Raw genomic sequence first — 54,612 nt, 5'->3', positions numbered from 1 at the left:
GCGGGAGGTGGCAGCGGCTGCGTTCGAACAATATGCGGTGCCTGCGGTATCCGAGGATGAGCTGACCCGTTGGACGCTCGTGGTGCAGGACATCAACAGCATCGACGATTACGCAAGCCTGCAGGGCATGCTGCAGCAACTCGGCGGACAGAGCACACCGCAGATGCTCTCGGTGGATACCGACGTGGTGACGGTACGTGTGGATTTCCCTGGCAGCGAGTCACAACTTGAGCGCATGCTGAGCCTTGATCAGCGTCTGGTACGCATACCGGCTCCCGAGCCTGAACCCATCGAGCAAGGGCCCATCCTGCTGCCTGAGCCTGTCACCCAACCGACACCGGTAGAAGGGGTCACTGATGAACAGGGCGCAACAAGTCCAACCGATGACCCGCTGAGCACGGCCGCCGACACGTCGATGGAGACGGCACCGGCTCCGGTGAATGTGCTGCCGGAACCGGTCGAGCCGGATCCCCATACGCTGTATTACCGGTGGCGTTAATCGCTGTGCGATCGCCACGAGGGCAACGCAATGACTTTTGATTCGCGATGGATATGGCTGGCAGGGCTGCTCGCCGCAGTGGCGATGGTGTATTTGCTCAGTCCGATACTGTCGCCTTTTCTGATCGGTATGTTGCTCGCTTATCTCGGCGACCCGCTCGTCGATCGGCTGGAGTCCTACGGCATGTCCCGCGTGGTGGGTGTGCTGGTGGTCTTTGCAGCTGGCGCGGGTGTCCTGACGTTGGCGCTGGTTGTGCTGATTCCGCTACTTGGTAATCAGATTTCCGCGCTACGCGAACAGATACCGGACATGCTGCACTGGATAACCGAGGTTGCGCTGCCCTGGATCCAGGCCAGGACCGGTGTGCCGATTACCGAAGTCAGGCTGTCCGACGTGGGCGAACGCATTCGCGAAAATCTCGGCGAAAATACCGGTGTGGTGGGTGCGGTGCTGGCGCAGGCGACCCGTTCGACCATGGGGCTGCTGACCTGGGTCGTCAATTTCGTGATGATCCCCGTGGTCGGCTTTTACCTGCTCAGGGATTGGGATGTGATTGTTGGGCGTATCAAGGGCCTGCTGCCGCGCGATCATGAGCCCTTGGTGGTCAAACTGGCCCACGATTGCGACGAGGTGCTGGGCGCCTTCATCCGTGGGCAACTGCTGGTCATGCTGGGCCTGGGTATTCTCTATTCACTGGGCCTGTGGGCGGTGGGTCTGGAGCTTGCCTTGCTGATCGGCATGGTTGCTGGTCTGGCGAGCATCGTGCCCTATCTTGGATTCGCCGTAGGCATGGCCGCGGCGCTGGTGGCTGCCATTTTCCAGTTCGGTGATGTAGCGCATCTGGTCGCGGTGGTCGCCGTGTTTACCGTGGCGCAAACCATCGAGGGAACCGTGCTGACGCCCTGGCTGGTGGGCGATCGTATCGGCTTGCACCCGGTGGCGGTGATTTTTGCGGTGCTTGCAGGCGGACACCTGTTCGGCTTCGTCGGTATACTCCTGGCCTTGCCGGTGGCGGCGGTGATCATGGTGCTGGTGCGTCATGCGCATCAGAGCTACCTGGCGTCCGAGACCTACCAGAAATCCGACGATGAAGGGATGATCGAACTGGACGAGTTGAGAGAAGAGTGATGCTACCGGGCCAACCGATGCAGTTGCCATTGGGCGTCAAGCTCAGGGACGAGGCAACCTTCGCCAATTATTTCGCGGGCCCCAATGCGGTGGTCGTTGCGGCTGTGGAAGCCCTTGCTGACCTGGCGTCACCCGCTGCGGAGCAGTGCGTCTATCTGTGGGGCGCGGCGGGCAGCGGCAGGTCGCATTTACTCCAGGCCGCCTGTCACCGCATGGCCGATAACAGCGGACTAGCGATGTACCTGCCGCTGGATGACGTCATGGACCACGGACCGGACATCCTCGAAGGCATGGAACAATTCGATCTGTTATGTCTGGACGGGCTCGATGCGCTCGCCGGTCAGCATGAGTGGGAAGAGGCCTTGTTCCATCTGTACAACCGACTACGCGATCAGGGCGGACGGCTGCTGGTGGCAGCATCGGCAACGCCCCGTGAGCTGGATCTCGAGCTGCCCGATCTGGCGTCGCGTCTGAGTTGGGGCGTGGTCTATCAGTTGCAAGCTCTGGGTGATGAAGACAAACAACGGATGCTCAAGTTGCGTGCGGAACTGCGCGGGCTGCAGCTTCCGGATGAAGTCGCCCGCTATATTCTCAGCCGTGGGTCGCGAGGGATGACGGATATCTTCGCAGCGCTCGAGCTGCTCGATCAGGCTTCGCTGCAAGCCCAGCACAAACTGACCATTCCCTTCGTAAAACGCGTAATGGGTTGGTGATCAGGCCAGGGCCTGATCGCGCATTCTCGCACCAGTCAAACCTCGCCCGCACGCACCCGTTGCGCCTGAAAGGCCCAGCGTATGAAGCCCAGCGCAGCGAGGAAGTATACTGACGAAAACAGCACCAGCAGCCCGCCATAAACCTCACGCCCGGGCTGGAAACAGACCAGTACGCCATGGATGAAGTACAGGTTGATGACGAAGCATAAAAACGCGTAAACCCGCGGCCAACCCATCACTATGCCTGGCAGAAAGATCAGCAGCGGCACCAGCTGTACGCCGAGTATCACCAGCGGATTGGCCCCGTGCAGGTCGGCAAAAAAACCGTTGTAGATGAGTATGGTCAATAACAGTGCCAGGTAACTCACAGTGGCGACTATGCGCGTTGCCCTGACCCGCGGCTCGAGGAAACCCAGGCCGGGCAGCGGCTTATTCCGGGCCATGTGCAGCCCCCGCAGCCAGTTGTTGGGCCAGCACGGCAACGCGGCGGCCTAGCGCCTGGCACAACGCTGCCTCGTGCTGGTCAATCTTGCGTGATCCGTCGGCGCCGGCATGGTGACTGGCACCATAGGGCGTGCCGCCACCTCGGGTTTCGGTCAGAGGGGTTTCGGTATAGGGCAGGCCGACGATCAGCATGCCGTGGTGCAGAAGCGGCAATTGCATCGACAGCAGTGTTGTTTCCTGGCCACCATGCAGGCTGGCCGTGGACGTGAAGGCGGCCGCTGGTTTGCCGGCGAGCGCGCCGGATAACCACAAATTGCTGGTGCCATCGATGAAATATTTCAGCGGTGCCGCCATATTGCCGAAGCGGGTAGGGCTGCCGAGGATCAGGCCCGCACAGTTGCGCAGATCATCTTCGCTGCAGTACATCGCGCCACTTTCCGGAATCTCCGGAGTGCTCTGGCGGTTATCCGCAGACACCGCGGGTACGGTGCGCACCCGCGCTTCCATGCCGCCCCGTTCGACGCCTTCGGCTATCAGTCGCGCCATTTTGGCTGTGGCGCCGTGCCGGCTGTAGTACAACACCAGAACATAAGGTGCGCTCATGCGAACAACTCCAGAACCCGTTCCGGTGGTCGGGCGACAATAACGGTTTCGCCTTTCACTACGATCGGCCGTTCGATCAGCTTGGGATAATCCACCATTGCCTGAACCAGTTGCGCTTCACTCAGGTCAGAATCGTCGAGGTTCAGCTCTTTATAGACATCTTCGCCCTTGCGCATCAGCTCGCGCGCACTCATGTTCAGCTTGGATAGCAGCTCGCTCAGCGTGGCATTGTCCGGCGGCGTTTCGAGGTAGCGGATCACCTCAGCCTCGACGCCCTGCTTTTCGAGTAACTCCAGGGCCTGTCGGGATTTCGAACAGCGGGGGTTGTGATAGATACGCACGACTGCCATGGGGGGTTCTCCGATTCGGTCAGCGATGGCCGGGCCTGGGTGGCTCGCGGCAGGTATGATGGCTATTCTAAGCGTTATAAACCCAGCTGTCAGGGAGCCGTGATGCAGCCTCGATTGGAACAATCGGTGCATTTCTTACGTTATCTGGTCAAACGATTCTTCGTCGATAACTGCATGGAGACAGCAGCTGCTCTGACGTATACGACGCTGTTCGCTGTGGTTCCGATCATGACGGTTACCTACGCGATGCTGGCGGTTATTCCCCAGTTTGGTGACGTCGGCGGACAGATCGAAGATTTCATCTTCCAGAATTTCGTCCCTTCCACCGGCGAAGCGTTGCGCCAGTACCTGTTCAGGTTTTCGGAACAGGCGCGCCAGTTGACCGGGGTGGGCATTGCTACGCTGATGATTACCGCCTTCATCATGATGTTGAAGATCGAGAGCTCGTTCAACGATATCTGGCATGTGCGCCAGCGCCGCCGCGGCATTTCGAGCTTTCTGCTGTACTGGGCGGTACTCAGCCTGGGGCCGCTGCTGCTGGGCGCAGGTTTCGCCGTGAGCACCTACATTGCTTCCATGTCCTTGCTGCGTGAAGGCGCGGTCTTCGCCGAAGCCGGGCGATGGATGCTGAGGTGGGTGCCGTTACTGTTGAGCATGACGGCCTTCACCTTGACCTACATGGCCGTGCCAAACACGCGGGTGCCCTTCAAGCATGCATTGGCAGGCGGTGTCCTGGTGGCGCTGTTGTTCGAGAGTGCCAAGGCCATCTTCGGCCTGTATCTGCGGTTGTTTCCGGGGTATGAACTGATTTACGGCGCCTTCTCGGCGTTCCCGGTGTTTTTGCTGTGGATTTTCATCAGCTGGGTGATCATCCTGTTCGGTGCGGAGCTGGTGGCCAACCTGGCCAACAGTCAGGCCTGGAAGCGGCCCGTATATCCACGGCTGGTCTACCTGCTGGGCTTGTTGCGAATATTTCTCGATGCGCACAGCCGCGGCCAGTCCGTGCACCTGGATCGGGCAAAAGAGGCAGGATGGGAATTTCGCGAAGATGTATGGCTGGAGATGACCGATTGGCTGGAGTCTGAACGCATTATTACCCGGGTGCAGCAGGGTGGTTTTGTTCTGAGCCGTGATCTCGCAGAGATTGATCTGGCTGATTTTCTGGCCAAGGTACCGGAAGCCATCCCCGGGCCGGGTAAAATGCCGCGCCAGCTGGCAGGCGATCCGGCCTGGTATCCGCCTTTCGTTGCCGCTGTCACCGAACTGGAGAATCAGCGCCGGGAGATCATGGGCGGCAGCCTGAAAAGCTGGCTATGTGGCGCCGGACATGCCGGACATGCCGGGCAGCCTGCTCACTCTGGTTATGACAAGGAGACCAAATGATCAAGCTTATTCGACGACTCTGGCCAGTCGGTCTGCTGTTTGCGTTGAGCGCCTGTAGTGGCAATAGCTGGCAGGATCAGCACGGCAACCGGATTACCGAGGAGGAATTGTCCGGGCGCCCGATGCTGGTCAACTATTGGGCGGAGTGGTGCGGGCCTTGTCGGGACGAACTGCCTGAGCTGAATGCCCTGGCCGAGGCGCGGCCGGACGTTGCGGTGCTGGGTATCAATTTTGACGGAATCGACGGAGATGCCCTGACGCAGCTTAGCGACGAAATGGGCATTCGCTTTCCGGTACTGGGGAAGGATTTTGCCGAAACAATGCAGCTGGAGCATCCACAGGTCTTGCCGACCACCTATTTGCTGGATGAGCAAGGGCAGGTGATCCGTACGTTGCAGGGTCCGCAGGATGAGGCGGCCTTGTTGGCAGCGCTGAGCGAGGCGGACCGGGCTCCGTGAATTGATTAACCGATAATCGAGATGCCCCTAAGCACAGCTATGAGTTGAACGATTCTCCGGGAAGGTCGGGCGCCAGCTCGACCTTAGGTGTTGCGGGCGAGCGTTATTGGCTGGCCTGCCGGCCAGCGTCGTGCCGAGGGCGACACGCCCACCGGTATGTGCACGGCGCTACTCTGCTCATTGTAGGAGGGTCGCCCCCGGCCCGACGGCGTCTGCGAGACGCCCCGGGGTTAGACCGAAATGCCTCAATCCTTGACGTACCAGTAGCTGTACCAGTAATCCTGCACTTTGTCCGGATATTTATGGCTGCCGAGGCTGCCGTTATAACGGCCGAGGGCCCGTCGCAGATTGCCTTTTTCAAGGTCCAGATAGTATTTGAGGATAGTGCAGCCGTAGCGCAGGTTGGTCGCCAGATCGATCAGATTGTCTTCCGGACGCCCCAGCTCGTTCTTCCAGAACGGCATGACCTGCATGACGCCCTGCGCGCCAACACGCGACAGGGCGTAACGATCGAACAGACTTTCCACATGAATGACGGCCAGTACCAGGTCCGGCTTGAGGCCGGCGCGGGTCGCCTGGCTGTGAACCTGACGCAGGAAGTGCAGCCGCTCCCTTTCATCGGGCAGGTAATGGCGCATGCGCGTGGACATGTCGAGCAGCCAGACTTCAGCATCGAAGCGATCATCAAAACTGTCGGCTTCGGCAATCGCTTCAATGAGTGCAGCCTTGAGCGCCGGGTCAACCGCGGCCGGCGCATTGGCAGAAGCGCCGGACCAGGGCCCGAGAAGCAGGGCGGTCACTATCCATGTGGCCAGCCGGATCATGGCTGTGATCAGGCCCTGTTGATCTGTCCGAGCAGAAAATCGTGCATTTCTGCGACGGGCAGGTTCTGTGCGTCCTTGTCCCGGCGGTACTTGTATTCCAGCTGGCCTTCAGCAAGGCCGCGATCGCTGATCACAACGCGGTGCGGTATGCCGATCAGGTCCATGTCGGCAAACTTGACGCCAGGGCTGGTCTTCTTGTCGCGGTCATCCATCAGCACATCGATACCGGCCTGCTGCAGCGCTGCGTAGAGCTCTTCGGTTTTCTCGCGCACTGCTTCCGAGCTTTCCATTTTCATCGGGATCAACGCCACCTGGAAGGGCGCCAGGGCGTCCGGCCAGAGAATGCCGCGGTCATCGTAATTCTGCTCGATAGCCGAGGCGACAACGCGGGATACACCAATGCCATAGCAACCCATGGTCAGGGTAGTGGTCTTGCCCTGTTCGTTCAGCACCTGGCAGTTCATCGCTTCGCTGTATTTACGGCCAAGCTGGAAGATGTGCCCCACCTCAATGCCGCGCTTGATGACCAAGGTGCCATTGCCGTCCGGACTGGTATCGCCCTCGACCACATTGCGCAGATCGGCCACTTCGCTGAACTGGGCGTCGCGTTCCCAGTTCACGCCTGTGAAGTGCTTGCCGTCTTCGTTCGCGCCGCACACGAAATCGGCCAGCCAGGCTGCGCTATGGTCGGCGATAACCGTGATGCTGAGCCCGACCGGACCAATCGAGCCGGGTTTGCAGCCGATTACCTGCTGGATCTGCTGCTCGCTGGCAAAGGTCAGGGGCGCGTGGACAGCCGGATGGTTCTCGGCCTTGATCTCATTGAGTTCGTGGTCGCCGCGCAGGATCAGCGCAACCAGCGGCTGCGGCTTGTCCTTTTCGGCAGCGCCGAGCACGATAAGCGTCTTCACAGACTGCTGTGCCGGAACCTTGAGGAACTGGCTGACCGCCTCGATAGTGAGCTGGTCGGGGGTATCTACCACCTGACGCTCCTGGCTGGCAGCCGGGCGATCACCCGAGGGCGCCTGGGCTGTGGCTTTTTCCATGTTTGCGGCGTAGGAGCCGGAATCCGAAAAAACGATGGCGTCTTCACCGGACTCGGCCAGTACATGGAATTCATGCGAGCCTTCACCACCGATGGAGCCGTTGTCGGCCACTACCGGGCGAAAATCCAGGCCCAGGCGGCTGAAAATATTGCAGTAGGCCTGATACATAACATCGTAGGTTTGCTGCAGTGAAGCCTGGTCCATGTGGAACGAATAGGCGTCCTTCATGGTGAATTCGCGGGCGCGCATCAAACCGAAGCGGGGGCGGATCTCGTCGCGGAATTTGGTTTGCACCTGATACAGGTTGAGCGGCAATTGTTTATAACTGCTGATCTCGTTGCGTGCGAGCTCGGTAATGATCTCTTCATGCGTCGGACCCACGCAGAATTCGCGGTCGTGGCGATCCTTCAGGCGCAGCAGTTCGGGGCCGTACTGTTCCCAGCGGCCGGACTCCTGCCAGAGTTCGGCGGGCTGGATGGCCGGCATCAGTACTTCCAGAGCGCCGGCGTTGTCCATCTCTTCGCGGACAATTTTCTCGACTTTACGCAGTACCCGCAGCCCCATCGGAAGCCAGGTGTACAGGCCGGAGGCGATCTTGCGAATCATGCCGGCGCGCAACATCAGTTGATGGCTAATGACCGTAGCGTCCGCGGGTGTTTCCTTGAGGGTGGAGATCAGATATTTGCTGGTACGCATAGGGAAGGAGGGTCCTGAGATCAAGGTCAGATTTATCGGCGGTATTGTACGGTTGTGACTGGCCGGCGTATAGCCTGGCCCGGCGCCTGTCGGGGTGTTGCCCGGACAATAAAAAACCCGGCCGGAGCCGGGTTTCTCAGTCAACTACAGTCTGGGTTACAGCAGGTCCCAGGAGTAGGAGACGATCAGGCGGTTCTCGTCGATGTCGCCGTCAAAGGCGGCGGCCTGACGTACTGTCGCGTTGCGCCAGAGGATGTTGACGCCTTCGAGCGTACCGTTCTGCACGGTGTAACTGATGTTGGTGTCGCGTTCCCAGCGGCTGTCCCGTTCGACACCTTCGTATTCGGTATCGATGTCGCTACTGGTGATATAGCGGGTCATGAAGGTCAGTCCCGGAATGCCCAGACCGGCGAAGTCATAGTCATAACGGGCCTGCCAGGAGCGCTCGTCCTTGGCGTTGAAGTCGGAGTACTGAACCGAGTTCGCCAGGAAGACTGCGCCATCTAGGTAGGAGTACCCACTGTCACCGTTCATACGCTGATACGCCACGGTGAAGCCATGATTGCCGGCGCCCAGCGTCAGGGCTAGCGAGGTCGCGTCGTTATCGAAGTTTGCCTCTGCTCCGCTGTCATCTGAGGTGTTGTAATGTGACAATTCGGTGGTCAGGCTCAGCGCGTCAGTCAGCTCTGCGGTATGAGCGAGGCCAAGGAAATGGCGCTTCCAAAGCTCGTCAGCCTTGGAGGTATAGAGGGTGGCTGCCAAAGCATCATTGAAGGTGTAGCTACCGCCTAGATAGCTGACATCTCCGCCATAGCTGTAATCGTCAGTGGAAATGCGATAACCATCATTAGTTTGTGATGAGCCAGCCATCTCGCCCCGATCCGTCATGCGACCGGCTTCGACGAACAATCCTTCGATCGACTCGTTGGTTACGCTGTAGCCATAATAGTGGTTGGGCAGAAGGCGGGCGTCTTCATAGGCGACCACGGGGTTCTCTACGAAATGCGTGCCGTAACGAAGAACTGTATCTTCGGCAATGCGGCCTTTTACAGTGCCGCGGATTTCCGCATATTCGTTGGGCGCGCTGCCATCAGGATCGACTGGCAGTATGCCTGTTCCGGTTCTGCCGCTACCACTGTCGAGCTTCAAGCCGCCCATGGCAGTCACATCGAAGCCCAAGCCGATCAGGCCTTCGCTGTAACCGGATTGAAAATCGAGCACCATGCCCGTTGCTGCTTCTTCCCGAATGCCGTCAGCATTGCCGTCGTCGTCACGGAAATCACGATTGAAATACATTGTGCGGCTGCTCAAGGTCGCAGTTGCGCCTTCAACAATGCCTACACCGGGAGTGGATTCTTGTGCCAGCGCATGTGATGCAATCACCCCATTACCCATAGCCACGGCCAGAGCGAGGGAACTCCATTTGACAGCGTTTTTCATTGTGTACTCCTTCAGTAAAAAAGCTTCGAGGTTCAACGGAACCATTTTTCCTTATTATTATCCGGTAACATTAAAGCACTAAAGAGGTAGGTGTGAAAGAACGAGATTCCGACATCGCTCCTTGACTTATTAAGCCCAAAGTTTGTCGTAGCAGTAGGTGTCAGAAGCCGGCTAGCGATGAATGCGATTGCGGCGAGGATAACTCGCTCCGTTCCGTGGCTGAACTCGACTATTCGATTCATGGTTAGATCTTTTCTGGGGGGCATATGTTCGAACTTCATCCGCAACTCGCTCATGATGGCATTTTGATAGGAGATTATCCGCTTAGTCGTTTGCTCATGATCAATGATGCGAACTATCCTTGGTTTGTATTAGTCCCGCGGCGCGAAGAAGTCCAGGAAATATTCCAGCTGGATAAGGCGGACAGGGCCCAACTTCTGGACGAGTCCTGCCTGTTAGCCGAAGCGATCAAGGATGCCTTTGCTGCTCATAAGCTGAATATAGCTGCGCTGGGGAACATGGTCAGTCAATTACATCTTCATCATATAGCGCGGTATCGTGATGATGCGGCGTGGCCTTCGCCGGTTTGGGGCAAACATCCGGCGAAGCCTTACCAGGAAGCAGAACGCCAGGAGCGTATCGGCAGGCTGCAAGCCGTCCTGTCAACCGACTTTGTATTTGCGGAGGTATGACATGAGCAAGCAACTGGAAAACCGTATTGACGAACTGGAAGCCAAAATGGCTTTTCAGGACGACACTATTCAAGCCCTGAACGATATGGTGGGCAAACAACAACTGGAACTCGATACCCTGCGCCGGGCGGTGGAATTATTAGCCAGCCGCCAGGCAGACCTGGCAGCTTCCATGCCGGGAGAAGCGGCGGACGATGAACCGCCGCCGCATTACTGATCACCGCTGAATGCAGGCGGAGGATCAGTCGATGATAGTGACGTCTTCCGCCTGCAAGCCTTTTTCTCTGCGCGCCACCACAAACTCCACGCGCTGGCCTTCTACCAGGATGCGATGCCCGTCACCGCGAATCGCGCGGAAATGCACGAAGACATCCTCGCCCTGGTCTCTGGAAATGAAGCCAAAACCCTTGCTGGTGTTGAACCATTTCACTGTGCCGGCTTCGCGGTCGTCATCTTCTTCGTAGGTGTCGTCTTCATAAGCTCGACCTGAAGCAGAGCGGGTCAGGTGTCTGATCAGAACAAGAATAGTGCTGATACAGACACCCACAATAGCCATGGCGAGCGCATAGATCATCACGGGTTCCGCAGCAGCAATCCCGAACATCACGGCGAGCGGGATCACGGTCGCAATAATCAGCAGAACGCCAGCGATGACCCAGGCGATGCGCCGTCCTGAGGCAGCAGGCACCGCAGCATTGTTGAACTGTTGCATATTGATCAGACCCAGCAACAGCGTGGCGAGGGCAACCAGATCGATCGGGCCAGCCTGGGAAAAGAGCGGAATGCTGAAATACAGCCCGGTGAACAATGCCACCAGACCGATTAAGAGATGTAGATAACGAATGCTGTTCAAGTTGTTCATCCTTAGATTCATGACAATAAAATAAACCGGCAAACGGCGATTTATGGCCGGGTGCGAACTCTAACCTGAAACACCCGGTGTCACAAAATGGACGAAGGTCGACCCTGGTTAAAAGCAGGACCAGGCCCGCTTTTAGCCAGGGGATTACTGTCGTTTCGTCGCGGCCGCGAACAAACGTCAGTCACTGGTGCTCAGCTTTCCAGCAGGCTGCGCAACATCCATGCGGTCTTCTCATGGAACTGCATGCGCTGGGTCAGCAGGTCAGCGGTAGGCTCATCATTGGTTGAATCGCAGGATGGGAAGATGCCGCGCGCGGTGCGTACGCAGGCTTCGTGTCCTTCAACCAGCAGACGGATCATGTCCTTGGCATCGGGTACGCCTTCTTCTTCCTTTATAGAACTCAGTTCCACAAACTTCTTGTAGGTGCCCGGCGCCGGAAAACCCAAGGTCCGGATGCGCTCGGCAATATCGTCCACAGCCAGCGCCAGTTCGTTGTAATGGGTTTCGAACATCATGTGCAGGGTCTGAAACATCGGGCCTTTGACGTTCCAGTGGAAGTTGTGGGTCTTCAGATACAGCGTATAGGTGTCAGCCAACAGGTGCGACAAACCGTCGGCAATGGTGGAGCGGTCTTCTTCGGAAATACCAATATCAATTTTCATGGGGACTCCTTGGTTGGTGGAACATAAGGAGCCTCTCGAACGGATGCGCAGGCCATGCCGCGGAGGGACCTCACATAAGAGAGGGGCGTGGGTGTCAGCCCGGTCCCCTTTCGTTCGATCCAGATCTCGTCGGCCTGCCTAAACGACGTTGCTCGAGGCTGCTTAGCTGCAACCAGTATAGGGAGTGTGATGCAGTGCTCAACCCTTCTTTGCCAGCCGCGCCTGCATTCGAGGTTACCTGACGCCTGACAGGCTCGGCATGGTTGCGCGAACGAACGCATTTCGCTTTTGTGAAGCCGTATCGCTGAATAGGTTTCGGTGTGTGCTTGCGCGGCAATCGATTCAGCAGAGCTCTCCCCGCGGCGGGACGAATTCGGGTATATTATGGCGCTTTTATGCGAGCGGACTGGCGGCCATTGTGCGGCGCCGCCCAACTCAGCCCGATTCGTCGACTACAGGAACACCACACCATGATGCGTACCCATTATTGCGGCCAGCTGAACGAAACGCTGGCGGACCAGGAAGTCACACTCTGCGGCTGGGTCCACCGCCGCCGCGACCATGGCGGGGTGATCTTTCTCGATATACGGGACCGCGAAGGTCTGGCACAGGTGGTTTTCGATCCTGATCGCGAAGAGACTTTTGCCGCCGCTGACCGGGTGCGCAGTGAGTACGTGGTGAAGGTACGCGGCAAGGTACGTCCGCGTCCTGCCGGGGCGGTGAACCCGAACATGGCGTCCGGCGCGATTGAAGTGCTGGGTTATGAGCTCGAAGTGCTCAATCAGGCTGAAACACCGCCGTTCCCGCTGGATGAATACTCTGACGTGGGTGAAGAAACGCGTCTGCGTTATCGCTTCATCGATCTGCGTCGTCCGGAGATGGCTGAAAAGCTCAAGTTGCGCTCGCGCATCACCAGCAGCATTCGCCGCTATATGGACGAGAACGGCTTTCTGGATGTGGAAACGCCGATTCTGACCCGCGCGACCCCTGAAGGCGCCCGCGATTATCTGGTGCCGAGCCGCACCCACCCTGGTAGCTTCTTTGCTCTGCCGCAGTCGCCCCAGCTCTTCAAGCAGTTGCTGATGGTGGCCGGCTTTGATCGTTACTATCAAATCGCCAAATGCTTCCGCGATGAAGACCTACGCGCTGACCGCCAGCCAGAATTCACCCAGATCGATATCGAAACCAGCTTTCTCGACGAAGCGGACATCATGGGTCTGACCGAAGGCATGATTCGCGGGCTGTTCAAGGAAGTGCTCGGGCTCGAACTCGACGCCTTTCCCCACATGAGCTTTGAAGAAGCCATGCGCCGCTACGGCTCGGACAAGCCGGACCTGCGTAACCCGCTGGAGCTGGTGGACGTGGCTGATCAGCTGGATAAGGTTGAATTCAAGGTATTCAGCGGCCCGGCGACTGATCCCAAGGGTCGCGTTGCTGCATTGCGTGTGCCAGGCGGGGCGAGCATGCCGCGCAAGCAGATTGACGACTACACCAAGTTTGTTGGTATCTACGGTGCCAAGGGTCTTGCCTATATCAAGGTCAATGAGCGCGCCAAGGGGCTCGATGGTCTGCAGTCGCCGATCGTCAAGTTCATCCCCGAGGGCAACCTTAACGTCATCCTCGATCGGGTTGGTGCAGTGGATGGCGATATCGTGTTCTTTGGTGCCGACAAGGCCAAGATCGTTTCCGAGGCCCTGGGCGCGCTGCGTATCAAGCTTGGCCATGACCTGGAACTGCTTACCTGTGAATGGGCACCGCTGTGGGTCGTCGACTTCCCGATGTTCGAGGAGAACGACGACGGTAGCCTGAGTGCATTGCATCACCCGTTCACCGCGCCCAAGTGTACAGCTGAAGAGCTGGCGGCCAATCCGGCCAACGCACTGTCACGTGCATATGACATGGTGCTCAACGGTACCGAGCTGGGCGGCGGGTCGATTCGTATCCACCGCAAGGACATGCAGCAGACCGTGTTCGGCATCCTGGGCATCAGCGCCGAAGAACAGCAGGAGAAATTCGGCTTCCTGCTCGACGCACTGAAATACGGTGCACCGCCGCACGGTGGTCTGGCATTCGGTCTGGATCGTCTGGTGATGCTGATGACTGGCGCTGCGTCTATCCGTGAAGTCATTGCCTTCCCGAAAACCCAGAGCGCTGCGGATGTCATGACCCAGGCGCCGGGTATGGTTGATACCAAGCAGCTGCGCGAGCTGCATATTCGCCTGCGCGAGCAGCCGAAGGTTGAAGGTTGAAGTAGAACCTAGGAGTCTTTGAAGAACGTCGCGAGCGAAGGTCAGGCAAGGCGAAATCCTACGAAAGAGCGGAGTTTACGTATTGTAAATGAGCATTTTGAGTAGGATTTCAACGCAGCATGGCCGAGCGCAGCAGTTATTCAGGGGCTCCTTAATCAAGTACGGAGTCTTTATGGCCGGGCATTCCAAATGGGCCAATATCAAGCACCGCAAGGCGGCTCAGGACGCCAAACGGGGCAAGGTATTTACCAAGCTGATTCGTGAGCTGACCGTGGCTGCCAAGCTCGGCGGGCCGGTGCCGGCGGACAATCCGCGTTTGCGGTCGGCGGTTGACAAGGCGCTGACGGCAAACATGACACGCGACACCATCGATCGAGCCATAGCCCGTGGTGCCGGCAGTAATGATGCCGACAACATGGAGGAACTCACCTATGAAGGCTACGGCGCGGGTGGGGTGGCGATTCTGGTTGAGGTCATGACCGATAACCGCAATCGCACCGTCAGCGAAGTACGCCACGCCTTCAACAAGTGTGGTGGTAATCTCGGCACTGATGGTTCGGTAGCCTATCTGTTTACCCGTCGCGGTCAGATCAGCTACGCCTCCGGGGTTGATGAAGAGGCGTTGCTGGAGGCTGCGCTCGAAGCCGGTGCCGAAGATGTGGTGACCAATGCTGACGGCTCGCTGGATGTATTCACCACCTTCGAAGAGTTCGGTGCGGTGAAGGATGCGCTTGATGCAGGTGGTTTTGTCAGCGAGTCGGCGGACGTGGCGATGATCCCGTCAACGACTACGACGCTGGATATGGATACCGCAGAGAAAGTGATCCGTCTGGTCGACATGCTGGAAGATCTGGACGATGTGCAGAACGTATACAGCAATGCCGACATTCCGGATGACGTACTCGAGCAGATGAGCTGATCAAAGCGGCGATCAGAGGGTCTGTCCTCGGCACATCATGGGAGGCGTTGCCTCCCATTTTCATATCGGGCATCTTGGCGGTATGACCACGCAGGCACACCGCGGACGGTGATGCCGGCGACTTCAAGGAAACGAGATACATGGCCCTGATACTGGGTATCGACCCCGGCTCGCGGATAACCGGCTTCGGCATCGTTCGTGAGCGGGCAGGGCAGTGCGAGTATGTGACCTCTGGATGCATTCGTCTGGGCGATGGGCCCTTTCCAGGCCGGTTACAGCAGATATTCGAGCATTTGTCCGAATTGATCACTAACTACCAGCCGACCATTCTGAGCATCGAGCAGGTGTTTCTCGCCCGTAATCCCGACTCGGCACTCAAGCTGGGCCAGGCCCGTGGCGCGGCGATTGTTGCAGCAGTCAATGCGGGCCTGGATGTGCATGAATACACTGCGCGGCAGGTGAAGCAGTCGGTAGTCGGGACGGGTGCGGCGGACAAGGCGCAGGTGCAGCACATGGTCACCCAGCTGTTGGGACTGTCTGGTACGCCACAGGCCGATGCCGCCGATGCGCTGGCCATTGCGCTGTGTCATGCCCATTCCGCCGCGCTGCATGCACAGTTGGGGGGCGGATTGATCGGGCTGCGCTCGGGACGAGTGCGTCGTCGTTAATTGAGAGGATGACTAGTGATTGGCAGGCTGACAGGCGTTTTGCTGGAAAAACAACCGCCGCATATTTTGCTGGACGTGCATGGGGTGGGCTATGAGCTGGATGCGCCCATGAGCACCTTTTATCAGCTGCCGGCATTGGGCGAGCAAGCGACCCTGCACACGCATATGGTTGTGCGTGAAGACGCCCAGCTGCTGTATGCCTTTTCCGCAAAGCGGGATCGGGCTTTATTTCGGGAGTTGATACGGCTCAACGGTGTCGGGCCCAAGCTGGCGCTGGCATTGATGTCAGGTCTGGACGTCGACGAGCTGGTACGTGCAGTGCAATCCCAGGACGCCAGTGCACTGGTCAAGGTGCCTGGCGTCGGCAAGAAAACTGCCGAACGGTTGCTGGTCGAGCTCAAGGATAGATTCAAAGCGTGGGAGGCCATGCCCGGATCGTTCAAGCCACTGGTGACCGGTGTGGCTGCCGCGCCGTCGATGACGGCCGATGCGGTCAGCGCTTTGATCACGCTTGGCTATAAGCCGCAGGAGGCGAGCAAGGCGGTGGCAGCAGTAGAAGAAGACGGACTGAGCAGCGAAGAGTTGATTCGCCGTGCACTCAAAGGCATGGTGTAGCAGCTGCAGCGCTACCGCCAGACATTAATCGCCACGGACACCGCATGCTGGAAGAAGACCGTTTGATTGCTGCCGCCCCGCGGCAACAGGAAGAAGTGATAGACCGGGCAATTCGCCCGTACCGGTTGGCCGACTACATCGGCCAGCCAACCGTGCGCGAGCAGATGGAATTATTCATCAAGGCAGCCAAGGGTCGCGGCGAGGCGCTGGATCACGTGCTGATTTTCGGCCCACCCGGTCTGGGCAAGACCACTCTGGCCAATATTATTGCCCAGGAAATGGGCGTGAAGATTAAAAGCACCTCCGGACCGGTCCTCGAGCGGGCCGGGGATCTGGCCGCGATGCTGACCAATCTTGAAGCCGGCGATGTGCTGTTCGTCGACGAGATTCACCGTCTGTCGCCTGTGGTGGAGGAAATTCTCTACCCGGCGATGGAGGATTATCAACTCGATATCATGATCGGCGAAGGCCCAGCGGCGCGTTCGATCAAGCTTGATCTGCCTCCTTTCACTCTGGTCGGGGCGACAACCCGCGCCGGGATGCTGACCAATCCGTTACGTGACCGTTTCGGTATCGTTCAGCGTCTGGAGTTTTACGGAGTGGACGATCTGTCGGTGATTGTCGGCCGCTCCGCCGGGATCCTCGGGCTGGATCTGCATCCGGACGGCGCCCGGGAGATTGCACGCCGTTCGCGTGGAACGCCGCGTATCGCCAACCGCCTGCTGCGTCGAGTGCGTGACTTCGCCGAAGTACGCAGCCAGGGCAAGATCACCAAGGAAGTAGCCGATAAGGCCTTGAATCTGCTGGATGTGGATGAACAGGGTTTCGATCATATGGATCGGCGGCTGCTGCTGACCATGATCGACAAGTTTGACGGCGGACCAGTTGGCGTTGATAGCCTGGCGGCGGCGATCAGTGAGGAACGGCATACTATCGAAGATGTTCTCGAGCCCTACCTGATCCAGCAAGGATTCATTATGCGCACGCCACGCGGGCGGGTTGTGACCCGGCACGCCTACCTGTATTTTGGCCTCGATCTTCCGGCGAAAATGGAGCAGATGTCGCGGGACCTGTTCGATCCCGGCTGACGCAGAATAAATATTTTCGCTTCCCCGAGAATTTCTATATGCAAGAGCTTCGGTTGTATCTACATTATGCGCGCTGACACTTCAGGGACACCGTTTTCCATACGGGCCCGGGTCTACTTCGAGGACACCGATGCCGGGGGCATCGTCTACTACGTCAACTATCTGAAATTCATGGAGCGGGCGCGAACCGAGCTGGTACGCAGCCTGGGTTTCAACCAGAGCAGATTGCAGGGCGATAACGTCATTTTCGTAGTGCACTCGGTAGCAGCTCGCTATCACGCGCCCGCCCGGCTGGATGACGAACTTGTCATCACCGCGGAGGTCTTGGAACGCAAGCGAACGAGCGTCCGATTCCGCCAGCAGGTCAAACGGGCGGATGAATCAGTATTATGTGAGGGCGAAGTTCTGGTGGCCTGTGTAAGTGCAGACCATTACAAGCCCATAAAAATTCCAGCTGCCTTGAGCGAAGCTTTTCTGGCTTGCAAGGCAGCACCTGTACGGCCGAGTTAGGAGAGGCAAGAGTGCAAGCTGATCAAATGTCGATGTGGCACCTGATATCCAGTGCGAGTCTGTTGGTCCAGCTGGTGATGCTGGTACTGGTAGCCGCCTCCGTAGTGTCCTGGGTAATGATTTTCCAGCGTAGCACCACTATTCGCTCGGCCAAGGCCGCGCTGGAGAATTTCGAAGACCGTTTCTGGTCCGGCATAGACCTGTCCAAACTGTATCGTCAGGTGACCGGCAGCCCGGATAACGATTCCGGCCTGGAACAGATCTTTCGCGCGGGTTTCAAGGAGTTCTCCCGGATGCGCCAACAGGCCGGAGTGGACCCGGAGGCGGTGATGGAGGCTGTGCAACGCTCCATGCGCGTGGCCATTTCCCGCGAGGAAGAAAAGCTCGAGCAGCACTTGTCTTTTCTGGCGACGGTCGGTTCGACCAGCCCCTATGTGGGTCTGTTCGGCACGGTATGGGGAATCATGAATTCCTTCCGCGGCCTAGCCACCGTGCAACAAGCCACGCTGGCAACGGTTGCACCGGGCATCGCCGAAGCGCTCATCGCTACGGCCATGGGCCTGTTCGCGGCCATCCCTGCGGTGATTGCCTACAACCGATTCTCTGCGCGCTCCGAGACGCTGATCAGCCGTTATTACACTTTCGCTGACGAGTTCTCGAGCATCCTGCACCGCCGCGTGCATAGCCGGGACGAATAACAGGAGTCACGATGCAGGTGCAAGGCAGACGCCGTAAACGCAAGCCAGTAGCCGAGATGAACGTCGTGCCTTATATCGACGTCATGCTGGTGCTGCTGGTGATTTTCATGGTGACCGCGCCCATGCTCAACCAGGGCGTGAAGGTCGACCTGCCTCAGGTGTCCAGCGAAGTACTGCCCTCCGACAGCAATCAGCAGGTGCTGACCTTGTCTGTTCTGGCGGACGGTACCTATTACTGGAATCTGGGTGAAGCAGTGGATACCGAGAATCAGAGCGAGAGCGCTGTGTCCCTCGAAGAAATGTCAGAGAAGGTGACCAAGATTATCAACGCCCGACCGGATACGCTGGTATACATACGGGGCGATGAGACGGCCAATTACGGCATCGTGGTAACCGCTATGGCAACGCTGCAGCAGGCTGGCGTTCCCAATGTCGGATTGATTACCGAGGCACCGTGAATACGCGCGAAGACCGGACACCGGAAGAGCACTCGGCAGGTTACGCTGCGCCTCTGCTGAAGGCGCTGGCGCTACACCTGCTGGTGGCGATGATGCTGTTCGTTTCGTTCTCGTCGGCACCCGAGTTTGAACCGGCCAAGCCCATTGTGCAGGCGACCCTGGTGCAGCTGGATTCGAAGAGCCCGGCGACCAACCAGACGGATCAGCAGATTGCCGGCGAATCGGCGCGCACTGCTGCGCCGCGACACGAAGCGGAAGAACTGGAACAGCAGCAACAGCAGCAACAACAAGAGCAGGAGGCCGCGCAGCGCGCCGCCGAGGCTGAGAAGCAGGCCGCTGCCGCCGCAGCTGAAGCAGCCCGGGCCGAACAGCAGCAACAGGCTGCTGCGGCACGCGCCGAAGCCGAGCAAAAAGCCAAGCAACAGGCTGAAGAAGAGATCAAGCGTAAAGCGGATGCCGCGCGCAAGGCCGCTGAGGAAGAGGCCCGCAAGAAAGCTGCCGAGGCTGAAGCTGCGAAGAAGAAGGCAGCAGAAGACGCCAAACGCAAAGCCGAAGAAGCCGCCAAGCAGAAAGCCGCTGAAGCGGCCAGGAACAAAGCTGCCGAGGACGCCAAGAAAAAGGCTGCCGAAGAGGCAAAGAAGAAGGCTGAAGCCGATCGCGTCGCAAAACAGAAGCGCGAGCAGGAAGACGCCCGGGCCAAAGCGCTGGCCGAGTTGCTGGCGGATGAAACACAGTATCAGCAGGCCCAGGCCAACCAGGTGGGCGATGAAGTTGCGGCCAGCTACGAAGACGTCATACGGCGTTACGTTAGCGCCCAATGGCGTCGACCGCCCACCGCGCGGAACGGTATGGTGGTAGAAGTGAAGATCAGCATGCTGCCCACCGGGCAGATTACCGATGCGGTAGTGTCTCGTTCGAGCGGTGATGCGGGCTTTGACCAATCGGCAGTGCAGGCGGTGCGTAATGTGGGACGGATCCCGGAAATGCAACAATTGTCGCGGGAAGATCCAACAACGTTCGATCGCAGGTTCCGTAACCTGACCCTGCGATTCAGGCCAGAGGATTTGTCATTTTGAGAAAAGCAGCGAAGTTAACCCGGTTGTGGATGGCGGCTGTGGCCGTACTGTTCATGGCCCAGACTGCAATGGCACAGAATGCCATTGAAATTACCCGTGGTACGGACAAGGCAACGCCGGTCGCAGTCGTTCCTCTTGGGTGGCAGGGTTCGTCGCCACTGCCAGAGGACGTCGCTGAGATTGTCGGCAACGACCTCGGTCATACTGGTATGTTCGTGCCGTTTGATCGCGGCAACATGCTCAGCTATCCGACCCAGGCCAGTGAGATATTCCCGCGGGACTGGAATGCGTTGGGCGTGCAGTACGTAGTGGCTGGCCGCGTTACCAATCCGTCGGCTGACCGCTTCGAAATAAAATATGTGCTCTACGGTGTGGCTCGCGAAGAGGTTCTGTTGTCCAAGACGGTGAGCGGTACCCAGCGGCAGCTGCGTGATATGGCGCACCATATGAGCGATGAAATTTTCGAGGAGCTCACGGGCATCAAGGGCGCGTTCAACACCAAGCTGCTCTACGTGGCTGCCGAGCGTCACTCGGCGGAGAACACGCGTTTTACCTTGCAGCGCTCGGATTATGACGGCGCACGTGCCGTGACCCTGCTGCAATCGAAGGAGCCGATCCTGACGCCTTCCTATGCCCCGGACGGTCAACGTATTGCCTACGTATCCTTCGAGTCGCGCCGGCCCGAGATCTATGTTCATTACGTACAGACGGGGCGGCGTGAGCGTATCACCAGCTTTGAGGGCCTCAACGGTGCTCCGGCGTGGTCGCCTGATGGTGAGCGGTTGGCGTTTGTGTTGTCGCGGGACGGCAATCCAGAAATTTATGTGATGAACCTTGCCACCAAGAATATGCGGCGGGTGACCAACCATTACGGAATCGATACCGAGCCGGCCTGGATGGATAACAATACGATCGTGTTTACTTCCGATCGGGGTGGGCGACCACAGATTTACAAACAGAATATAAACGGCGGTTCTTCGGAGCGCCTGACATTTGTTGGCAACTATAATGCCAATGCCAAGCTCTCGGTGGATGGGCAGACCATGGTCATGGTTCACCGGCAGCAGGGCTACCGTAATTTTCATATTGCCACTCAGGATCTGAAGAGCGGCAATCTGAGGATTTTGACAGAAACGTCGCTGGATGAGTCGCCTACTGTCGCTCCCAACGGCACTATGTTAATTTATGCCACCCGTCAACAGGGAAAAGGCGTTCTCATGCTGGTCTCGACTAACGGTCGTGCGCGGTCGGTCATACCGACACAGTTCACCGACCTGCGCGTGCCTTCATGGTCACCGTACCTGCCTTAGGGTGCAACAACACAAACCGTATGGGGTTTCAGGAGTTTTATGATGGAAGTTATCAAGTTCGGCAAAGCAGCAGCTCTGATCGTAGCTTTTGGTGTGGTTGTAGGGTGTTCCTCCAAGGGTGGTGATGCGTCCGGTACTGGCGCTGGCACCGGGGCAGTTGACCCGAACGCCGGTTACACCAGCACTTCTCCCTCTTCGGCGGATGACGGCGTGACCAGCGAAGAAGCCGCTCTGCGTGCAATCACCACCTTCTACTTCGAATTCGACAGCGCTGACCTGAAACAGGAAGCCATGCGCGCCCTGGACGTTCACGCCAAGGACCTGAAAGCCGAAGGAAATCGTGTAGTCCTCGAAGGTCATACTGACGAGCGTGGCACCCGCGAGTACAACATGGCTCTGGGCGAGCGTCGTGCCGGTGCGGTTCAGCGTTATCTGGTTCTTCAGGGCGTCTCTCCGGCACAGCTGGAGCTGGTTTCCTACGGTGAAGAGAAGCCGGATGCACTGGGTTCCAGCGAAGAAGACTGGGCTCAGAACCGTCGCGTAGAACTGCGTAAGTAAGAGGTCGCATGAAAGGGTTCAGGAGTGTTGCGTTTGTCTGTCTGCTGTCGCCGTTAGCGGCCCTGGCACAGGCACCGATCATCGATGGCAGCTCGGGCGGTGCACGCCCCAGCCAGCCAGCCACTCCTGCACCCGCGACTTCCGGGGGCCGGCTCTCTATCGAGGGCCAGCTCATGCAGCAGGTGGACCAACTGCAGCAGGAAGTATCGATGTTGCGTGGCCTGCTTGAAGAGCAGGAACATAGACTGAAACAGCTGGAACAGAACCAGCTTGACCAGTACGAGGATCTCGACCGCCGGTTAACATCAATGACGGGCGGTACTACAGCATTACCGCGTAACGGGAGGGCCAACGGCTCGCCTGATGATCCGCTTGCGACCGTTCAGCCGCCGAGCAACCAGGCACCAGCGGCGAACGCTCCGACAGCGCAGCAGCAATCAGGTGCGAACCGCCCCGATGCGCCGAGCCAGCAGGCGCCGGCAGATCCTGAACGCGAGAAACTGCTATACGAGGCGGCTTTTGACCTGGTCAAGACCCGCGATTTTGAAAAAGCAGCCATGGCGTTCAATGCGTTTCTGCGTCGCTATCCTGACAGTACATACGCTGGAAACGCGCAGTACTGGTTGGGTGAGGTCCATCTGGCCCAGTCTGATCTGGAGTCAGCGGGTCGCGCTTTCGCTCAGGTCATCAGCAACTTTCAGGGCCATCGGAAAGAAGCAGACGCCCTGTACAAGCTGGCTGATGTCGAACGTCGTCTAGGCAATGCAGACAAGGCGCGTCAGCTGTATCAGGAAGTTCTGTCCAAGCATCCCGGTTCTTCAGCTGCACAACTCGCGCGGCGCGACCTGGACAACCTCGGTTAGGATATCTCTTTCGGCAGGGCGCTCGCTCTGCCGTCTCTCTGGACCTTCGGATTACTGCTTTTTGGCTCGCGACGAAGCGGTAGCGGACCCTGGAAAAAAAGCGCAAAAAATTCTTGAGTTTCTGTGCAAAATCAGTAATATACCGCGCATCAAAGGGGTCGTTAGCTCAGTTGGTAGAGCAGTTGGCTTTTAACCAATTGGTCGTAGGTTCGAATCCTACACGACCCACCATTTTTTGATTCCCCCGCTGTGTCTTTTCTTTCGGTTTTCCGTTGGTGTTGAAGGTGAGCCAGGCTCTTGATCTGCGCCAGCCTGACTACCTCAGCCTGTGCCTACTTCTTCATTTCAGCTTTGATGGATTTTTTCTTCGTCTCCATTTCCTCGCCTAGCCTGTTTAGCTCCTCGTCCTTGAGCACCTCTCTGGCATCGGGAAACATCTCGCTTTCTTCCTCCTCGATATGATGTTCAAGCAGCTCTTTGAGCACCTTGATTCGGCCGGAAAACTGCACGGTGTCAGGCTGCGTCTTCAGCAGATCGGGTAACACCAGTTCGCTGACCGCACGATGCTCTTCCACTGCTTCGTGAAACATCTTTTTCCCTTCCTTGTCGCTAGCGTCGCGGTAGGCTGGGTAGAAAATCTCTTCTTCGATACGGGTGTGGCTGAGCAGCTCGGTCTCGATCTGCGCCAGTACGTCAGTGCGTGTCTTGGCGGCTCGCTCGGTCGTCGAGCTGATCTGTTCGAGCAGTTTTTTCAGCTTTTCATGATCCTGAATCAACAGGTCTATCGCATTCATGGCTAATCCTCATCGACGGCTCCGCGACGGACAGTGCGGAAAAAAAGGGCCGATCATGTCGGCCCAGGCCCTGGCTCAGGCTATTTTTATCAGGACAGCTGCTTGAGCTGGTCCTGTCTGAGTAACGCCTTGATATTGGCGAGGTGCTGTTCTTCCTGGGTGAGCGCCTTGCCGAAGCTCTTGGCGATATCTTTCTGCCCCGCACTTTCTGCCATTTCGATCAGTAGTTCCCAGGCTGCGTTGTCCGCAAGTTCGATGGTCAGGAGCGCGTTCAGTGCATGCGAAATGTTGGTGCGTGGATCAGTAAGCACCTGCATTACGCCTAGTGCGATCACGCCTGCGACATCGGCCGAGGGCGTCATGGCAGTCGGATCTGCACCGAGCTTTTCCACTGCTGCAACGAGCAGGTGGAAATGCTCTTCCTCCTCGTTGCGTATTGTTTGCAAGGTCTTTAGCAGGTCCGGGGGTGCGCCGGCGCCGGTATCGAGTGCCTGAACCTTGGCAATGGCGGCTTCGTAAAGCCGCACGCCGGTACGCTCGTAAGCAAGCCGTTCACCCAGCTTGTCGATCAGGACTTCCGGGTTCTTGCCCATCATCTTTTCGAAGGTGGACTTGAGCATGCCCTTTGCAGAACCCGGCACGGGTACGGATCCGATACGGCCGGATTCGTTGGTTTCGTTACGACGGGCAATCAAGAGGTCTGATGCGTTGCCCGGGACATCCGCCGGGTAATGCTCGACTGCCTCTGCCATCTTTGCGGTGTCTTTTGGGGACATCTGGGCGCCGGTCAGGTTATGGCCCATTTTTGCTGAACTCACCATGGAAGCCTCCTAGGATTTTTTCTCTGCCAATTCGGTACCCGGGCGCCAGTTATAGCCTGCTGAGACTATGTTGGCCGGGATAATCGGGGTGTTCATCTGGGTGCGGTAAGCCAGCGATAGCGGGCTTTCCTCTTGTTTGGGCACGTATTTGTTGCCCGAAGTGCGCAGATTGACTTCCTCGGATACCACCTTGCGAACAAATTCGCGCTGGCTCTTGAACTCGATCATTGCGGGTACGGACCCGCCGATAATCTCCGCCGGATCACGACGCTCGTATTGCTTGAACAGGTCACAGACCAGATTCAAATGACCCAGTTCGTAGTCCAGGAAGCGCTCCCACATGGCCTTGATGCGAGGGTTGTCCTCCTGTTGAGCGCAGCTTTGATAGTTATAGACTTCCATGGCTTCGTGGATCAGCCACTTTTCCAGGAAGGATTCGTCAGGGTCCATGAGCGAGCCGTACTGAGTAACGTGCTGCTCTTCCACCGAGGCGATTTCAGCATAAAGTTGACGCGCCACCGGGTCGGCGAACAGCGGGCCGATATTCATGTAGTAATCATGTGTTTGATATTCCGCAGCAGTGATCATGGCTGCGTGAATCTTGGTGATGAGCGCGGCGTTTTCTCTCTCGTAATTGTCGCGCAGGTCGCTTTCAGGGGCGCGGTGATGCTCGGAGGTGGGACGGCCGGGGATGATGTCGGTATAGCCCTGCAGAATGTTGTTAGCGTCCTTTCCCTCCAGCCGGTCGAGCATGGCGGAGTAGCGGTACAGGTGATCGAAATCCTCCAGCAGTCCGAAGCGGTAGGTCTGCGCCTGATACGGGTCAGGCTCGTTTTGAGCCACGGCTGCGGTCACTTCAATCGCGACTTGCTCGTAGGCGACAGTGGTTTCCAGTGGAGAGTGATCCGAGGATAGAAGCCAGTTTATGGCAGTCATCTGGTGCTGTTCCACCCGACGGACCTGGGCCAGGGGCAGCCGCAGTGACTTGTTCATTCTTGCGCCGATATGCTTTAAACGCAGTGCATCCTGCTCGATACCATTCATAAGTATCACGCGCACCCGGGTAAACGCATCATCGTCCAGTTTGCTGATCGGTTTACTGGCTATGTCCTTCCAGGAGAATTCCTGCTTTTCAAGCGGAACGCCCTGGTTGTCGAATATTCCCGAAAGTCCGTGCATGAATGCCTCCAGACGGTTAATGGCACGTTGATGTGGTAGTACAAAGTAGAAGTTTAACCAGCAAGAACGTTCATAGTTTTTATATATCAAATGGTTCTTAGTGCCCGTTTTTAATTTCTTGGAATAATCAGTGAAGAACGGATAGAACCAAGTAACGCATCGCTGGTCTCCAACTTTGGTATGCCTGGATGCCGTGCAATATCCGTCCGGAAAATGAGACGAGCCGTTCAGGTTGCGCCTAATACACTGATTTAAAAGTCGGCGGAAAAGATTTGAATTCACCAGGTCGGAACTTCGTTGTCCTCAGCCTTTCTCAATTACAGGATCACCTATCAAGAGGGCACCCCGATGACCGACAGCAATGCAAAAGTTGACAACCTCGTGGATTGGCTGCGTGACGCACATGCGATGGAACAACAGGCTGAGACCATGTTGAAAGCGCAATCGTCTCGGCTGGAGAATTATCCGAAGCTAAAGGCCCGTATCGATCAGCATATTGAGGAAACTCTGGGCCAGCAGAAGCTATTGGACGGCTGCCTGGCGAGGCTGAATGCAAGTCCTTCAACCATCAAGGATATGGGGGGCAAGGTCATGGCGTTCGGCCAAGGCGCGTCTGGCATGTTCGTCAGTGACGAGGTTATCAAGGGCGCTATGTCTGGCTACGTATTCGAGAATATGGAAATAGCCTCCTACACTGTCCTTATTGCTGCAGCGAAAGCCACCGGCGATATTGAAACACAGCGCGCTTGCGAGCAGATTCTGCCTCAGGAAGAAGCTATGGCAGCATGGCTTAAAGACCATCTTCCGGAACTGACCCAAGCCTATCTTACTCGTGACGCCGCGCCGGACACGACGGCCAAACGCTAATAGGGGCAGGCTACGGCCTGCCTTTTTCGGGAGTGGAATGCTGAAGACATTTACCTTCGCAGTTGTTCATTTCACCGTTGCGTTCACCGTTGCCTATTTGCTTACCGGGAGCGTAATCACCGGCGGCCTCATCGCTCTGGTAGAACCGATGGTAAATACCGTGGCGTATTACTTCCATGAGCGAGCGTGGCAGCGTTTTGGCTCCGAACGGAGTCCGCAAAAAGGTCTTGGTCATGGCAATCTTGGCCGCCGCACTAAATAGACCTCCACAATTTAGTCTTGTTTATTCATGAGCATAAAGCCGTGTCGTTGAACCACCGGGGGATCAACGAGTCTCTATTAGAGGTGGCAACGTCCCGTTCCGGTACTGGCATATGTTCATTAATATCATCAAAGGGGAACACTTATGGTTCAGACAAATCAGCCTCAAGGGAATGTTACGGCAACTTCCGCAACGCCCAATGCTGGCCCTTCCACTCAGGCCCAGACGCCTCCGGTCAAATCCGGCTCATCCAGTGTGACCAAATCCGGTTCATCCAGCGACATCAATGTGACCGGTATGGAGCGTGTGGCCTCTGTCGCGGGCGGCGCTTTGCTGGTGGGCAAAGGACTGCGCAAGGGCGGACTGTTTGGATTGATCAGTCTGGCCATGGGCGGCGCCGCTATTTATCGCGGTTATACGGGCCACTGCGAGATGAAGAAAAAAATGATGCAGAAGACGGGTTGAAGCCTGTCTCGCTGCGGCTTCCAGGCTAGATACACTTTCGTTCGAAACAGGAGTCAATTATGACGACCATGGACACTAAAGACGTAATTTCCACGCTTAACGATCTTATCGAAACCAGCAAAGATGGCGAGGCTGGTTTTAAAGCCTGTGCCGAAGATGCCCAAAGCGTAAATCTGAAGAACACCTTTTCAGCGAGAGCCCAGGAATGTGGCAAGGCAGCTGCTGAGCTGCAAGCCCTGGTGCTTCAGCTTGGTGGTGATCCCGAGGATAGCACCAGCGTGAGTGGCGATATGCACCGCCGCTGGGTCGATATAAAATCGGCAATTACCGGAAAAGACGATCAGGCAGTTCTGAATGAGTGTGAGCGCGGGGAAGATGTAGCCAAGAAGAGCTATAAGAAAGCGCTAGACAAAGAACTACCAACCGATATACGGGCGGTCGTGCAGCGCCAGTATGACGGTGTTCTGCGCAACCACGATCAGGTAAAAGCATTGCGCGATAGTCACAAGGCTTGATCGATACGGTTCGGACAAGGGCAGCCCAGGCTGCCCTTTTTTGTGTTCGTATTGAAAAAAGGAGGGGCATGTTCCTGTCGTCTGAGGTTCAAGCGCCAGAATGGCTGCCTACTAACCTCCTCGATCGATCGCCTAGCCCCCCTCCCGACGCGAACCACCTTCGCGTGGTACGACCCGTTATACACACTACACTCAAGTGTCGATGGATTGACCGGTTTGCCCGGTTACAGCTAACAGTTAATGCCGCTTGGGCGGACTGATCGACTCTGAAGTCAGAGAGTCAGGGTAGGGATGAGCTGAGGTGGTCTGATGCTGCGGGAAGGGGCGGGCAGGGAAGTACTCTTCGGGTTGCGGCAGCGCGCTAGCGCTGCCTCCCCGGACCGTCTGATTACTGAGCTTCAGTCTGGCCTTCAAGCTCCTTGGCCTTGGCGAGGTGTTCGCGCAGGGTTTCAAGGTTGTCTTTGGCAAGCTCTTGGAGCTCTTCATCGTTCAGGTTCTTCGCAGCGTTTTCGAACAGTTCGATGGTCTGCTCGTGGGCGTTTACCTGGTTGCTAGCGTAATGGTCGTCAAAACCTTCACCGTCACGCATTTCAAGAATCATCGCTTTGGCCTGATCCATCAAAGTGGCATCATCGGAAACTTCGAGATTCTTTTCCTGGGCGAGTTCCTTAAGCTTCTGGTTCATCTCGGTGTGATCTTCGATCATCCGTTCAGCAAAAGATTTGATTTCCGAGCTTTCGCCTTGTTCGATTGCAAGCTTAGCTGCTTCGATCTCGGCGATGCCTTTTGCAGTTGCTTCATCAACAAACTCTGTCGCATCCATATCCTGCGCCCAGGAAGTTGACGCGGAGAGTCCGAGAATCACTGCGAGCATACCGTTCTTGATATAATTCACTTTGGTCATGGTAGTTATCCTTCGGTTTGTTGATTGATTAGGCCTAGAAGCTGATCTTGCGGATTACACGAGCTCGCATTATCCGAGGAGCTTCTGGCGGGAGTAAAAAATTGCATTTATACGAGGCAAGCGTTGATCCGATTCCAAAACACAAACGGGCCGGAACGTCATCTAGCCGTATCTCAAACCCTCCGTACACCAGTGTATGGACCGAGCGTTATGCCCTTCTCGGTAATATGGATTGGTTATTTATGCAAAAGTTCGTAAAGCCGCGGATGCTTGTTGGAATGAATCGAAGTTCCTGGCGAACTGAACTTTTCTTACTGGGATATATCGCGGACTATTGAATCGCCTGGAGTGATGATCGGGTCGGCCCGGCTTGTCGGTAGCAGCGGGAGGCCGACCCTTGAGCTCATGGCAGTGAAAAATCGTCTGATTCGGCGGGCTCGCTAATGTACTCACCGCCGCTAAGGGGCTGCCACCACAGCTCCATGAAAATAAAGCCATTAGTCAAAAACACCAGAAAGCCAACAGCAAGAATGCAGGCTCCGTAAAAGCGCGTTTCATCGTTGCGTTTGAGATGCATGAAAACCGGCAGGCCGCGAAACAGCAGAATTATCGAGTACAGCGTTCCGAGCACCGCGAAGAGCAGAAGCATCATGCGCACAGGTATCACCGCGCCGATGCTGGCGAGCATCAATGGAACGGAAAGGCAGGTGGCGAAGGTATAGGCAAGCAACAGGGTGGGCCGGCCCGGTGTGCGGAACAGGACCCAGCGCGTCATGAGAGCCATTATCGACACGCCGCACAAAAAACCCAGGTAAACCATGCATGCGAGATAGAGCGCACTGCCCTGATTGAGATAGGTCGGGTCTTCACTGCCAAAGAGCTCCCAACCCACATGTGCCGTCCCGATATAGGCGCAGATCGCTGGAATGACCGACAACACGAGCAGAACGGGAAGGAAGCCCCATGGGTGTTGCTCGGCGTGTTCCCGAATCGGCAGCCAGGCAGAGCGCGGAGAGGTGAATAGCTTGGGCAATAATTGAAACATGACGAGCTCCTGGAGTGATTAATACAGGCTGGGCCTGTTACGGTTGACTGGATAGCGTTGCGCTAAGTTCACGCCGTGGGAACACCCGCGTAATCAGAGTTGGCGACAACAGGAAGCACGGGGGCTTGACCTGGCATGGTATTATTGGCCGGTCAAATCTCGTTGAGTGGTTCGAACTATGTCTCAGATTCCCGAGCGTGTACTTGTTCAGGCGCATCTCGCGGCCAAGGCGCCGCGCGTATTGAGCGAAGCTGAACAGGCCGATTATCTGGCTCGCATCGCGGCTGCGCTCAAGGCGCACGACGCTGCGCTGGTTGCTCATTATTACACCGACCCGTTGATACAGGCGTTGGCTGAGGAGACTGGCGGCTGTGTTTCGGACTCACTGGAAATGGCCCGTTTCGGCAAGAATCATCCTGCCAGCACGCTGGTGGTGGCGGGCGTGCGTTTCATGGGGGAGACGGCAAAGATCCTCAGCCCGGAAAAGCGCGTGTTGATGCCTACTCTTGAGGCGACCTGCTCACTGGATATCGGCTGCCCGATCGACGAGTTTTCGGCGTTTTGCGATCAGCATCCCGATCGCACTGTGGTGGTGTATGCCAACACTTCAGCAGCGGTCAAGGCGCGAGCGGACTGGGTGGTTACCTCGAGTTGTGCCGAGGCGATTGTCGAGCATCTGATGGATAAGGGAGAGAAGATCCTCTGGGCGCCGGACCAGCATCTGGGTGGCTACATCCAGCAGAAGACCGGAGCAGACATGTTGCTCTGGTCGGGCTCTTGCATCGTGCACGAGGAATTCAAGGCCAAGGCGCTGCTGGATTTGAAGAAGGTCTATCCGGACGCGGCAATACTGGTCCATCCGGAGTCGCCGGCACCGGTGGTGGAATTGGCCGACGTTGTAGGCTCGACCAGCCAGTTGATCAAGGCAACCCAGACCTTGCCCAATCCGACGTTCATCGTGGCGACTGACCGCGGCATTTTCTACAAGATGCAGCAGGGTGCGCCGGACAAGCAGCTGATCGAGGCGCCAACGGCCGGAAGCGGCGCAACCTGTCGCAGCTGCGCCAACTGCCCCTGGATGGCAATGAATACCTTGCCCCGGGTGTTGCAGGCGCTGGAGCAGGGCACTGACGAAATTCTGGTGCCAGAGACTCTGATTCCCAAGGCGATCAAGCCGCTGGAGCGGATGCTGGATTTCACCAGCAAAGCCAGGGTCTGATCAGAAGCTGTCGATGATCTCCCGCTGGCGCGCAAGCTCCTGCTTGCGCGCATTGATACGCGAGGTCATCACGAAGCTGTCATCGGCGCGTTTCAACGCCAGGTCGAGTTGTTGGCTGGCCTGATCCAGATCGCCGGCCAGCATGAAGTATTCGGCGCGGGCCATGTGAACACCCAGGATATTCCCCGCCAGCCCGCGAATTTCCGCCGCCAGAAACCACACATCCGGATCGTCGCTCCTCAGGTTGGCCAGACGGTTGATAACCTGTTCGGCGTCCTTGTAACGCCGTGCGCCAAGCAGGGTGTCTGCTTTGCTCTGGAGTACCGGATAACTATCGGGCGCTATGGCCAGCAGGCGGTCCAGGCGCTGCAACGCGAGCTCCGTTTGGTCGCGACTGGCGTCCAGCTCAACCTGTGCGAGATTCACCGCAATGTCGTTACTACGCGATTCCAGCAGTGGCTTCAGCGCCTGTGCTGCGTCGTCATACTGACCGCTGCGGGTCAGAGCCAGCGCCAGGCCATAGCGAGCGGCATCATGCTCACCGTCATGCTCGTCCAGCAACAGTTTGAAGCGCTGTGCGGCCAGGCCCGGACTCTGTTCGTATTTCAGCTGCACCCGGGCACGCATCATCTGATACGCGACGCTGTCCTTGCGGTCATTGCCGCTCAGCTGCTCGGCACGGTTGCGTGAGTCGGCGATGCGCGACTGATGTACCGGGTGTGTCAGTAAGAACTCCGGCGGGGTGCGGCTGAAGCGGCTTAGCTGCGCCAGCCGTTCAAACATGTCAGGCATGGCCTCTGGATCATAGCCGGCCTGCTGCAGGTTGGTGATGCCGATGCGGTCGGCTTCCTGTTCGTTCTGACGAGAAAAGCGACGTTGTTCCTGAATCGCCGCAGCCTGGGTGGAGGCGAGGGCGGCGAAGCCTGCATCACCGCCCCCTGCAGCAGCCAGTACCACGCTGGCAAGCATGGCCGTCATCAATGGGATACGCATGCGCTGCTGCTGTTGCAGATTGCGCGCGAAATGCCGCTGCGACAGGTGCGCCAGCTCGTGTGCCATGACCGAAGCGAACTCGGCCTCGGTGTGGGCATGCAGAAACAGGCCGCCATTCACGCCTACCACGCCCCCTGGCGCAGCAAACGCATTGAGCTGAGGGCTGTCTATCGCTACGAAGGTCAGCCTTCGGTCTTCTAGCTGGCTGGTTTCGGCGAGCTTGTAGACATGGTCCTCGACGAAGTCTTTGAGCAGCGGGTCGTCGAGCGTCGCAACCGCGCCGCGCAACATCGAGACCCAGGCCCGGCCGAGCTGGTGTTCCTGCTCGCGGGACATGATCGATGAGCTGGTATCACCCAGCGAAGGAAGATTGATTTCAGAGGCTGCCGCGGCAGGCGTGACCACCGCCAACGAGTACATCAGCGTTGCCTGGAGCAGGAGGGCGATGGCCGCTTTGATACGTTGCATGAAAGTAAACTAACCCGTCGGTATATGATTGTCTGCGCGCTGTTCGGCAAGGTTATACTGAGGCATCACAAGGAGTCTGCAAATGGTTGTTAAATCGTGTGAATCAGGGGCCGATCGGCTACTGGACGCTCGGGGTTTATCCTGTCCTCTGCCTTTGCTCAAGGCCAAGCTGGCTCTCAACGAGATGGTACCCGGCGAGGTCCTGCAAGTCAGTGCCACCGATGCCGGCTCCCAGCGCGACTTTGAACGTTTTGCCGAGCTGTCCGGCCACCAGTTGCTCAACGCCTCTGTCGAGGGTGGAGAATTTCATTACTGGCTGCGGAAGAAAGCATGATACGAGTCTTCCGTAACTGGATTCAGCGGTATTTTTCAGACGAAGAAGCGGTAGTCCTCGCCATTGTGCTGATACTGGGCTTCGCCGTGGTGATCAGCTTCGGCAACAAACTGGCGCCCCTGCTGATTGGTCTGGTGGTCGCCTATCTGTTGCAGGGGCTGGTGCTGCGCTTGCGTCGCTGGCATGTGCCGCATGTATTGGCTGTGTGGGTAGTGTTCCTGCTGTTTGTTGGCGTGCTGGGCGCGCTGATCGGCGTGGTGATACCGCTGGTGTGGCGTCAGACGCTGGCTCTGATCGGCGAGCTGCCGCGCATGCTTGTCGAGTGGCAGGAACAACTGATGCACCTGCCGGATCGCTTCCCGGCATTCGTATCCGAGGAGCAGATAACCCAGCTGATCCATACTGCCAGTGGTGAGTTTGGCCAGCTCGGCCAGTGGTTATTATCCCAGTCGCTGGCCAGTCTGCCATTGTTGATTACCATTCTGGTCTACCTGATTCTGGTACCCATCCTGGTATTTTTCTTTCTCATGGACAACCAGACCATCACGCGCTGGTTCATTGCGCATCTGCCACGTGAGCGCCGGTTGATGACGCGTATCTGGACGGAAATGAACCAGCAGATTGCCAATTACATTCGCGGCAAGGCGGTGGAAATCATCATTGTGGGCGCGGTGAGTTATGTCTGTTTTGCGGTGTTGCACCTCAATTACGCTGCGTTGCTGGCGGTGATAGTCGGGCTCTCGGTACTGGTGCCTTATATCGGGGCGACAGTCGCCACCCTGCCGATCGCCATGGTTGGCATGTTCCAGTGGGGGCTGGGTAACGAGTTCATGGTGTTGATGGCAGTGTATGCGGTGATTCAGGCACTGGATGGCAACGTGTTGGTGCCGGTGTTGTTCTCTGAAGCAGTCAACTTGCACCCGGTAGCGATCATTGCAGCCGTGTTGATTTTTGGTGGCCTGTGGGGGTTCTGGGGCGTGTTCTTTGCAATTCCGTTAGCGACGCTGTTCAAGGCGGTGCTGTACGCGTGGCCGCGGGGCGTGGAAGCAGATATTGAAGTGCCGCCGCTGGAAGAACCTGGCGCCTAGCTTTTATAGAGGCGGGCAACGTCGAAATTGCCCGCCAGCGTGACTTCAGGAGAGTTCCCTGGCAGCCTTGAGCACGTCCTCGACATGGCCTGCGACCTTGACCTTACGCCATTCACGCCGAAGAACGCCGTTCTCGTCGATCAGGAAGGTGCTACGTTCGATGCCTTCGTACTCCTTGCCATACATCTGCTTGAGTTTGATGACGTCAAACAGTTTGCAGAGCGCCTCGTCCGCGTCGCTGATCAACTCGAACGGGAACGCCTGTTTGGCTTTGAAGTTCTCATGCTTGCGCAGGCTATCCCTCGAAACGCCAAACACCAACGTGTTCGCAGCAGCAAATTCTTCATGCAGGTCACGAAATCCCTGACCCTGGGTGGTACAGCCGGGCGTGCTGTCCTTGGGATAGAAATACAGTACCACCTTGCGTCCGGCCAGCTCTGACAGCGTGATGGTTTTATCGCTTGTCGCCACGACCGTAAAATCAGGCACCCTGGTATCCAGCTCAATGCTCATTGATTAAATCCTTACAGCGCTATCAGTGGAGGGGACGCCAGGGTTCGATGACGGCGTCCAGGTTCAGCTCATCACAGAAGTCGAGAAACTGTTCGCGCAGCCAGCTGAGCTGCGTCTTGGCCGGGATGGCGATGGTCAGCGTCAGGTTGAGCATCGGCGTTCCGGTGTGCTGGGCCATATAGGTGAAGCTGAACAGTTCTTCCAGCTCGATTTCCAACTGCTGAAAGAAGGTGCAGAGCTCGGCCACCAGCTCCGGCCGTTGGGCCGCGGTGACGAACACGTTATAAGGCAACGCCTGGGGGCGTTCTTCCAATGGCTTGCTGCGGCTCATCGAAAGCGTGAAGTGTTCACGCTTGGCCAGGGCCGGCAGTGATGTCTCCAGGCGGGCAAGGGCATCCCAGTTGCCGCTGATCTGTAACAGCAACGCAGTACAAGTGCCGTGTCGGCTCATGCGACTACTGACGATGAGGCAGCGGTGCTCCATGCATAGTTTGGTGAGCAAGGTGGCCAGCGCGGTGGTTTGCTGCCCCATTGCAGTGATAACCAGGAACTGTTCCTTCTGGCTGGGCGTAATGGACATGATGATCCTCTGACTGGTGTTTCTGTCAGGCCAGAGTGCAAGACAGGCGTGACGCAAGGGAGCTATTGTCCCTGTCCGTCGTCATGGGTTCAACCGTCAGTTTCATCCGCCTGGATTGCAGCTTTGCCGGCGCCGCTCCTTGTGCAGATCGCGGCGCGAAAGTACCATTGCCGATTAACGTTTCAAGTGGAGCAGTTGCATGATTTCAGGCAGCCTGGTGGCGCTGGTAACACCGATGGACTCGCGCGGCGGCCTGGACTGGTCCGCGCTGGAGCGACTGGTAGACTTCCACCTTGAGCAGGGTGCTGACGGCATCGTTGCGGTTGGCACGACAGGGGAGTCTGCTACCCTCGATATGACCGAGCACAAGGAAGCTATTCGCCGCGTCGTCGAGCAGGTTGCCGGGCGCATTCCGGTTATCGCCGGGACCGGTGCCAATTCCACTCGCGAGGCGGTCGAATTGACCGAAGCCGCACGCAGCGTGCGGGCTGATGCCTGCTTGCTGGTGACGCCGTATTACAACAAGCCCACGCAGGAAGGCTTGTATCAGCATCACCGCTTCATCGCCGAAGCGGTTGCAATCCCCCAGATTCTGTACAACGTGCCGGGCCGTACCGCCTGCGATATGTTGCCGGAGACCGTCGATCGTCTTGCCGACATCCCCAACATCATTGGCATCAAGGAAGCGACTGGCGACATGCAGCGTGCCCGTGAGCTGATTGACCGGGTCGGCAACCGGATCAGCGTTTACTCAGGCGACGATCCGACTGCGGTCGAACTGATCCTGCTGGGCGGCAAGGGCAACATCTCGGTGACGGCCAACGTTGCGCCGCACGCCATGCATGAACTGTGCGCGGCTGCCCTGGCTGGCGATGCGGATCTGGCCCGGCGCCTGAACGACGCATTGATGCCGTTGCACAAGACGCTGTTCATCGAATCCAACCCGATACCGGTGAAGTGGGCGATGAGCGAGATGGGTTTGATCGGTGACGGTTTGCGTCTACCTCTGACACCACTCAGTGCCCGGTGCCACGAGCCGGTTCGCGAAGCGCTGCGTCAATGCGGTCTGTTATGAGACAACCCCGGAACATGTTTAGCAAGGAATACAAGATGAAGCCTGTAACGGGTGCGCTGGCTATCCTGGTAATGGGTAGCAGTCTTAGCGGCTGTGGTTATATGTTTGGTGAGGAAGGATATTTCCGTGATCGTGGCGGTGATTACCAGCTGTCGACGGTCGAGCCACGTATGCAGGTTCCCGATGGCATCAACAGCAAGCCGCTTGGCGACATGTTGCCCGTTCCGGGTGTGACTGCCCCCGCAAATGCCGACAAGTTCGTCGTGCCACGCCCGCAACCCATGATGGTCAGCGGCAATGATGCGGGGTTTTCCCTGCAGCAGACTGGCTCGCGTCGCTGGCTGCTCGCCGCAAACTCGCCGACCGAATTGTATGGTCGGGTGCGCCAGTTCTTCGATGATTACCAGGTGCCGGTCGCCAGTGAGTCCTCTTCCCTTGGTGAGTTCGAGACTGAGTGGCTGGCATTTGACCTTCAGTCCAGTAACCCGCTGGTTCGCCGGCTGACTCCCTCGGTGGGAGAAGGGCGACGGCTTGAAGGCAGGGAACAGCGATTCCGGGTTCGTATCGAGCCGGGCGTGCAGGGCGCCAACAGTGAGATCCACGTACTGCACATGTCGCGCAGCCAGGGCGGACCACAGTCCGAATGGCCTGATGATTCTGACAACAGCAATCTCGAGCGCGCGCTGCTTGCGGAAATGGAAACCTACCTGAACCAGTCCGATACCGCCAGTGCTGCTTCACTCGCCACGTCCCTGCAGGGATCGGTCGCTGATACTGCAGAACTGAGCGAGGATGGCGCCGGCAATCCGGTGCTGACCATCCAGCGTGACTTCAATCGTGCCTGGGCCGCGGTGGGATCTGCGCTCGGTCGCGCGGATCTGGCAGTGGCTGACCTGAACCGCAGCTCTGGCGTTTATTACATCGATCTGGAGCAGTCGGCCAGCGAACAGGCAGAAGAGGCAGGGTTCTTCGCGCGTCTGTTTGGCCGCGGTGAGCCGGAGCCTGAAAGCGGTGCGGACCGCGTGCAGGTACGTCTGACGCAAATCGGCAATCAGGTTCAGGTTACCGTTGAGCGAAGCATCGACAGCGCCACCGACCTCGGGCTGGCGCGGGATCTGCTGACACGCATCCGTGACAATCTGAGTTGAGCTGATGCGGTACTGTTCGCTGGGTAGCGGTAGTCGCGGCAATGCCACGCTGGTTGAATGCGGCCGCACCCGCGTGCTTGTCGATTGCGGGTTCAGTTTGCGTAACACCGAGCAGCGTCTGGCCGCCATTGGAATCAGTCCAAAGCAGCTGGACGCGGTCCTGGTCACCCACGAACACTCTGATCATGTGCAAGGTGTCGAGCGCCTGGCCCGGCGCCACGGCATTGCGGTGTATATGACTGCCGGTACGCACCATGCGATGGCCGTGCCGGAGCTTCCCTTCGAGCGGGTACAACTGGGCAGGCGTTTTGTGATCGGTGATCTGGAAATTACCCCTGTCGCTGTGCCGCACGATGCCCGTGAACCCTGCCAGTATATTTTCGATAGCGGCCTGCATCGGCTGGGTATCCTGACCGATACCGGCACCATCACCCCCTGGATCGTCGAGCAATACGCGAGCCTGGATGCGCTGTTTCTCGAGGCCAACTACGATCCGGTCATGTTGAGAAATGGGCCATATCCGCCCCGTCTGCAGGCGCGGGTAGGCGGCAGCCTCGGGCATCTGAGTAACCAGCAAGCGGCGGGACTGCTGGCTGAAATCGATACCAGCACGCTGAAGCATGTCGCGATTGCCCACATCAGTGAGAAGAACAATCGGCCGGACCTTGCCCTGGGCGAACTCTCCCGGGCGTTACAGGAGTGGCCTGGCCAGCTGTGTCTGGCCGAACAGAAGCAGGGCTTGCCCTGGCAGGATATTTCGGGATTATCCCATCACCAATTTGCCGAAAGCGGGAGCCGGTAATGGAAAAACGCACAGAGCTGTATCGTGGCAAGGCCAAGTCGGTATACACCACCGACGATCCGGATCGACTGATCCTGCTGTTCCGCAACGATACATCGGCATTCGATGGCAAGAAGATCGAACAGCTGGACCGCAAGGGCATGGTCAATAACCGCTTTAACGCGTTCATCATGCAGAAGCTCGAGGCTGCGGGCGTTCCGACCCAGTTCGATAGCCTGGTCTCCGACACCGAATGTCTGGTCAAGAAGCTCGACATGATTCCGGTCGAGTGCGTTGTACGTAACTACGCTGCCGGCAGTCTGGTCAAGCGTCTGGGTATTGAGGAAGGGCAGGCCCTGGTGCCGCCGACCTTCGAGCTGTTTCTGAAGGATGACGCCAAGGGCGATCCCTTCATCAATGCCTCGCACGTGGTGACCTTCGGCTGGGCCACTGCTGCCCAGCTTGAACGCATGCAGGAACTCACGCTCAAGGTGAATGATGTTCTCAAGCAGCTATTTGATGACGCCGGCTTGATGCTGGTCGACTTCAAACTCGAGTTCGGCGTGTTCAAGGGCGAAATCGTGTTGGGCGATGAGTTCAGCCCGGACGGTTGCCGTCTGTGGGACAAGGCAACCGGCAAAAAAATGGACAAGGACCGCTTTCGTCAGGGCCTCGGTGGCGTTATCGAAGCCTATGAGGAAGTCGCACAAAGACTGGGCGTCAGTTTGCCCTGAAACTCTTTGTAACGGCGCGCATAGCTGATATTATGCGCGCCGACTGGAGAGTTGCCGGAGTGGTCGAACGGGACGGATTCGAAATCCGTTGTACGGGCAACCGTACCCAGGGTTCGAATCCCTGACTCTCCGCCATGCTTCCTTACAAATCAACGGCTTATATGTCGTTTTGGTTTCTACCCAACATCCTGCCCCACATCCTGGAAATGGATGATCTGGGGCAGTTTTGTGTCTACAACACCAGCTCCCTCTTGTCGCCGACACTTTTATCCGTCGCTTTACCCCGTCCAACCGCTTGTTTCTGTGTTTACGCCGCTCGCTTTCAAGGGGCTTTGCGCCACGATTCGCCTATCAAACCGATACGCGAGGAAAGAAGGTGTTGTTGACGGTCAACGAAGTCGCAAAACGTTATGGAGTTTCACGGGCGACAATCTAGGTGTGGGCTGCAGATGGCTCGCTCTCGAAGCCGGTGAAGATTGGCCGGTGTAGCACCCGATGGCCAATCGATAAACTGGAAGCGTATGAGCATCAGTTGACGGGCTGGTGCGTCACCGGAAGTGATGTCCGGATTGAGGTGCCGGGAGAGACCCATAAAAACGTGCGTGTCTATAGGGTCTTCTCGATGCGCTGGCTGCAGCCGGGATGAACCTGGCTACGGGAGGGCAGCCCAACGAGATGCAGGTCAAGACAGTGCTGTCCTATGGACACCAAGGCACTGAGTCATATGGTTTCCCTGTTTTCTCTCGCAGCCAATGCAGATGACGAAAAGGCATCGTTTCTGCGAATGGACTACCTGGCCGAACATACTCGGGTGAAGATCGAGCGATGCGCGCTGCTGGCCGAACTGCCGAAGATGTTGAAAGCTTACAGCTGCACGGCGGCACGCGATTTGATGGCCGCGTCCATGTCCGGGTTGAAGGCGCACTGTCACAATCCGCTGCTCGAGACCGTTGCAGACCCACACTAATTGCGGGTTTGCCTGAGGCGTCTGTTGGCTGGTGTGCATTCATCTCCCATCTTTCTCGCTAGAGACAAATGAGACAGTGTCTAGACGGAAAAGCCAGCGGTCGGTGGGTTGCTTTTCGTAGCGGCGTTGTGACCTGGGCGTCGAGCGTCGGCGAACGCAGTCGATGCTGAGCGGCGGTCTGGATGGCAACAACGCGTACCGCCGTCGGCAGGTGTGGTGCAACGGTGAGCTGACCGAGTGGTTATGCGAAAGAACGGGACAGACGCAATTCTTAAGTTGGATAAGCCACTCCCCAGTCAGACGCAGTCGCTCGGAGCAGACCGTTTCTGGTGCCGGTCTAATCTGGATCGCTGTTTAAGAAGTTAAAGGCACGATTCACGTCGCTGATTGATCCGTAGCCCCAGAGCTTCGTCGAAACCTTACACGGCCAATCTCCTGCATCGCTGGGCCTGCGTTGATATAAAATATTGATAGATATCCGCACATCGGAAGGAGCTTTATGAACGGATGCATCGTAGAGCCTGCTCAGACTCAAGAACATGAAATGGTGCTGGACCGAGATACAGGTCGATGGCTCAGCCTGCTGGAATTCATGGGAGGAGAGGATTATGGCAGTGTAATAAGCGAGCGTCGCGTCGCTTTACGTATTCAGTTGATCGAGGGGCAGAGTAGATACGTTTGCCCAAAGTGTGAGAATGCAATGATTCTCGCATCTATAAAAATTAGAGACCGGGCCGTCGAACGCTTCTTTTTCAAACACCTACGAGACGATGGCTCGTGCACGGGCCTCGGCGGGTCCGGAGCAAAAGCCATTGACGCAAGGCGCTTCGCCCAGGCTAAAGAAGGGCATGAACATAAGCAACTGAAAGGTATGCTTCTCGAGAGCCTGGCTGCAGATGCTTCTTTTTCCGAGACGATGTCAGAGAAGCGGTGGTGGGATATCGATGGCGTCAGTTGGCGTCAGCCTGATGTTCGGAGCTGCAGGAACGGTCTGCGCGTCGCATTTGAAGTACAGTTGTCGACCACGTTCCTTCACGTTATAGCCGAGCGCATGGCGTTTTATCGGCGAAACGAGGGGAGGCTTCTGTGGCTTTTTAGGGATCTAGAACTGGATCTGTTTCGTTTGTCTGAAGACGACATCTTTTATGCGAACAACAGAAACGCGTTTCGTATTACGAGAGAGACTGTGCAGCTTTCGCAAGTGAACAAGAGGTTCGCTCTTGAGTGTATGTGGCTTGAGCCGGTTTTGGCAGGTACGGAAATCGTCGAACGGATTGGACGCAGTATAGTCTATTTCGATCAATTGACTTTCGATAACAGCTATGCAGGCGTGCCCCGCGCATATTTTTTCGATTACGAATCAGCCAGGTCGGCAACGCAGGCGAAGCTGTATACAATTCAGTTGCACGAACACGACGCTAGCCTGCGAAAAGACTTTAACCGTTTTTACTTGTCGTTCCTGGCGGAGCAAATCCATGGTGAAGAATTCGACCGTACCTGGTCTGATTTCATGGTTCGTTTTTTTCAGCGCGGTATTTTGCTACCGGATCGGCCGGTTCGCAGTGATGGCCTGCACTTTTATCTCGTTGCTGCCTACTCGGCTAGAGCAGGAATGCCCGTAGGCACGCGTCACACGGACCTCGTAAAGGTCGGCCATTATTTGGTCGATCAACGAAAGCGAACGATTTGGTTATTTCGATTGATGCTGGAGGCGCACGACCGCGCAGCGACCATGAAAATACATGATCCAAAAAAAAATTGGCTCGCCAAGGCGAAGGGTTACAGAGCTGCGCTGAAACGGGGCGATGAGAAATACATGCCAAACCGCGATTTCGATCCTCTCCTTAGCTTTCTTTTTCCTGAGGTGGCCCACAAATTGATTCTTCATCCCAAAGACGTTCTAGGCATACCAACCTAAGCGGCCAACTGATGCTGATCGAGGCCGACTCCGTTGTGGATCACATTATCAACCTGCTCATGCCATGACAGCAAAGCGAGACGTATGACATGGAAGTCGGCATGGTGTTGCGAGTCGAGCAAGGTGAAATCGAGGAAGGGAGAACGTCGCAACTGTTAACCTGCTCGAACGGGAAGAGATATTTTGCCCGGGGGCATCCTTATTTCGGACTTGCTGAAGGTCCGGCTAATTTTGAGCGAACCGTCATATATAGAAAAACCAAACCAGAGCGCCCGATTCTGATTGATGATGGGATCTGAATGCGGCTAGGAGCAGACACGACACTGCCTTATGAGCGCGCTCGGGCAGTACTGCGTACCAGGCTGTTTTTGCAGCAGCTACTTGGCGACACGGCTTTGCCGCACGAACTGCGTGACGAAGCCAGGGCGCTGTTGCGGCACTACCCGGAAAATTTTCATCTGGAAGCCATTGGCGAGATAGAAAAGCGGCTGTGTGGCTTGAAGACAGACGACCAGCAGCTTGCTCTGTTGTTAAGCGGAAGCCCTCGTTTCAGTCCATCTGAAGAGTAACCAGGAGCACGTCGCTCCGTTGTAGAGACGTTAGAGAAATCATGGAATCGACCGAATTTGTACCCGAGCTCAGATTCATCCAGGCTACCCGGGTGGTTACCTGGTACGGAAGAGCGTGCTGAGGAAGTACCGACAATAATATTTTTCAGCAGCAAAGTACGGAGGGTATGATCAGGCCCTTACCGCCGCGATCAAAATACGCAACGAATGGGTTGCGTTGGGCTCTGGTTTCCATTCGACAATGCCCGGAAAGCATTAAGCAAGCGCTAACAAGGGTGCGAAAAATCCCATCTTGAAAACATGGCTAAATGGTGCTCCTAAGGTGGTCATGAACGTTTCCTAGAATTTTTTTATTTTTTTGATCAAGGGTAAGCGCCAAGAACCTGCATTTGTTTTCCATAGTCAAGCCATACCACACTGACTCCACCGCAACCACAACGGGAATGCCAGATCAGCATCGAGCTTAAACAATACTGTCAACAGTATGTAGCCGATTGGCGAGCATCCGGGCGGCTTCTAATTCCACGATCAACACGCATTGCTCTAAAACATCCTTGTCGCCCATGACAGCTAAAGAAGCTTATTTTTATCGAGCGAACCACTTCCAGCACATTTACCCGATGCGTCTGAATCTTTACGCTAAACCGCTAACGCTTGTGCCGGGAGAGGGTGTCTTGAGCTCACAGGCGGCATTCCTTAGCCGTCCCGGAGCTGGATTGGTGGATAGCGCGCGCCCTACCTAGCTATCTGATGTGATTGGGTCGAGTTTCACCTGTGCAAACTCAAGATTTACCGACCTTCGCGTAAATTTTTGCGTGGGGCCCATTCACCTGTGATTCCCAGGCTTTTGGCGTCTCGTCGAAGTCGAACTCGGCATAGTCCACAGTAATGTTTTCCGTGGTGGTGATATCCAGCAAGCGTTCCCAGATTTTGCGACGGTCAGCCGGAGGGCGTTGACCGGTGCCGATGCATGAAAGCGTCCTGAACAGGAGGTCAGCGATATCCAGATTGAGTTGCCGTCCCGCACCGGTGCCGACGGTTACGATGCGCGCTCCCCATCGCGTTGCCTTCAATGCATTCAGCATGGGCTGCCCACACACCAGATCAAGCACTACGTCATAACCTTCTCCCGCTTCGGCCTTGAGTGCCGCCACATCAGTTTCGTCGCCCTTGAGGCATACCGTCGCGTCGGTAATTCCGCGCTCTTTCAAGCGTGCCAGAGCTGCTTCACTTCTGCCTGCGGCAACTACCTTGCCCGCTCCCAGATAACGGGCAAGCTGCAGGGCGATCTGCCCGAGCGTGCCGGTACCGCCGAGGATCAATACGGTCTCACCGGGTTGAATCTTTGCGGTTTCCAGCGGGATCAGCGCGCCGGTTGCGGCAATACCCATGGTAATGGCGGTACGGTCATCGATATGGTCCGGCACCTCCCAGACTTCTTCGGCAGGGACCAGTGTGCGCTCGGCCCAGGCGCCAAAAGGCAATACAGAGCGTTCGCCAAAATACACGCGCTTGCCTTCCGCCGTGCGACCGACGCCCTCGCCACGGATGACGCAGGGATAGGCTACGCCGAGTCGATACGCGCCGAGCACGTCCCAGCCGCCGAGGCCTGCAGTATCAACGTCGATCAGTATCGCGCCGTCCTGGGCTTCCGGTTCCTTGAAGTCCTGCATAACGGGGAGGGCGCCGCGTTCGGTAATGACAGCTGCTTTCATTGTTATCTCCTGTTGCCGACAAATGCGTGAGAGAGAAGCTCCGGCTGATGTCTGGCATGTTTGTGCGCTGTAGTGGGATATGATTCTGTAGTAAGATTGATATTCTGTCAAAAGAACGGAGCGTGGCGAATGAAGGACATTTCTAAAGTCTCTTCGCGATACTCTGACCCAAGCACCCGCACTTGGTGAATACTGGATGAGTTGGTTACATAACAGCAAAACGCAGTTCAAAATCTACAATGGCCCGGCAGCTGGCTGGGGTGCGTTGCTGAGCGTTACCCATGCGTGGCTGAACAGCGAACAGCCCATCAAGAACATCAAGGCGTTGCTCAGAACCAATCAGCAGGGAGGCTTTGATTGCCCCGGTTGCGCCTGGGGTGATTCACCGGAATCCGGTGCGGTCAAATTCTGTGAAAATGGCGCCAAGGCGGTCAATTGGGAAGCGACCAGTCGTCGGGTGAACGCCGAGTTTTTCGCCCGGCATAGCGTCGCACAATTGCGTGAGCAGAGTGACTACTGGCTTGAATACCAGGGACGCCTGACGGAACCGATGCGCTATGATGCCGCGACCGACCGATATCTCCCGATCAGTTGGGATGCTGCTTTTGCGCTGATTGCCGGCCACCTCAACCATCTGGAATCTCCGGATCAGGCCGAATTTTATACGTCGGGTCGCGCCAGCAACGAAGCGGCCTTTCTCTATCAGTTGTTTGCCCGTGCCTACGGCACCAACAATTTTCCCGATTGCTCGAACATGTGCCACGAGGCGAGCGGTGTAGCGCTGAACGGGAGTCTGGGGACGGGCAAGGGTACGGTGACCTTCGACGACTTCGAGCATGCCGATGCCATATTCGTTCTTGGGCAAAATCCCGGTACCAATCACCCGCGCATGCTTGAGCCGCTGCGGGATGCTGTCAGGCGCGGCGCGCAGGTGGTGTGTTTCAACCCATTGAAGGAGCGCGGGCTGGAGCGATTTCAGCATCCGCAGAAGATGTCGGAAATGCTCACCAACCGGTCGAAGCCGATGCATACGGATTTCTTTCGACCGGCGCTGGGTGGTGACATGGCCATTCTCCGGGGCATGGCGAAATATCTCCTGGCATGGGAAAGAGACGCGCAACGCCGCGGGGTTTCCGGCGTACTGGACGATGACTTCATTCTCATGCAGACCGATGGATTTGCCACCTATCTGGAGGTGCTGGACGCCACTGGCTGGGAGCATATCGTCGAGCAATCAGGCCTGAGTCTGGGTCAGATCGAGAGGGCCGCCAAGCTCTATTGCGAGGCGTCCAACGTCATCTTCTGCTGGGCGATGGGCATCACCCAACATCATCACGGCGTGGCGACTATTCAGGAAATAGTCAACCTGCAGCTATTGCGCGGCAACGTCGGACGCCCCGGTGCTGGCCTCTGTCCGGTGCGCGGGCACAGCAACGTTCAGGGTGACCGCACCATGGGCATCAACGAAAGGCCGCCGCAGGGCTTCCTCGACCGGCTGGCGGAGAGCTTTAGTTTCGAGCCGCCACGCCGCGATGGCCACAACACTGTTGAAGCCATCCACGCCATGCTCAAAGGCGAAGCCCGTGTGTTTGTAGCGCTGGGTGGTAATTTTGCGCAAGCCACGCCTGACAGCGTGCTGACCCATCAGGCACTGAGCAATTGTGCGTTGACGGTGCAGATCAGTACCAAGCTCAATCGCAGCCATCTGATGGTGGGCAGGGATGCTCTGATTTTGCCATGTCTTGGCAGAACGGATATCGACCAGCAGGCAACAGGCCCTCAATGCGTCACCGTTGAAGATTCCTTCAGCATGGTGCACGCATCGTTTGGGCAACTAGAGCCTCTGTCAAAGCAGATGCGCTCGGAACCCTGGATCATAGCCGGCATCGCCGAGGCCACGCTGGGCAACCATCCCTTAAACTGGCAAGCGATGCGTGACGACTATCGGCTGATCCGGGACGCCATTGCCCGGACGGTGCCCGGTTTCGATCAGTTTGAAGACCGTCTGAAGCAGCCTGGCGGCTTTCACTTGCCCAACTTGGCCAGCCAGCGTGTGTGGCGTACCAGTACCGAGAAGGCGCGTTTTTCAGCTACCTCCCTGCCGGGTAGTCTGATTCACGAGAAGGTTCATGCCAGTGGACGAACCCATGATTTGATCTTGCAAAGCCTCCGCTCACACGATCAGTACAACACAACTATCTATAGCTTGAATGATCGCTACCGGGGAGTTTCGGGGCAGCGCGAAGTCCTTTTCGTCAATCAGAAGGATATCGACAGGTTGGGCTTTGAGGCGGCTCAGAAAGTAGATCTGGTTTCACTCTGGGATGATGGTGTTGAGCGACGGATAAAAGGTTTTACGCTGCTTCCCTACGACATTCCGGAAGGGCAGGCAGCGGCCTATTACCCAGAGATCAATCCGCTGGTGCCGCTGGATAGTTACGGTGTTGACAGCTTCACGCCAGCATCGAAGTTCATACCGATCAAGCTTTATCCGGGTGATTGCGGATCGAAGCACCAGTTAAGGTTTGTCCATGGATAGGTCAGTAAGTCGCTACCTGCCAGGATGTATGCACGAAAGGCCTCGATTAGCTATGTTGAGGCTTTAGGCTCAAGCTTGGCTGCAATGCTGGCATGGACCCCCCGGAAGCCCTTCTGAAGGGAAGCGCTCCGGGGCGCGTTAATAATGGCAGAAGCGATTTGATCGTTTTACTCCGGCGACTTTTCTCGTTGCCTTTGGGAGCACTAACCTTCGCTAATGCAGCTGGCCACTATCTTGTGACCATCCGGATCGCGTACATAGGCTGCGTACACATTCGGCCCCACGTCCCGAAACCCCGGGGCGCCAGCATCCGTTCCTCCTGCCTCCAGGGCACGCTTGTGGAATTCACCCACTGCGGCTCGATCCGCCGCTGCAAAGCCTACGGTCAGGCCGTTGCCTACACTGGCGACGTTGCCGTCGGCTGGTTTCAGCACTACGAAGCGCGGGCCTGCGCCGCCCCAGAGCGATGCCGTTTCCATGTTGCCGAGGTTTTCATAACCCAGTGCGCCAAGCACTGAATCGTAGAAGATGCGAGCTCTGGATAGGTCGTTGGTACCTACAGTGACGTGTGAAAACATAGGGCAGTTCTCCTGGTTGGAGCGCGTTACATGGCGCTCAGTTGATCGCAAGGTTTCTCGGGCGCGCGGAGCATTTAGCCATCCATGCCTAGCAATGTGGTGATGTCACGTCCCGGTTCCGCATCAGTACCGTAGGAAAAGTCCCCCCGGCGCTGGCGCTTAGCCAGTTGTTCCATCTGGTAGCGGTATCGAGTGCCGGGTGCGTCGAAGCGAGAATGCAGGTCACGCCTGTCTGATTCGTCCAGATAGCGCTGGTTCTGCGGACGTACCACCGAGTTGTCCTGAGGCTGGATGATGTAATTGATGCGCGGCATCAAATAGCGAAAAGGAGAGGGCGCTGCGGTGGTGTTGAAAGTAACGTCGCAACGGGAGCGATGCCGTCCTACCGGCAAAAACGGTTGCAGATTGGGAACGTCGTAACCAGGTCGAAATCGGGGGTAGGAAATGCAGACATTGCTGCGCAAGTGAATATGCAGCACGGCACGGAAATCTTGATACTTGGCGCGTACCCCGCCCACCCAGCGCATCACCGGCGCGACTGACTTTTGCGTGACCATACGGGTTCTGGTTACCGTTTCGGACGTCCATTCGACTTCGACGACGTCGGATTCGGAGATGCCGTCGCCTATGGTATTGGCATGCAGGAAATCGGCGTGGGTCAGGTCGATGAGGTTTTCCACCGAGAGCGCCGATGAGGCATCGAACCGCACAGTCCGCTGTGTGTAGCCCGGAATATTGCCGTCCAGGGGCAGGAAGGGGATATGTGGCAGCAGCTGAATGTCTGCGTTGTCGGGGTTGCCATACCACGCCCAGATATAGCCGTAGCGTTCTATAACAGGATAGCTGCCGGAACCTCCGGTGAAGGCGCTGCTGGCGTGGCGCAGGGCTTCCAGCCGCGATGGATGGAACTCGGCCGCCTGAGGTATTCCGTTTTCACGCCAGAGAAAATAAGGCTGGGAATGGATGATTCGGCGGATTGGCCTTGAGCTCACGTCGCGACTGTGCGAGACCGGAAACCAGGTGTCGTGCAGATCATAATTGACCGGAGTCCAGTCGGAGGGACGCTTGCTGCGCTGCCCTGCGACGGTGTCGTTGGTGGATACAGTGTGCATTGTGAATTCTCCTTGGGACAATCAGACGGCGGCACGTACAGGAATCAGCGATTGATCGCGTAGCCGGTCCAGGTCACGGGAGGGTGCTACCAGCAGAGCGGCTAACGCTTCGCCATCGACATGGGCATGTACCCGAAAAGGTGGGCGTTGTGCCCGGCGCGCTGCACGCCAGCGCAGCGGTGTAACTCCGGCTTCGCTTCGGTGCAGAAAGCCTCGCCAACAGAGACTGGTGGTACTGCGTCGGTTGGCTCCCGAGGCAATGAAAACGGTACACAGCGGCGTTTCCTCCTCGGTGAGAAGGTCGACGCGAATGTCGCCTCCGCATACAGGAACGGACGTACGGACGATCAGGGGATAGTCGACAACGAATTGCGGCGGAAGCACCCTGGTAGACCAGACTGCACCTCGATCAAGGACCAGATGGTTATCCTTCAGACAGGGATCGCCCAGAAAGAAATCGGTCATCTTTACCGCGTCAAAACTGATCAGGCAGTGGGGTCCATCAAGCATTGCGGCAAGATATTCCTCGTGCAGAATACTGACGGTGGCCGCGCCGGTATATTCGCGACCTTCAGGCTGATAAGTTGCCGCAGGCACTGACTCGTTCGGCTCACCTTCCCCTAACCAGACGTGAACAAATCCGTTTCGTTCAGCCACCGGATAGGCTCGCGCCGCATATCGGGCAGGCACTCGTTCATCGACGTGCAGGTTGGGTATCGCCGTGCAAGCGCCACTGGCGCCGTCAAATGTCCAGCCATGGTAGCCACACTGAATTCCGCTCTCTACAACGCAGCCAAGGGATAGGGGCACGCGGCGGTGAGGGCAACGGTCTTCCAATGCAAACGCCTGACCTTGCCTGTCCCGAAACAGGACCAGCTCCTCGCCATTGCAGACGACTGCCAGGGGTTTTTCATTGTTTACGGCCTCGGACAAAGCCGAAGCCCACCAAGCGCTATTAGCCATCAGGGTCTACCTCGTTGTTGTTGTTTTAGTGTTATGTGCAGCCTTCGCCTTGCTGAAGATGCCTGGAAATACTTTAGGCTGGCTCGGCATTTTGATCAAATGAAAGTAGACAGATATCTTATAAATGTTCAAATCTGTTAATTTGTAAGGCATCATGAATACCCAGTTACCGGTAGTCACCAGGCGCGGAGAACCACCAATGCCGACCGTAATTTTCAATTTTTCAGATGATCGTCAACAGGTTGTAGAAGCCGTTGCGGGCCAGACGCTTATGCAGGTTGCGGCCAACCACGGTCTGGAAGGGATCCTGGGTGATTGTGGAGGGGCGTGCCAGTGCGCTACCTGCCACGTTTATATTGACGAGTCATGGCTGGACCAGTTGCCGGAAATGGATGGTATGGAAGATGACATGCTTGAAGGTACCGCTGCTCCCCGGCTTGCACAGAGCCGCCTGGGCTGTTGCGTGATCCTGGAGGCTGTGCATGAGGGCATGGTGGTGACTCTTCCACCAACACAAATCTGATGAAAAGTGGCGCGGAGCCGTCCCCGGCTCCGCGCCGGCGCTGGTCAATCGCGCTCGACTGCCAGCGCGACGCCTTGGCCGCCACCGATACACAGCGTCGCCAGCCCTTTCCTGGCATCACGCCGAGCCATTTCATAGAGCAGGGTAACCAGCACACGGCAACCGGATGCGCCAATGGGGTGACCCAGGGCAATAGCGCCGCCGTTGACGTTGACCTTCGACACATCCCATTCCAACTCTTTGCCGACCGACAGGCATTGAGCGGCGAAGGCTTCGTTGGCTTCGATCAGGTCCAGTTCCGCGATAGACCAGCCGGCTTTGCTCAGGCATTTCTTGCTGGCTGGCACCGGTCCGATACCCATGATCGCCGGATCCACCGCTGCGCTGGCATAGCCCTTGATACGCGCCAGCACCGGCAAATTCAACGCCTTCGCCTTGTCCGCCGTCATGAGCATTACCGCCGCTGCGCCGTCATTCAGCGTCGAAGCATTGCCGGCGGTGACGCTGCCGTCCTTTTTGAACGCTGGACGCAGGCCTGCCAGGCTGCCTTCAGAGGTGTCGGCCCTGGGTTGCTCGTCGGTATCGAAGGCAACGGGATCACCCTTGCGCTGGGGAATCATCACCGGCGTGATTTCATCCTGGAAGCGTCCGGCACTGATCGCCGCATTGGCGCGCTGCTGGGAAAGCAGGGCGTAGGCGTCCTGGTCTTCACGGCTGACCTGATACTGGCTTGCCAGGTTTTCGGCGGTGATGCCCATGTGGTAGTCGTTGAAAGCATCGATCAAGCCATCTTTCAGCAGGCTGTCTTCGAGTTGGGCATGGCCCATGCGCAGGCCGGTGCGCGCCTTGGGCAGCACGTAGGGCGCCAGGCTCATGCTTTCCATGCCGCCGGCAATGATGATCTCGGCATCGCCACAGCGGATCGCCTGGATGGCCATGTGCACGGCCTTGAGGCCGGAGCCGCACAGCTTGTTCAGCGTCAGCGCCGGGGTGCTGAACGGCAGGCCTGCATTGATCGCCGACTGGCGGGCCGGGTTCTGGCCGCAGCCGGCGGACAGCACTTGGCCGAGGATGACTTCATCAACCTGGCTGGCGTCCAGGCCGGTGCTGCTCATTAACGAGCGGATAACGGTGGCGCCCAGTTCAACCGCAGGCACGTTGGCCAGCGAGCCTTGAAAACTACCGATGGCGGTACGCGTTGCTGCGACAATGACGACGTCTTGCATGATCTTTTCTCCAAAAAAAACGTGGCTACCGCAATGGTGAGCCACGTAAAACCTTCAACGGGCAGCACTCCCCAGTGCAGCTTGGTCAGCTACTCCGGAAACCAGTGAAGCCTACCCTGCAGGGTAGGCTAATATTTGTTTTGATATTGCTCGGTCAGCACCGGGCAACCGGTCGCTTCCTGCAATGCCTGGACGGTGATGCCGGGCGCCAGTTCGAGCAGTTCCAGGCCAGCGTCGGTGATGTCCAGCACCGCCAGATCGGTGATGATCCGGGTGACGACGCCAAGGCCGGTCAGGGGAAGCTCGCACTGCTTGAGAATCTTCGGGCTGCCGTCCTTGGCGTTGTGCTCCATCAGCACCACGACGCGCTTGACGCCGGCGACCAGATCCATCGCGCCGCCCATGCCCTTGACCATCTTGCCGGGAATCATCCAGTTAGCCAGATCGCCTTTCTCCGACACCTGCATTGCCCCCAGGATCGCCAGGTTGATATGTCCGCCACGGATCATGGCGAAGGAGTCAGCGTTGTCGAAAAAGCTGCTGCCGGGCAGGCTGGTAACGGTCTGCTTGCCGGCGTTGATCAGGTCTGGATCGACCTTGTCTTCCTCCGGGAAGGGGCCGATGCCGAGCAGGCCATTTTCGCTCTGCAACCACACATCCATGCCTTCGGGAATATAATTAGCCACCAGCGTAGGCAGCCCGATGCCGAGGTTTACGTAAAAGCCGTCAGCCAATTCCTGAGCGGCTCGTTGCGCCATTTGTTCGCGTGTCCAGGCCATGATCAAGCGCTCCGTGTGGTACGTTTTTCGATACGTTTTTCCGGATTGGCATTGAGCACAATCCGCTGTACATAGATTCCCGGCAGGTGAATCTGATCGGGATCGAGCGCGCCGGTTTCGACGATTTCCTCGACCTCGACAATGCAGATCTTGCCGGCCGTCGCCGCTAGGGGATTGAAGTTGCGCGCGGTCTTGTTGAACACCAGATTGCCGGATTTATCAGCCTTCCAGGCTTTGACCAGGGCCACATCAGCCGTCAGCGAGGTTTCCATGACGTACCACTCGCTGTTGAACTGGCGGGTTTCCTTACCTTCGGCGATCAGCGTGCCGTAGCCGGTCCGGGTATAGAAAGCCGGAATCCCGGCGCCACCGGCGCGCAGCTTTTCCGCCAGGGTACCCTGGGGCGTGAATTCCAGCTCAAGTTCGCCTGACAGGTACTGGCGCTCGAACTCCTTGTTCTCGCCCACATAGGACGAGACCATCTTGCGGATCTGGCGGGATTCGAGCAGCAGCCCAAGCCCGAAACCGTCAACGCCAGCGTTGTTGCTGATAACGGTGAGATCCTTCTTCTGCGTGTCGCGCAGGGCTTCGATCAGCGCTTCGGGAATACCGCACAACCCGAACCCGCCGACCGCCAGCGTCATGCCGTCGTCGACAAGCCCGGCGAGGGCCTCCCGAGCGTTAGGATAGATTTTGTTCATTGTTATAGATGCTCCTCTTCCCGTTAAAGTCTGTCGTTATTGGTCACACTGGCTGCTTCTGGCCCGGGCAACGCGCGAACCGGAGGGCCGGTTCAACAGCTTACTGATGCGGTTGCCGGCCTGAATCAGTGCGTCCAGGTCTATTCCAGTGTGGATGCCCAGTCCATTGAGCATGTAGAGAACGTCTTCAGTGGCGACGTTACCGGTGGCACCCTTGGCGTAGGGGCACCCGCCGAGGCCGGCAACCGAGCTGTCGAATACCTGGATGCCTTCCAGCAGCCCGGCGTAGATATTGGCCAACGCTTGCCCGTAGGTGTCGTGAAAGTGGCCGGCCAAATGATCGCGCGGAATATGCTGCGCAACGGTTTCAAACAGGTTGCGCGTGGCACCGGGCGTGCCGGTGCCAATAGTGTCGCCCAGGGAGATTTCGTAGCAGCCCATGGCGTGCAGTTCGCGGGCCACGCTGGCGACCTGGCTGGCGGCGATCTCACCGTCATAGGGACAGCCCAGCACGCAGGATACATAGCCGCGTACCCGCACGCCGGCTTCGGCTGCGGCGCTCATGACGGGTTCGAAACGCTGTATGCTTTCACTGATCGAGCAGTTGATATTGCGCTGTGAAAAGCCTTCGGAGGCGGCGGCAAACACCGCCACCTCTTCAGCGCCGGCTTGCAGAGCCATTTCAAAACCTTTCAGGTTAGGCGTGAGCGCCGCGTAGGTCGTGCCGGCGCGCCGCTGAATCCCGGCAAATACGTCCAAAGAGCCGGCCATCTGCGGGACCCACTTGGGCGAGACGAAACTGCCCACTTCGATGTAGCCCACCCCGGCGTTGCTCAGGTCATCGATCAGGCGGATCTTGTCAGCGTTGCTGACTGGCTGGGCTTCGTTCTGCAGGCCGTCACGCGCGCCTACTTCGACCAGTTTGACCGAGGCGGGCAGGCTCATTGCGCTTCCTCCATTTCCACCAGCAGAGTGCCCTCGGCGATCAGCTCGCCTTCGGCGCAGAAGATTGCCTTCACCGTGCCGGCTTCGGCTGCGCGAATGCTGTGTTCCATCTTCATCGCTTCGAGCACCAGCAGCACGGCGCCAGCCTCGACCTGTTGGCCTGGCTCGACCATGACGCGCACGACGCTGCCATTCATCGGCGCTTGCAAACCACCAGCATGCTGGTGGGAATGGTCCACTTCAGCAATCGGGTCAAATCGATCGATCCGCTGCCAGCTGTTGTGCCAGTGCAGATACAGCGCGCCATTGCTGATCAGCAGGCGGTGGCGGCGGGTCTGCTGCGCCTCGGTGATCAATAGCGTCTGGGTAGTCGGGCAATACGAGCAGCCGGTTACGTCTACGGCGGCAAAGGGCTGATCCAGCTCACCACAACGCAGGTGCAGGCGGCTCTGCGCGGGCAGTCCAGCGCGCCAGCTAGTCAGGTCAGTCCATGGGCTGGATTCGCCAGGTCCGGAGGCTACGGACGAGGCGCCAGGCATTGCCAGCAACCAGGCCTTCGCCGCGGTGCGCCAGAACTGCTCATCAAGTGCTTCAGGCGCGGGCAACAATTGCTCTGCATGACGCGGAATAAAACCAGTATCCAGTTCGGCCTGGGCGAAGGCGGGGTGGGCCAGAATACGGGTCAGGAACTTCAGGTTGGTCTGCACGCCAGCCACCACGGTCTCGCGCAGCATGGCCAGCAGGGACAGGCGCGCCTCTTCCCGCGTCTCGCCCCAGGCAATCAGTTTGGCGATCATCGGATCGTAGAAAGGCGAGACAACGTCGCCTTCGGTAACGCCGCTGTCCACGCGGCGGCCCTTGCCGGCGGGTGGCTCGCGATACAGCTGCAGGGTGCCGCTGGCCGGGAGAAAGTCGTTATCGGTATCTTCAGCGTACAGGCGCACCTCAATGGCGTGCCCCATCAGCGGCACCTGCTCCTGGGTCAGCGGGAGCTTCTCGCCCTGGGCCACCCGCAATTGCCAGGCGACCAGATCCTGTCCGGTAATGGCTTCGGTGACCGGATGCTCGACCTGCAGGCGGGTGTTCATTTCCATAAAGAAGAATTCGCCGCGCGCGTCCAGCAGAAACTCCACCGTGCCGGCACCGACGTAGCCGATAGCCTGGGCAGCTTTCACCGCCGCATCGCCCATGGCCTTGCGCAGCTCGGGCGAAAGGCCCGGCGCAGGCGCTTCTTCAACCACTTTCTGGTGACGGCGCTGGATCGAACAGTCGCGTTCGTTCAGGTAAACACCATTGCCATGCTGGTCGGCAAACACCTGGATTTCCACGTGGCGGGGCTGCAACACGTACTTTTCCACCAGCATGCGCGCATCGCCAAAGGAGGACTGGGCTTCGCGTTGCGCCGACGCCAGGGCGTCAGCCATATCCGCTTCGCGCTCGACCACCTTCATACCCTTGCCGCCACCACCGGCGGTGGCCT

Annotated in this window: 60 protein-coding genes, 2 tRNA genes and 1 pseudogene (2 of these 63 only partly in view); 38 read left to right on the top strand and 25 right to left on the bottom strand. The window is 57.5% G+C overall.

Going from position 1 to position 54,612, the window contains the following annotated elements:
* The 3 genes in view from FZE95_RS09410 to hda are tightly spaced (at most 30 nt apart) and all read left to right on the top strand, a layout consistent with a single transcriptional unit that may run on beyond the window.
* Window positions 1-499, top strand: partial view of a DUF2066 domain-containing protein gene (locus FZE95_RS09410; RefSeq protein WP_150300599.1) — the end only. Its footprint begins 704 nt before the window's first position; 499 of the gene's 1,203 nt are visible here — the last part of the coding sequence; its start codon lies off the left edge, out of view; it ends in the stop codon at window positions 497-499.
* Window positions 500-529: 30 nt separating this feature from the next.
* Window positions 530-1,627 (top strand): AI-2E family transporter, encoded by a 1,098-nt coding sequence (locus FZE95_RS09405; protein WP_150300598.1) that lies wholly within the window; start codon window positions 530-532, stop codon window positions 1,625-1,627.
* 17 nt (window positions 1,628-1,644) lie between these two features.
* Window positions 1,645-2,340 carry a DnaA regulatory inactivator Hda gene (gene hda, locus FZE95_RS09400; RefSeq protein ID WP_223825016.1) on the top strand — a complete coding sequence of 232 codons (696 nt, stop codon included), beginning with the start codon at window positions 1,645-1,647 and terminating at the stop codon, window positions 2,338-2,340.
* 35 nt (window positions 2,341-2,375) lie between these two features.
* On the opposite strand, the gene FZE95_RS09395 is transcribed toward hda, so the two are convergent.
* The 3 genes from FZE95_RS09395 to arsC are packed head-to-tail and all read right to left on the bottom strand — an operon-like array spanning window position 2,376 to window position 3,737.
* Window positions 2,376-2,783, bottom strand: a complete 408-nt coding sequence (locus FZE95_RS09395; RefSeq protein ID WP_150300596.1) for a DUF2069 domain-containing protein — start codon at window positions 2,781-2,783, stop codon at window positions 2,376-2,378.
* On the bottom strand, window positions 2,770-3,387 hold the full coding sequence (gene wrbA / locus FZE95_RS09390; protein ID WP_150300595.1) for an NAD(P)H:quinone oxidoreductase: 618 nt from the start codon (window positions 3,385-3,387) through the stop codon (window positions 2,770-2,772). The genes FZE95_RS09395 and wrbA overlap by 14 nt, the downstream gene beginning before the upstream one ends.
* Window positions 3,384-3,737, bottom strand: coding sequence for an arsenate reductase (glutaredoxin) (arsC, locus tag FZE95_RS09385; protein ID WP_150300594.1), 354 nt, complete (start codon window positions 3,735-3,737; stop codon window positions 3,384-3,386). The genes wrbA and arsC overlap by 4 nt, the downstream gene beginning before the upstream one ends.
* Window positions 3,738-3,839: 102 nt before the next feature.
* Between arsC and FZE95_RS09380 the strand changes: the two genes are divergently transcribed.
* Both FZE95_RS09380 and FZE95_RS09375 read left to right on the top strand, forming a co-directional pair.
* Window positions 3,840-5,120, top strand: coding sequence for a YihY family inner membrane protein (locus FZE95_RS09380; protein WP_150300592.1), 1,281 nt, complete (start codon window positions 3,840-3,842; stop codon window positions 5,118-5,120).
* Window positions 5,117-5,578, top strand: a complete 462-nt coding sequence (locus tag FZE95_RS09375) for a TlpA disulfide reductase family protein (RefSeq protein ID WP_150300591.1) — start codon at window positions 5,117-5,119, stop codon at window positions 5,576-5,578. The genes FZE95_RS09380 and FZE95_RS09375 overlap by 4 nt, the downstream gene beginning before the upstream one ends.
* 245 nt (window positions 5,579-5,823) lie before the next feature.
* On the opposite strand, the gene FZE95_RS09370 is transcribed toward FZE95_RS09375, so the two are convergent.
* From FZE95_RS09370 to FZE95_RS09360, 3 genes are all read right to left on the bottom strand, one after another.
* On the bottom strand, window positions 5,824-6,402 hold the full coding sequence (locus tag FZE95_RS09370) for a lytic transglycosylase domain-containing protein (RefSeq protein ID WP_150300588.1): 579 nt from the start codon (window positions 6,400-6,402) through the stop codon (window positions 5,824-5,826).
* A gap of 8 nt (window positions 6,403-6,410) precedes the next feature.
* Window positions 6,411-8,144, bottom strand: a complete 1,734-nt coding sequence (locus tag FZE95_RS09365) for a proline--tRNA ligase (RefSeq protein WP_150300587.1) — start codon at window positions 8,142-8,144, stop codon at window positions 6,411-6,413.
* 156 nt (window positions 8,145-8,300) lie between these two features.
* Window positions 8,301-9,584 (bottom strand): OprD family porin, encoded by a 1,284-nt coding sequence (locus FZE95_RS09360; protein ID WP_163982995.1) that lies wholly within the window; start codon window positions 9,582-9,584, stop codon window positions 8,301-8,303.
* Window positions 9,585-9,850: 266 nt separating this feature from the next.
* On the opposite strand from FZE95_RS09360, the gene FZE95_RS09355 reads away from it, so the two are divergent.
* Entirely contained in the window at window positions 9,851-10,276 is a 426-nt protein-coding gene (locus tag FZE95_RS09355) for an HIT domain-containing protein (protein WP_150300585.1), read from the top strand.
* 1 nt (window position 10,277) lies between these two features.
* Window positions 10,278-10,493 carry a SlyX family protein gene (locus tag FZE95_RS09350; RefSeq protein ID WP_150300584.1) on the top strand — a complete coding sequence of 72 codons (216 nt, stop codon included), beginning with the start codon at window positions 10,278-10,280 and terminating at the stop codon, window positions 10,491-10,493.
* Window positions 10,494-10,517: 24 nt separating this feature from the next.
* Here FZE95_RS09350 and FZE95_RS19960 read toward each other — a convergent pair whose 3' ends face one another.
* Window positions 10,518-11,138, bottom strand: a complete 621-nt coding sequence (locus FZE95_RS19960) for a cold-shock protein (protein ID WP_306110134.1) — start codon at window positions 11,136-11,138, stop codon at window positions 10,518-10,520.
* A 191-nt stretch (window positions 11,139-11,329) separates the two neighbouring features.
* Complete coding sequence (locus FZE95_RS09340) at window positions 11,330-11,800, bottom strand: Dps family protein (RefSeq protein WP_150300583.1); 471 nt, start codon at window positions 11,798-11,800, stop codon at window positions 11,330-11,332.
* Window positions 11,801-12,270: 470 nt separating this feature from the next.
* Between FZE95_RS09340 and aspS the strand changes: the two genes are divergently transcribed.
* The 13 genes from aspS to FZE95_RS09275 all read left to right on the top strand — a co-directional run bounded on the left by aspS (window position 12,271) and on the right by FZE95_RS09275 (window position 23,043).
* Entirely contained in the window at window positions 12,271-14,049 is a 1,779-nt protein-coding gene (aspS, locus tag FZE95_RS09335) for an aspartate--tRNA ligase (protein WP_150300582.1), read from the top strand.
* A gap of 172 nt (window positions 14,050-14,221) precedes the next feature.
* On the top strand, window positions 14,222-14,968 hold the full coding sequence (locus FZE95_RS09330; protein WP_150300581.1) for a YebC/PmpR family DNA-binding transcriptional regulator: 747 nt from the start codon (window positions 14,222-14,224) through the stop codon (window positions 14,966-14,968).
* Window positions 14,969-15,108: 140 nt separating this feature from the next.
* Entirely contained in the window at window positions 15,109-15,636 is a 528-nt protein-coding gene (ruvC, locus tag FZE95_RS09325; protein ID WP_150300580.1) for a crossover junction endodeoxyribonuclease RuvC, read from the top strand.
* A gap of 15 nt (window positions 15,637-15,651) precedes the next feature.
* Entirely contained in the window at window positions 15,652-16,251 is a 600-nt protein-coding gene (gene ruvA, locus FZE95_RS09320) for a Holliday junction branch migration protein RuvA (protein ID WP_150300579.1), read from the top strand.
* Window positions 16,252-16,295: 44 nt separating this feature from the next.
* Window positions 16,296-17,339 carry a Holliday junction branch migration DNA helicase RuvB gene (gene ruvB, locus FZE95_RS09315; RefSeq protein ID WP_150300578.1) on the top strand — a complete coding sequence of 348 codons (1,044 nt, stop codon included), beginning with the start codon at window positions 16,296-16,298 and terminating at the stop codon, window positions 17,337-17,339.
* A 66-nt stretch (window positions 17,340-17,405) separates the two neighbouring features.
* Window positions 17,406-17,849: a tol-pal system-associated acyl-CoA thioesterase gene (ybgC, locus tag FZE95_RS09310; protein WP_150300577.1), complete on the top strand. Its 444-nt coding sequence runs from the start codon at window positions 17,406-17,408 to the stop codon at window positions 17,847-17,849.
* Between the two features lie 26 nt (window positions 17,850-17,875).
* Entirely contained in the window at window positions 17,876-18,547 is a 672-nt protein-coding gene (tolQ, locus tag FZE95_RS09305) for a protein TolQ (RefSeq protein WP_150300629.1), read from the top strand.
* 11 nt (window positions 18,548-18,558) lie between these two features.
* Window positions 18,559-19,005 (top strand): protein TolR, encoded by a 447-nt coding sequence (tolR, locus tag FZE95_RS09300; protein WP_150300576.1) that lies wholly within the window; start codon window positions 18,559-18,561, stop codon window positions 19,003-19,005.
* On the top strand, window positions 19,002-20,081 hold the full coding sequence (tolA, locus tag FZE95_RS09295) for a cell envelope integrity protein TolA (protein ID WP_223825015.1): 1,080 nt from the start codon (window positions 19,002-19,004) through the stop codon (window positions 20,079-20,081). Before tolR ends, tolA begins: the two co-directional genes overlap by 4 nt.
* Window positions 20,082-20,110: 29 nt before the next feature.
* Window positions 20,111-21,391 carry a Tol-Pal system beta propeller repeat protein TolB gene (gene tolB, locus FZE95_RS09290; protein ID WP_150300625.1) on the top strand — a complete coding sequence of 427 codons (1,281 nt, stop codon included), beginning with the start codon at window positions 20,111-20,113 and terminating at the stop codon, window positions 21,389-21,391.
* Window positions 21,392-21,433: 42 nt separating this feature from the next.
* Window positions 21,434-21,949 (top strand): peptidoglycan-associated lipoprotein Pal, encoded by a 516-nt coding sequence (gene pal / locus FZE95_RS09285; protein WP_150300575.1) that lies wholly within the window; start codon window positions 21,434-21,436, stop codon window positions 21,947-21,949.
* Window positions 21,950-21,957: 8 nt separating this feature from the next.
* Window positions 21,958-22,812 (top strand): tol-pal system protein YbgF, encoded by an 855-nt coding sequence (ybgF, locus tag FZE95_RS09280; RefSeq protein WP_150300574.1) that lies wholly within the window; start codon window positions 21,958-21,960, stop codon window positions 22,810-22,812.
* Between the two features lie 155 nt (window positions 22,813-22,967).
* A tRNA-Lys gene (locus tag FZE95_RS09275) sits at window positions 22,968-23,043 on the top strand.
* Window positions 23,044-23,144: 101 nt separating this feature from the next.
* Here FZE95_RS09275 and FZE95_RS09270 read toward each other — a convergent pair.
* The 3 genes from FZE95_RS09270 to FZE95_RS09260 form a co-directional block, all read right to left on the bottom strand.
* A complete protein-coding gene (locus tag FZE95_RS09270; protein WP_150300573.1) occupies window positions 23,145-23,606 on the bottom strand; it encodes a hemerythrin domain-containing protein in 462 nt (153 codons plus the stop codon).
* Window positions 23,607-23,695: 89 nt separating this feature from the next.
* Window positions 23,696-24,427, bottom strand: a complete 732-nt coding sequence (locus FZE95_RS09265) for a DUF892 family protein (RefSeq protein WP_150300572.1) — start codon at window positions 24,425-24,427, stop codon at window positions 23,696-23,698.
* Window positions 24,428-24,436: 9 nt separating this feature from the next.
* A complete protein-coding gene (locus FZE95_RS09260) occupies window positions 24,437-25,606 on the bottom strand; it encodes a hypothetical protein (protein ID WP_150300571.1) in 1,170 nt (389 codons plus the stop codon).
* A 348-nt stretch (window positions 25,607-25,954) separates the two neighbouring features.
* On the opposite strand from FZE95_RS09260, the gene FZE95_RS09255 reads away from it, so the two are divergent.
* The 4 genes and pseudogenes from FZE95_RS09255 (at window position 25,955) to FZE95_RS09240 (ending at window position 27,715) form a co-directional block, all read left to right on the top strand.
* Complete coding sequence (locus tag FZE95_RS09255) at window positions 25,955-26,473, top strand: ferritin-like domain-containing protein (RefSeq protein ID WP_150300570.1); 519 nt, start codon at window positions 25,955-25,957, stop codon at window positions 26,471-26,473.
* A gap of 37 nt (window positions 26,474-26,510) precedes the next feature.
* Window positions 26,511-26,735, top strand: coding sequence for a DUF2061 domain-containing protein (locus FZE95_RS09250; protein WP_150300569.1), 225 nt, complete (start codon window positions 26,511-26,513; stop codon window positions 26,733-26,735).
* A gap of 297 nt (window positions 26,736-27,032) precedes the next feature.
* Window positions 27,033-27,188 (top strand): annotated as a pseudogene (locus tag FZE95_RS19740) (YgaP family membrane protein); the annotation flags it as partial.
* 80 nt (window positions 27,189-27,268) lie between these two features.
* Window positions 27,269-27,715: a PA2169 family four-helix-bundle protein gene (locus tag FZE95_RS09240; RefSeq protein ID WP_150300623.1), complete on the top strand. Its 447-nt coding sequence runs from the start codon at window positions 27,269-27,271 to the stop codon at window positions 27,713-27,715.
* A gap of 388 nt (window positions 27,716-28,103) precedes the next feature.
* Here FZE95_RS09240 and FZE95_RS09235 read toward each other — a convergent pair whose 3' ends face one another.
* Window positions 28,104-28,619, bottom strand: coding sequence for a DUF4142 domain-containing protein (locus tag FZE95_RS09235; RefSeq protein WP_150300567.1), 516 nt, complete (start codon window positions 28,617-28,619; stop codon window positions 28,104-28,106).
* A gap of 403 nt (window positions 28,620-29,022) precedes the next feature.
* Window positions 29,023-29,664: a Yip1 family protein gene (locus tag FZE95_RS09230; RefSeq protein WP_150300566.1), complete on the bottom strand. Its 642-nt coding sequence runs from the start codon at window positions 29,662-29,664 to the stop codon at window positions 29,023-29,025.
* Between the two features lie 178 nt (window positions 29,665-29,842).
* Between FZE95_RS09230 and nadA the strand changes: the two genes are divergently transcribed.
* On the top strand, window positions 29,843-30,883 hold the full coding sequence (nadA, locus tag FZE95_RS09225; RefSeq protein ID WP_150300565.1) for a quinolinate synthase NadA: 1,041 nt from the start codon (window positions 29,843-29,845) through the stop codon (window positions 30,881-30,883).
* Here the strand turns inward: nadA and FZE95_RS09220 are convergent, their stop codons facing one another.
* Window positions 30,884-32,323, bottom strand: a complete 1,440-nt coding sequence (locus FZE95_RS09220) for a M48 family metalloprotease (protein ID WP_397387124.1) — start codon at window positions 32,321-32,323, stop codon at window positions 30,884-30,886. It abuts the gene before it with no gap.
* 103 nt (window positions 32,324-32,426) lie between these two features.
* On the opposite strand from FZE95_RS09220, the gene FZE95_RS09215 reads away from it, so the two are divergent.
* The gene (locus tag FZE95_RS09215; RefSeq protein ID WP_150300564.1) at window positions 32,427-32,678 is read left to right on the top strand and encodes a sulfurtransferase TusA family protein; all 252 of its coding nucleotides are present in this window, start codon (window positions 32,427-32,429) and stop codon (window positions 32,676-32,678) included.
* Window positions 32,675-33,766 (top strand): AI-2E family transporter, encoded by a 1,092-nt coding sequence (locus FZE95_RS09210; RefSeq protein ID WP_150300563.1) that lies wholly within the window; start codon window positions 32,675-32,677, stop codon window positions 33,764-33,766. Before FZE95_RS09215 ends, FZE95_RS09210 begins: the two co-directional genes overlap by 4 nt.
* Window positions 33,767-33,811: 45 nt before the next feature.
* Here the strand turns inward: FZE95_RS09210 and FZE95_RS09205 are convergent, their stop codons facing one another.
* Together FZE95_RS09205 and FZE95_RS09200 are read right to left on the bottom strand one after the other, a co-directional pair.
* Window positions 33,812-34,279 (bottom strand): peroxiredoxin, encoded by a 468-nt coding sequence (locus FZE95_RS09205; RefSeq protein WP_150300562.1) that lies wholly within the window; start codon window positions 34,277-34,279, stop codon window positions 33,812-33,814.
* A gap of 22 nt (window positions 34,280-34,301) precedes the next feature.
* Window positions 34,302-34,859, bottom strand: coding sequence for a glycine cleavage system protein R (locus FZE95_RS09200; protein ID WP_150300561.1), 558 nt, complete (start codon window positions 34,857-34,859; stop codon window positions 34,302-34,304).
* A 199-nt stretch (window positions 34,860-35,058) separates the two neighbouring features.
* On the opposite strand from FZE95_RS09200, the gene dapA reads away from it, so the two are divergent.
* The 9 genes from dapA to FZE95_RS09155 all read left to right on the top strand — a co-directional run bounded on the left by dapA (window position 35,059) and on the right by FZE95_RS09155 (window position 42,051).
* Window positions 35,059-35,934: a 4-hydroxy-tetrahydrodipicolinate synthase gene (gene dapA, locus FZE95_RS09195; protein ID WP_150300560.1), complete on the top strand. Its 876-nt coding sequence runs from the start codon at window positions 35,059-35,061 to the stop codon at window positions 35,932-35,934.
* Between the two features lie 35 nt (window positions 35,935-35,969).
* Window positions 35,970-37,082: an outer membrane protein assembly factor BamC gene (gene bamC / locus FZE95_RS09190; RefSeq protein ID WP_190324537.1), complete on the top strand. Its 1,113-nt coding sequence runs from the start codon at window positions 35,970-35,972 to the stop codon at window positions 37,080-37,082.
* A gap of 4 nt (window positions 37,083-37,086) precedes the next feature.
* Window positions 37,087-37,884 carry an MBL fold metallo-hydrolase gene (locus FZE95_RS09185; RefSeq protein WP_150300558.1) on the top strand — a complete coding sequence of 266 codons (798 nt, stop codon included), beginning with the start codon at window positions 37,087-37,089 and terminating at the stop codon, window positions 37,882-37,884.
* Window positions 37,884-38,597 (top strand): phosphoribosylaminoimidazolesuccinocarboxamide synthase, encoded by a 714-nt coding sequence (gene purC / locus FZE95_RS09180; RefSeq protein ID WP_150300557.1) that lies wholly within the window; start codon window positions 37,884-37,886, stop codon window positions 38,595-38,597. The genes FZE95_RS09185 and purC overlap by 1 nt, the downstream gene beginning before the upstream one ends.
* A gap of 45 nt (window positions 38,598-38,642) precedes the next feature.
* Window positions 38,643-38,732, top strand: a tRNA-Ser gene (locus FZE95_RS09175).
* Between the two features lie 565 nt (window positions 38,733-39,297).
* Window positions 39,298-39,564 carry a hypothetical protein gene (locus tag FZE95_RS09170; RefSeq protein ID WP_150300556.1) on the top strand — a complete coding sequence of 89 codons (267 nt, stop codon included), beginning with the start codon at window positions 39,298-39,300 and terminating at the stop codon, window positions 39,562-39,564.
* A 499-nt stretch (window positions 39,565-40,063) separates the two neighbouring features.
* On the top strand, window positions 40,064-41,482 hold the full coding sequence (locus FZE95_RS09165; RefSeq protein WP_150300555.1) for a DUF6035 family protein: 1,419 nt from the start codon (window positions 40,064-40,066) through the stop codon (window positions 41,480-41,482).
* 89 nt (window positions 41,483-41,571) lie between these two features.
* Window positions 41,572-41,781, top strand: coding sequence for a hypothetical protein (locus FZE95_RS09160; RefSeq protein ID WP_150300554.1), 210 nt, complete (start codon window positions 41,572-41,574; stop codon window positions 41,779-41,781).
* On the top strand, window positions 41,782-42,051 hold the full coding sequence (locus FZE95_RS09155) for a BPSL0761 family protein (protein WP_150300553.1): 270 nt from the start codon (window positions 41,782-41,784) through the stop codon (window positions 42,049-42,051).
* 782 nt (window positions 42,052-42,833) lie between these two features.
* Here FZE95_RS09155 and FZE95_RS09150 read toward each other — a convergent pair.
* A complete protein-coding gene (locus FZE95_RS09150; protein ID WP_150300552.1) occupies window positions 42,834-43,766 on the bottom strand; it encodes a quinone oxidoreductase family protein in 933 nt (310 codons plus the stop codon).
* Between the two features lie 196 nt (window positions 43,767-43,962).
* Here FZE95_RS09150 and FZE95_RS09145 point away from each other — a divergent pair, with 196 nt between their 5' ends.
* A complete protein-coding gene (locus FZE95_RS09145; protein ID WP_150300551.1) occupies window positions 43,963-46,305 on the top strand; it encodes an FdhF/YdeP family oxidoreductase in 2,343 nt (780 codons plus the stop codon).
* 203 nt (window positions 46,306-46,508) lie between these two features.
* Here FZE95_RS09145 and FZE95_RS09140 read toward each other — a convergent pair whose 3' ends face one another.
* From FZE95_RS09140 to FZE95_RS09130, 3 genes are all read right to left on the bottom strand, one after another.
* Window positions 46,509-46,883: a VOC family protein gene (locus FZE95_RS09140; protein WP_150300550.1), complete on the bottom strand. Its 375-nt coding sequence runs from the start codon at window positions 46,881-46,883 to the stop codon at window positions 46,509-46,511.
* 74 nt (window positions 46,884-46,957) lie between these two features.
* On the bottom strand, window positions 46,958-47,995 hold the full coding sequence (locus FZE95_RS09135) for an aromatic ring-hydroxylating dioxygenase subunit alpha (protein WP_150300549.1): 1,038 nt from the start codon (window positions 47,993-47,995) through the stop codon (window positions 46,958-46,960).
* A gap of 21 nt (window positions 47,996-48,016) precedes the next feature.
* Entirely contained in the window at window positions 48,017-48,958 is a 942-nt protein-coding gene (locus tag FZE95_RS09130; protein WP_150300548.1) for a Rieske 2Fe-2S domain-containing protein, read from the bottom strand.
* 199 nt (window positions 48,959-49,157) lie between these two features.
* Between FZE95_RS09130 and FZE95_RS09125 the strand changes: the two genes are divergently transcribed.
* Window positions 49,158-49,481 carry a 2Fe-2S iron-sulfur cluster-binding protein gene (locus FZE95_RS09125; protein WP_150300547.1) on the top strand — a complete coding sequence of 108 codons (324 nt, stop codon included), beginning with the start codon at window positions 49,158-49,160 and terminating at the stop codon, window positions 49,479-49,481.
* A gap of 44 nt (window positions 49,482-49,525) precedes the next feature.
* Here FZE95_RS09125 and FZE95_RS09120 read toward each other — a convergent pair whose 3' ends face one another.
* From FZE95_RS09120 to FZE95_RS09100, 5 genes are all read right to left on the bottom strand, one after another.
* Window positions 49,526-50,707: an acetyl-CoA C-acetyltransferase gene (locus tag FZE95_RS09120; RefSeq protein WP_150300546.1), complete on the bottom strand. Its 1,182-nt coding sequence runs from the start codon at window positions 50,705-50,707 to the stop codon at window positions 49,526-49,528.
* A gap of 128 nt (window positions 50,708-50,835) precedes the next feature.
* On the bottom strand, window positions 50,836-51,486 hold the full coding sequence (locus FZE95_RS09115; RefSeq protein ID WP_150300545.1) for a CoA transferase subunit B: 651 nt from the start codon (window positions 51,484-51,486) through the stop codon (window positions 50,836-50,838).
* Between the two features lie 2 nt (window positions 51,487-51,488).
* The gene (locus FZE95_RS09110; RefSeq protein WP_150300544.1) at window positions 51,489-52,187 is read right to left on the bottom strand and encodes a CoA transferase subunit A; all 699 of its coding nucleotides are present in this window, start codon (window positions 52,185-52,187) and stop codon (window positions 51,489-51,491) included.
* A gap of 36 nt (window positions 52,188-52,223) precedes the next feature.
* Window positions 52,224-53,132: a hydroxymethylglutaryl-CoA lyase gene (locus FZE95_RS09105; RefSeq protein WP_150300543.1), complete on the bottom strand. Its 909-nt coding sequence runs from the start codon at window positions 53,130-53,132 to the stop codon at window positions 52,224-52,226.
* A protein-coding gene (locus tag FZE95_RS09100; protein WP_150300542.1) for an acetyl/propionyl/methylcrotonyl-CoA carboxylase subunit alpha crosses the window boundary here: on the bottom strand, window positions 53,129-54,612 show its 3' portion. It continues 472 nt past the right edge of the window; the window shows 1,484 of its 1,956 coding nt (coding positions 473-1,956); its start codon lies off the right edge, out of view; its stop codon occupies window positions 53,129-53,131. Before FZE95_RS09100 ends, FZE95_RS09105 begins: the two co-directional genes overlap by 4 nt.

This window comes from Pseudomonas profundi (assembly GCF_008638305.1).
In the GTDB taxonomy this organism is placed as follows: Bacteria; Pseudomonadota; Gammaproteobacteria; order Pseudomonadales; family Pseudomonadaceae; genus Halopseudomonas; species Halopseudomonas profundi.
Note: the sequence above shows the minus strand (reverse complement) of the source record. Positions and strands in the feature narration are given on the sequence as shown.

Bases quoted from the DNA above. Each gene is read 5' to 3' on its own strand.
- FZE95_RS09405 (WP_150300598.1), top strand. From the start codon at position 530: ATGACTTTTGATTCGCGATGGATATGGCTGGCAGGGCTGCTCGCCGCA.
- hda (WP_223825016.1), top strand. From the start codon at position 1,645: ATGCAGTTGCCATTGGGCGTCAAGCTCAGGGACGAGGCAACCTTCGCC.
- FZE95_RS09395 (WP_150300596.1), bottom strand. From the start codon at position 2,783: ATGGCCCGGAATAAGCCGCTGCCCGGCCTGGGTTTCCTCGAGCCGCGG.
- wrbA (WP_150300595.1), bottom strand. From the start codon at position 3,387: ATGAGCGCACCTTATGTTCTGGTGTTGTACTACAGCCGGCACGGCGCC.
- arsC (WP_150300594.1), bottom strand. From the start codon at position 3,737: ATGGCAGTCGTGCGTATCTATCACAACCCCCGCTGTTCGAAATCCCGA.
- FZE95_RS09380 (WP_150300592.1), top strand. From the start codon at position 3,840: ATGCAGCCTCGATTGGAACAATCGGTGCATTTCTTACGTTATCTGGTC.
- FZE95_RS09375 (WP_150300591.1), top strand. From the start codon at position 5,117: ATGATCAAGCTTATTCGACGACTCTGGCCAGTCGGTCTGCTGTTTGCG.
- FZE95_RS09370 (WP_150300588.1), bottom strand. From the start codon at position 6,402: ATGATCCGGCTGGCCACATGGATAGTGACCGCCCTGCTTCTCGGGCCC.
- FZE95_RS09365 (WP_150300587.1), bottom strand. From the start codon at position 8,144: ATGCGTACCAGCAAATATCTGATCTCCACCCTCAAGGAAACACCCGCG.
- FZE95_RS09360 (WP_163982995.1), bottom strand. From the start codon at position 9,584: ATGAAAAACGCTGTCAAATGGAGTTCCCTCGCTCTGGCCGTGGCTATG.
- FZE95_RS09355 (WP_150300585.1), top strand. From the start codon at position 9,851: ATGTTCGAACTTCATCCGCAACTCGCTCATGATGGCATTTTGATAGGA.
- FZE95_RS09350 (WP_150300584.1), top strand. From the start codon at position 10,278: ATGAGCAAGCAACTGGAAAACCGTATTGACGAACTGGAAGCCAAAATG.
- FZE95_RS19960 (WP_306110134.1), bottom strand. From the start codon at position 11,138: ATGAACAACTTGAACAGCATTCGTTATCTACATCTCTTAATCGGTCTG.
- FZE95_RS09340 (WP_150300583.1), bottom strand. From the start codon at position 11,800: ATGAAAATTGATATTGGTATTTCCGAAGAAGACCGCTCCACCATTGCC.
- aspS (WP_150300582.1), top strand. From the start codon at position 12,271: ATGATGCGTACCCATTATTGCGGCCAGCTGAACGAAACGCTGGCGGAC.
- FZE95_RS09330 (WP_150300581.1), top strand. From the start codon at position 14,222: ATGGCCGGGCATTCCAAATGGGCCAATATCAAGCACCGCAAGGCGGCT.
- ruvC (WP_150300580.1), top strand. From the start codon at position 15,109: ATGGCCCTGATACTGGGTATCGACCCCGGCTCGCGGATAACCGGCTTC.
- ruvB (WP_150300578.1), top strand. From the start codon at position 16,296: ATGCTGGAAGAAGACCGTTTGATTGCTGCCGCCCCGCGGCAACAGGAA.
- ybgC (WP_150300577.1), top strand. From the start codon at position 17,406: ATGCGCGCTGACACTTCAGGGACACCGTTTTCCATACGGGCCCGGGTC.
- tolQ (WP_150300629.1), top strand. From the start codon at position 17,876: ATGTCGATGTGGCACCTGATATCCAGTGCGAGTCTGTTGGTCCAGCTG.
- tolR (WP_150300576.1), top strand. From the start codon at position 18,559: ATGCAGGTGCAAGGCAGACGCCGTAAACGCAAGCCAGTAGCCGAGATG.
- tolB (WP_150300625.1), top strand. From the start codon at position 20,111: ATGGCGGCTGTGGCCGTACTGTTCATGGCCCAGACTGCAATGGCACAG.
- pal (WP_150300575.1), top strand. From the start codon at position 21,434: ATGGAAGTTATCAAGTTCGGCAAAGCAGCAGCTCTGATCGTAGCTTTT.
- ybgF (WP_150300574.1), top strand. From the start codon at position 21,958: ATGAAAGGGTTCAGGAGTGTTGCGTTTGTCTGTCTGCTGTCGCCGTTA.
- FZE95_RS09270 (WP_150300573.1), bottom strand. From the start codon at position 23,606: ATGAATGCGATAGACCTGTTGATTCAGGATCATGAAAAGCTGAAAAAA.
- FZE95_RS09265 (WP_150300572.1), bottom strand. From the start codon at position 24,427: ATGGTGAGTTCAGCAAAAATGGGCCATAACCTGACCGGCGCCCAGATG.
- FZE95_RS09260 (WP_150300571.1), bottom strand. From the start codon at position 25,606: ATGCACGGACTTTCGGGAATATTCGACAACCAGGGCGTTCCGCTTGAA.
- FZE95_RS09255 (WP_150300570.1), top strand. From the start codon at position 25,955: ATGACCGACAGCAATGCAAAAGTTGACAACCTCGTGGATTGGCTGCGT.
- FZE95_RS09250 (WP_150300569.1), top strand. From the start codon at position 26,511: ATGCTGAAGACATTTACCTTCGCAGTTGTTCATTTCACCGTTGCGTTC.
- FZE95_RS09240 (WP_150300623.1), top strand. From the start codon at position 27,269: ATGGACACTAAAGACGTAATTTCCACGCTTAACGATCTTATCGAAACC.
- FZE95_RS09235 (WP_150300567.1), bottom strand. From the start codon at position 28,619: ATGACCAAAGTGAATTATATCAAGAACGGTATGCTCGCAGTGATTCTC.
- FZE95_RS09230 (WP_150300566.1), bottom strand. From the start codon at position 29,664: ATGTTTCAATTATTGCCCAAGCTATTCACCTCTCCGCGCTCTGCCTGG.
- nadA (WP_150300565.1), top strand. From the start codon at position 29,843: ATGTCTCAGATTCCCGAGCGTGTACTTGTTCAGGCGCATCTCGCGGCC.
- FZE95_RS09215 (WP_150300564.1), top strand. From the start codon at position 32,427: ATGGTTGTTAAATCGTGTGAATCAGGGGCCGATCGGCTACTGGACGCT.
- FZE95_RS09210 (WP_150300563.1), top strand. From the start codon at position 32,675: ATGATACGAGTCTTCCGTAACTGGATTCAGCGGTATTTTTCAGACGAA.
- FZE95_RS09205 (WP_150300562.1), bottom strand. From the start codon at position 34,279: ATGAGCATTGAGCTGGATACCAGGGTGCCTGATTTTACGGTCGTGGCG.
- FZE95_RS09200 (WP_150300561.1), bottom strand. From the start codon at position 34,859: ATGTCCATTACGCCCAGCCAGAAGGAACAGTTCCTGGTTATCACTGCA.
- dapA (WP_150300560.1), top strand. From the start codon at position 35,059: ATGATTTCAGGCAGCCTGGTGGCGCTGGTAACACCGATGGACTCGCGC.
- bamC (WP_190324537.1), top strand. From the start codon at position 35,970: ATGAAGCCTGTAACGGGTGCGCTGGCTATCCTGGTAATGGGTAGCAGT.
- FZE95_RS09185 (WP_150300558.1), top strand. From the start codon at position 37,087: ATGCGGTACTGTTCGCTGGGTAGCGGTAGTCGCGGCAATGCCACGCTG.
- purC (WP_150300557.1), top strand. From the start codon at position 37,884: ATGGAAAAACGCACAGAGCTGTATCGTGGCAAGGCCAAGTCGGTATAC.
- FZE95_RS09170 (WP_150300556.1), top strand. From the start codon at position 39,298: ATGGACACCAAGGCACTGAGTCATATGGTTTCCCTGTTTTCTCTCGCA.
- FZE95_RS09165 (WP_150300555.1), top strand. From the start codon at position 40,064: ATGAACGGATGCATCGTAGAGCCTGCTCAGACTCAAGAACATGAAATG.
- FZE95_RS09160 (WP_150300554.1), top strand. From the start codon at position 41,572: ATGGAAGTCGGCATGGTGTTGCGAGTCGAGCAAGGTGAAATCGAGGAA.
- FZE95_RS09155 (WP_150300553.1), top strand. From the start codon at position 41,782: ATGCGGCTAGGAGCAGACACGACACTGCCTTATGAGCGCGCTCGGGCA.
- FZE95_RS09150 (WP_150300552.1), bottom strand. From the start codon at position 43,766: ATGAAAGCAGCTGTCATTACCGAACGCGGCGCCCTCCCCGTTATGCAG.
- FZE95_RS09145 (WP_150300551.1), top strand. From the start codon at position 43,963: ATGAGTTGGTTACATAACAGCAAAACGCAGTTCAAAATCTACAATGGC.
- FZE95_RS09140 (WP_150300550.1), bottom strand. From the start codon at position 46,883: ATGTTTTCACACGTCACTGTAGGTACCAACGACCTATCCAGAGCTCGC.
- FZE95_RS09135 (WP_150300549.1), bottom strand. From the start codon at position 47,995: ATGCACACTGTATCCACCAACGACACCGTCGCAGGGCAGCGCAGCAAG.
- FZE95_RS09130 (WP_150300548.1), bottom strand. From the start codon at position 48,958: ATGGCTAATAGCGCTTGGTGGGCTTCGGCTTTGTCCGAGGCCGTAAAC.
- FZE95_RS09125 (WP_150300547.1), top strand. From the start codon at position 49,158: ATGCCGACCGTAATTTTCAATTTTTCAGATGATCGTCAACAGGTTGTA.
- FZE95_RS09120 (WP_150300546.1), bottom strand. From the start codon at position 50,707: ATGCAAGACGTCGTCATTGTCGCAGCAACGCGTACCGCCATCGGTAGT.
- FZE95_RS09115 (WP_150300545.1), bottom strand. From the start codon at position 51,486: ATGGCCTGGACACGCGAACAAATGGCGCAACGAGCCGCTCAGGAATTG.
- FZE95_RS09110 (WP_150300544.1), bottom strand. From the start codon at position 52,187: ATGAACAAAATCTATCCTAACGCTCGGGAGGCCCTCGCCGGGCTTGTC.
- FZE95_RS09105 (WP_150300543.1), bottom strand. From the start codon at position 53,132: ATGAGCCTGCCCGCCTCGGTCAAACTGGTCGAAGTAGGCGCGCGTGAC.